The 44,854-nt window shown below is 59.9% G+C and carries 43 protein-coding genes, 1 tRNA gene, 1 other RNA gene and 1 pseudogene (1 of these 46 running past the window's edge); 10 read left to right on the forward strand and 36 right to left on the reverse strand.

The window, feature by feature from the left end:
• The 4 genes from BR24_RS00275 to BR24_RS00290 all read right to left on the reverse strand — a co-directional run.
• On the reverse strand, window positions 1-141 hold the start of the coding sequence (locus tag BR24_RS00275; protein ID WP_496539513.1) for a SurA N-terminal domain-containing protein. 810 nt of this gene lie to the left of the window's left edge; only the first 141 of its 951 coding nucleotides appear in the window; its start codon is at window positions 139-141; the stop codon falls past the left edge of the window.
• Window positions 142-229: 88 nt separating this feature from the next.
• Window positions 230-1,180 carry a peptidyl-prolyl cis-trans isomerase gene (locus tag BR24_RS00280; protein WP_496539514.1) on the reverse strand — a complete coding sequence of 317 codons (951 nt, stop codon included), beginning with the start codon at window positions 1,178-1,180 and terminating at the stop codon, window positions 230-232.
• Window positions 1,177-4,656: a transcription-repair coupling factor gene (gene mfd / locus BR24_RS00285; protein WP_496539515.1), complete on the reverse strand. Its 3,480-nt coding sequence runs from the start codon at window positions 4,654-4,656 to the stop codon at window positions 1,177-1,179. The genes BR24_RS00280 and mfd overlap by 4 nt, the downstream gene beginning before the upstream one ends.
• 92 nt (window positions 4,657-4,748) lie before the next feature.
• Window positions 4,749-5,234 (reverse strand): chemotaxis protein CheW, encoded by a 486-nt coding sequence (locus BR24_RS00290; protein WP_018123562.1) that lies wholly within the window; start codon window positions 5,232-5,234, stop codon window positions 4,749-4,751.
• 249 nt (window positions 5,235-5,483) lie between these two features.
• Between BR24_RS00290 and BR24_RS00295 the strand changes: the two genes are divergently transcribed.
• On the forward strand, window positions 5,484-5,699 hold the full coding sequence (locus BR24_RS00295; RefSeq protein WP_018123561.1) for a hypothetical protein: 216 nt from the start codon (window positions 5,484-5,486) through the stop codon (window positions 5,697-5,699).
• Between the two features lie 33 nt (window positions 5,700-5,732).
• Here BR24_RS00295 and BR24_RS00300 read toward each other — a convergent pair whose 3' ends face one another.
• The 7 genes from BR24_RS00300 to BR24_RS00330 form a co-directional block, all read right to left on the reverse strand.
• The gene (locus tag BR24_RS00300; protein ID WP_496539516.1) at window positions 5,733-6,065 is read right to left on the reverse strand and encodes a ferredoxin-thioredoxin reductase catalytic domain-containing protein; all 333 of its coding nucleotides are present in this window, start codon (window positions 6,063-6,065) and stop codon (window positions 5,733-5,735) included.
• Between the two features lie 2 nt (window positions 6,066-6,067).
• Window positions 6,068-6,319 (reverse strand): glutaredoxin family protein, encoded by a 252-nt coding sequence (locus tag BR24_RS00305; protein ID WP_496539517.1) that lies wholly within the window; start codon window positions 6,317-6,319, stop codon window positions 6,068-6,070.
• Window positions 6,320-6,419: 100 nt separating this feature from the next.
• Complete coding sequence (locus BR24_RS00310; protein WP_496539518.1) at window positions 6,420-7,325, reverse strand: amino acid ABC transporter permease; 906 nt, start codon at window positions 7,323-7,325, stop codon at window positions 6,420-6,422.
• Window positions 7,326-7,334: 9 nt separating this feature from the next.
• Window positions 7,335-8,171, reverse strand: a complete 837-nt coding sequence (locus BR24_RS00315; protein WP_496539519.1) for a transporter substrate-binding domain-containing protein — start codon at window positions 8,169-8,171, stop codon at window positions 7,335-7,337.
• Between the two features lie 24 nt (window positions 8,172-8,195).
• Entirely contained in the window at window positions 8,196-9,008 is an 813-nt protein-coding gene (locus tag BR24_RS00320) for an amino acid ABC transporter permease (RefSeq protein WP_496539551.1), read from the reverse strand.
• Window positions 9,009-9,154: 146 nt separating this feature from the next.
• The gene (gene tmk, locus BR24_RS00325; RefSeq protein WP_496539520.1) at window positions 9,155-9,793 is read right to left on the reverse strand and encodes a dTMP kinase; all 639 of its coding nucleotides are present in this window, start codon (window positions 9,791-9,793) and stop codon (window positions 9,155-9,157) included.
• Window positions 9,769-10,806 carry a 3'-5' exoribonuclease YhaM family protein gene (locus tag BR24_RS00330; RefSeq protein ID WP_496539521.1) on the reverse strand — a complete coding sequence of 346 codons (1,038 nt, stop codon included), beginning with the start codon at window positions 10,804-10,806 and terminating at the stop codon, window positions 9,769-9,771. The genes tmk and BR24_RS00330 overlap by 25 nt, the downstream gene beginning before the upstream one ends.
• A gap of 119 nt (window positions 10,807-10,925) precedes the next feature.
• Here BR24_RS00330 and surE point away from each other — a divergent pair, with 119 nt between their 5' ends.
• Together surE and gap are read left to right on the forward strand one after the other, a co-directional pair.
• On the forward strand, window positions 10,926-11,699 hold the full coding sequence (surE, locus tag BR24_RS00335) for a 5'/3'-nucleotidase SurE (RefSeq protein ID WP_496539522.1): 774 nt from the start codon (window positions 10,926-10,928) through the stop codon (window positions 11,697-11,699).
• A gap of 66 nt (window positions 11,700-11,765) precedes the next feature.
• A complete protein-coding gene (gap, locus tag BR24_RS00340) occupies window positions 11,766-12,746 on the forward strand; it encodes a type I glyceraldehyde-3-phosphate dehydrogenase (RefSeq protein WP_496539523.1) in 981 nt (326 codons plus the stop codon).
• 61 nt (window positions 12,747-12,807) lie between these two features.
• Here gap and BR24_RS00345 read toward each other — a convergent pair whose 3' ends face one another.
• From BR24_RS00345 to BR24_RS00385, 9 genes and pseudogenes are all read right to left on the reverse strand, one after another.
• Window positions 12,808-13,332: a heterodisulfide reductase-related iron-sulfur binding cluster gene (locus BR24_RS00345; RefSeq protein WP_496539552.1), complete on the reverse strand. Its 525-nt coding sequence runs from the start codon at window positions 13,330-13,332 to the stop codon at window positions 12,808-12,810.
• 357 nt (window positions 13,333-13,689) lie between these two features.
• Window positions 13,690-13,878 (reverse strand): annotated as a pseudogene (locus BR24_RS00350) (4Fe-4S dicluster domain-containing protein); the annotation flags it as partial.
• Between the two features lie 12 nt (window positions 13,879-13,890).
• Window positions 13,891-14,601 (reverse strand): TVP38/TMEM64 family protein, encoded by a 711-nt coding sequence (locus BR24_RS00355; RefSeq protein ID WP_496539524.1) that lies wholly within the window; start codon window positions 14,599-14,601, stop codon window positions 13,891-13,893.
• Between the two features lie 205 nt (window positions 14,602-14,806).
• Entirely contained in the window at window positions 14,807-15,556 is a 750-nt protein-coding gene (locus BR24_RS00360) for a DUF4198 domain-containing protein (protein ID WP_496539525.1), read from the reverse strand.
• 175 nt (window positions 15,557-15,731) lie between these two features.
• Window positions 15,732-16,652 carry a bile acid:sodium symporter family protein gene (locus BR24_RS00365; RefSeq protein ID WP_496539526.1) on the reverse strand — a complete coding sequence of 307 codons (921 nt, stop codon included), beginning with the start codon at window positions 16,650-16,652 and terminating at the stop codon, window positions 15,732-15,734.
• A 60-nt stretch (window positions 16,653-16,712) separates the two neighbouring features.
• Window positions 16,713-16,808, reverse strand: an RNA gene (gene ffs, locus BR24_RS00370) — signal recognition particle sRNA small type.
• Between the two features lie 203 nt (window positions 16,809-17,011).
• Window positions 17,012-17,101 (reverse strand) — tRNA-Ser (locus BR24_RS00375).
• Between the two features lie 89 nt (window positions 17,102-17,190).
• Window positions 17,191-18,117 (reverse strand): dihydroorotate dehydrogenase, encoded by a 927-nt coding sequence (locus tag BR24_RS00380; protein ID WP_496539527.1) that lies wholly within the window; start codon window positions 18,115-18,117, stop codon window positions 17,191-17,193.
• Window positions 18,118-18,125: 8 nt separating this feature from the next.
• Window positions 18,126-18,905, reverse strand: coding sequence for an iron-sulfur cluster-binding protein (locus tag BR24_RS00385; protein ID WP_496539528.1), 780 nt, complete (start codon window positions 18,903-18,905; stop codon window positions 18,126-18,128).
• Window positions 18,906-18,928: 23 nt separating this feature from the next.
• On the opposite strand from BR24_RS00385, the gene BR24_RS00390 reads away from it, so the two are divergent.
• The gene (locus tag BR24_RS00390) at window positions 18,929-20,908 is read left to right on the forward strand and encodes a peptidase U32 family protein (protein WP_496539529.1); all 1,980 of its coding nucleotides are present in this window, start codon (window positions 18,929-18,931) and stop codon (window positions 20,906-20,908) included.
• Between the two features lie 12 nt (window positions 20,909-20,920).
• Here BR24_RS00390 and BR24_RS00395 read toward each other — a convergent pair whose 3' ends face one another.
• From BR24_RS00395 to carB, 8 genes are read right to left on the reverse strand one after another with little or no spacing between them, the layout of a single operon-like run.
• Window positions 20,921-21,685 carry a substrate-binding periplasmic protein gene (locus BR24_RS00395; RefSeq protein WP_496539530.1) on the reverse strand — a complete coding sequence of 255 codons (765 nt, stop codon included), beginning with the start codon at window positions 21,683-21,685 and terminating at the stop codon, window positions 20,921-20,923.
• Entirely contained in the window at window positions 21,685-22,032 is a 348-nt protein-coding gene (locus BR24_RS00400) for a phenylpyruvate tautomerase MIF-related protein (RefSeq protein WP_496539531.1), read from the reverse strand. The genes BR24_RS00395 and BR24_RS00400 overlap by 1 nt, the downstream gene beginning before the upstream one ends.
• A gap of 3 nt (window positions 22,033-22,035) precedes the next feature.
• A complete protein-coding gene (locus BR24_RS00405; RefSeq protein WP_496539532.1) occupies window positions 22,036-22,827 on the reverse strand; it encodes a PhzF family phenazine biosynthesis protein in 792 nt (263 codons plus the stop codon).
• A gap of 21 nt (window positions 22,828-22,848) precedes the next feature.
• Window positions 22,849-25,194: a penicillin-binding protein 1A gene (locus BR24_RS00410; RefSeq protein ID WP_496539533.1), complete on the reverse strand. Its 2,346-nt coding sequence runs from the start codon at window positions 25,192-25,194 to the stop codon at window positions 22,849-22,851.
• Between the two features lie 7 nt (window positions 25,195-25,201).
• On the reverse strand, window positions 25,202-25,765 hold the full coding sequence (locus tag BR24_RS00415; RefSeq protein ID WP_496539534.1) for a zinc/iron-chelating domain-containing protein: 564 nt from the start codon (window positions 25,763-25,765) through the stop codon (window positions 25,202-25,204).
• A 20-nt stretch (window positions 25,766-25,785) separates the two neighbouring features.
• Window positions 25,786-26,787 (reverse strand): KpsF/GutQ family sugar-phosphate isomerase, encoded by a 1,002-nt coding sequence (locus tag BR24_RS00420; protein WP_496539535.1) that lies wholly within the window; start codon window positions 26,785-26,787, stop codon window positions 25,786-25,788.
• Window positions 26,788-26,795: 8 nt separating this feature from the next.
• Window positions 26,796-28,217, reverse strand: a complete 1,422-nt coding sequence (purF, locus tag BR24_RS00425) for an amidophosphoribosyltransferase (RefSeq protein ID WP_496539536.1) — start codon at window positions 28,215-28,217, stop codon at window positions 26,796-26,798.
• A gap of 23 nt (window positions 28,218-28,240) precedes the next feature.
• Window positions 28,241-31,474 carry a carbamoyl-phosphate synthase large subunit gene (gene carB, locus BR24_RS00430; protein ID WP_496539537.1) on the reverse strand — a complete coding sequence of 1,078 codons (3,234 nt, stop codon included), beginning with the start codon at window positions 31,472-31,474 and terminating at the stop codon, window positions 28,241-28,243.
• A 214-nt stretch (window positions 31,475-31,688) separates the two neighbouring features.
• Here carB and BR24_RS00435 point away from each other — a divergent pair, with 214 nt between their 5' ends.
• Both BR24_RS00435 and BR24_RS00440 read left to right on the forward strand, forming a co-directional pair.
• A complete protein-coding gene (locus BR24_RS00435; protein WP_496539538.1) occupies window positions 31,689-31,958 on the forward strand; it encodes a FeoA family protein in 270 nt (89 codons plus the stop codon).
• A gap of 41 nt (window positions 31,959-31,999) precedes the next feature.
• Entirely contained in the window at window positions 32,000-32,971 is a 972-nt protein-coding gene (locus BR24_RS00440) for a YbgA family protein (protein ID WP_496539539.1), read from the forward strand.
• Between the two features lie 181 nt (window positions 32,972-33,152).
• On the opposite strand, the gene qrcD is transcribed toward BR24_RS00440, so the two are convergent.
• The 6 genes from qrcD to rfbC all read right to left on the reverse strand — a co-directional run bounded on the left by qrcD (window position 33,153) and on the right by rfbC (window position 40,204).
• A complete protein-coding gene (gene qrcD / locus BR24_RS00445; RefSeq protein ID WP_496539540.1) occupies window positions 33,153-34,394 on the reverse strand; it encodes a menaquinone reductase integral membrane subunit QrcD in 1,242 nt (413 codons plus the stop codon).
• 14 nt (window positions 34,395-34,408) lie between these two features.
• Entirely contained in the window at window positions 34,409-35,215 is an 807-nt protein-coding gene (qrcC, locus tag BR24_RS00450) for a menaquinone reductase iron-sulfur cluster-binding subunit QrcC (protein WP_496539541.1), read from the reverse strand.
• Window positions 35,216-35,226: 11 nt separating this feature from the next.
• Entirely contained in the window at window positions 35,227-37,254 is a 2,028-nt protein-coding gene (gene qrcB, locus BR24_RS00455) for a menaquinone reductase molybdopterin-binding-like subunit QrcB (RefSeq protein WP_496539542.1), read from the reverse strand.
• 14 nt (window positions 37,255-37,268) lie between these two features.
• Window positions 37,269-38,027 carry a cytochrome c3 family protein gene (locus tag BR24_RS00460; RefSeq protein WP_496539543.1) on the reverse strand — a complete coding sequence of 253 codons (759 nt, stop codon included), beginning with the start codon at window positions 38,025-38,027 and terminating at the stop codon, window positions 37,269-37,271.
• Window positions 38,028-38,183: 156 nt separating this feature from the next.
• A complete protein-coding gene (locus tag BR24_RS00465) occupies window positions 38,184-39,632 on the reverse strand; it encodes a mannose-1-phosphate guanylyltransferase/mannose-6-phosphate isomerase (protein ID WP_496539544.1) in 1,449 nt (482 codons plus the stop codon).
• Window positions 39,629-40,204: a dTDP-4-dehydrorhamnose 3,5-epimerase gene (gene rfbC / locus BR24_RS00470; RefSeq protein ID WP_496539553.1), complete on the reverse strand. Its 576-nt coding sequence runs from the start codon at window positions 40,202-40,204 to the stop codon at window positions 39,629-39,631. The genes BR24_RS00465 and rfbC overlap by 4 nt, the downstream gene beginning before the upstream one ends.
• A gap of 184 nt (window positions 40,205-40,388) precedes the next feature.
• Here rfbC and BR24_RS00475 point away from each other — a divergent pair, with 184 nt between their 5' ends.
• From BR24_RS00475 to BR24_RS00490, 4 genes are all read left to right on the forward strand, one after another.
• A complete protein-coding gene (locus tag BR24_RS00475) occupies window positions 40,389-40,979 on the forward strand; it encodes a CvpA family protein (protein WP_496539545.1) in 591 nt (196 codons plus the stop codon).
• Between the two features lie 14 nt (window positions 40,980-40,993).
• A complete protein-coding gene (gene mazG, locus BR24_RS00480; protein ID WP_496539546.1) occupies window positions 40,994-41,794 on the forward strand; it encodes a nucleoside triphosphate pyrophosphohydrolase in 801 nt (266 codons plus the stop codon).
• Window positions 41,795-42,086: 292 nt separating this feature from the next.
• Window positions 42,087-42,377, forward strand: a complete 291-nt coding sequence (locus tag BR24_RS00485) for a hypothetical protein (RefSeq protein WP_496539547.1) — start codon at window positions 42,087-42,089, stop codon at window positions 42,375-42,377.
• A gap of 146 nt (window positions 42,378-42,523) precedes the next feature.
• A complete protein-coding gene (locus BR24_RS00490) occupies window positions 42,524-43,501 on the forward strand; it encodes a 4Fe-4S binding protein (RefSeq protein ID WP_496539548.1) in 978 nt (325 codons plus the stop codon).
• On the opposite strand, the gene BR24_RS00495 is transcribed toward BR24_RS00490, so the two are convergent.
• Together BR24_RS00495 and BR24_RS00500 are read right to left on the reverse strand one after the other, a co-directional pair.
• Window positions 43,480-43,740 (reverse strand): hypothetical protein, encoded by a 261-nt coding sequence (locus tag BR24_RS00495; RefSeq protein WP_496539549.1) that lies wholly within the window; start codon window positions 43,738-43,740, stop codon window positions 43,480-43,482. The two genes, BR24_RS00490 and BR24_RS00495, sit on opposite strands and share 22 nt — an antisense overlap.
• 321 nt (window positions 43,741-44,061) lie before the next feature.
• A partial coding sequence (locus BR24_RS00500) for a tyrosine-type recombinase/integrase (protein ID WP_496539550.1) occupies window positions 44,062-44,854 on the reverse strand: 793 nt, incomplete at its 5' end.

Here is a 44,854-nt window from a genome sequence, read left to right on the forward strand (position 1 = left end):
CAACTTCATCTGGAGGTCGGATTCCGTGATGATGCCGTCGTTCACCTTAACGAGGATACGGTCGAAGACGTACTCTTCGGCCATGGCCGAGGAGACGAAAATCAGAAGGATGCCTATGGTCAATGCTGCAATTTTGCGCATTCTTTTCAACTCCGTTTCCCCGTCGAGCACAGGGGGGATTTTTTCGCGGTACTTTAGACCGTTTGGGCCCGCTCTGCAATACTGCCGGCTACTCTTTCGTGGCGTTGTCGGGGGCCTCTTCCGCTGCCTCGCGCAGAAGGTGCCTGCTGATCTTGATCTCGGCCTGAGAAACGGCCTTCTCAAGCCACTTGTTGAAGGCCGCCTCCACCTTGCGTTCCAGCAGGACCTCTTCCACAAGGGGATACACCTGCGTGGGACTGAGCACTTTCTCCGGCGTCCGCTCGAGCACGACGAGAGCCTCGTAACCGAACTTCTCCTTGATGACGCCGCTGCTCTGTCCCTTTTCCAGCCCTTTGAGCGCCGCGCCCCAGATGGCCGGAAGTCGCTTCTCGTTCATGACCAGCTCCCGAACCTCAAGCTCGGTAAAGGCCGTGCGCAGCGCCTCCTTGTCCCGCTCGTCGCGAAACTTGGCAACCGCGCCTTCGACCAATTGCCGATTTGGTCCGCGAATCACCAACAGGCGCATGGAGGCGGGCATGACAAAATCCGCGATGTGCGACTTGTAGTAGGCCTCGGCCTCCTTGTAGTCGATCTTGATGCGGGGACGCAGCACCTGTTGCATGAACTTGCGCGTGGCGAGCTGGTCCAGCACCTGATCGCGCCAGTGATCCAGATCGATGTACTGCTCGCGGATGAGCGTCTCGAACTCCCCTTCGGGGTAGTCCGAGCGCACTTCGTTCTCGGCGTCCTGCATCTCCTGCTCGGTCACGGCAAGGTCGAGCTTCTCGAGCTCCTGCCGCACCAGCTCGGCGACGATCAGGTCCGCCAGAATGTCGCTGTACTCCTCGCGCAGCATCTCGACGCTCGGAATGGACATCCCCTCCTGTCCGAGAGACTGCAGGTCATGCAGATATTCCAAAGTATCCAGCATGATGGGCTCGCCGTTCACGCGCGCCACGACACCGACTTCCGTGGGGTCATGAGAGCAGCCCGTCAACAGGACGATCAGGGCGGTCACTATGAGGATAAATCGTTTCATTTCGATTCCGTTTCGGTCAATTGGTTGGGCCGCTCGTCGGCCAGTGCGTCCAGCTCGACTGCCGCAGCCTCAAGAGCTTCGCGCACCGAGTCCCCCTCGGCGTAGCGCAGTTCGATGCGTGCCGGCGGCATGAGGCGCGCCCGTTCTTCACGCGCCGAAGCCCACGCCACAAGGCTTTCCGGCGTAAACGGTCCGGCGCCCTCTTCCCAGGAGATCACGGCGCGTCCGGGATACAGCTCGGCCCTCTCGGCCTGAAGTCGCGCCAGCGTCTGCTTGAGCGTGAGGACGCCGATGAACGTGTCCACCTGCTCCGGCAGGCTGCCGAACCGGTCCTTCAGCTCAGCCTCCAGCTCGGCGAGCTCGGCGTCGTTGGCCGCCCCCGAAAGCGCCTTGTAGTACCGCAGACGTTCGCGCGAGTCGGGCACATAGTCACTCGGGATATGTGCCTCGAATACGAAATTCAGCTCCGGCTCGGAAGCCTTGGCAGAGACCTCGCCGCGAACGCGTCGCACTTCTTCCTCCAGCATTTCGAGGAAAAGGTCCAGCCCAACGCGCGCGATCTGTCCCGACTGCGTTTCGCCCAGGATGTTCCCCGCTCCACGGAGCCTGAGGTCTTCCATGGCGACCTTGAACCCGGCACCGAGATAATCCAGATCGAGAATGATCCGCAAGCGTTTCCGGACTTTTTCCTGCAGGTCGTCCAGCGAGGGAACCACGAAATAGGCATATGCCTGACGCTCGCTGCGGCCCACCCTGCCGCGTAGCTGATAGAGCTGACCGAGGCCGAACATCTGGGCCTGATCCACGATAAGGGTGTTGGCGTTGGGAAAATCCAGCCCCGACTCGACGATGGCGGTGCAGACGAGCACATCAAGCTCCCCGTGCCAGAAGCCGTGCATGGTCTCTTCCAGCTTCTTCTCGGTCATCTTGCCGTGCGCCATGCCGATGCGCGCCTCGGGTACCAGCTCGCGCACGTACTCGGCGGCACGCTCCAGTCCCTCCACGCGGTTGTAGACCCAGAACACCTGTCCGCCGCGCTCAAGCTCTCTTTGGAGGATCCCACGCAGCTCGGCCTTTTCGCGCGTCAGGATGCCGGTTTGCACCGGCTTGCGGTCCTCCGGCGGCGTCTCGATGACGGACAGCCCCCGGAGGCCGGACAGGGAAAGCTGAAGCGTCCTCGGAATTGGCGTTGCCGTAAGCGTCAGCACGTCGATGGTGTTGCGGAACTGCTTGAGCCGTTCCTTGTGCCGCACACCGAACCGTTGCTCCTCGTCCAGGATGAGCAGGCCGAGGTTGGGCATTTCAACATCCTTGGAGAGCAGGCGGTGCGTGCCGATAAGGATGTCTATCTCGCCCCTTGCCGCAGCTTCGAGCACCGTCTTCTGGCGCTTGCGGTCCACGAACCGGCTGAGCATGCCGATACGCAGCGGGAAGTCTTCCATGCGGCGCAGGAACGTCTGGTAATGCTGTTCCGCCAGAACGGTCGTGGGACAGAGCAGCGCCACCTGACGCCCTTCGATCGCGGCCCGAAACGCGGCCCGGAGAGCGACCTCGGTCTTGCCGAAGCCCACATCGCCGCAGACCAGCCGATCCATGGGTTCGGGCTTTTCCATGTCCTCGAAAACGTCGCGGATCGCCTTCTCCTGATCCGGCGTGGCCTCGAACCCGAAACCGACCTCGAAATCGTGGTACATCTCGTCCAGCGGACCGTAGCTGAATCCCTTGGTCACGCGGCGGTAGGCGTACATCTCGACAAGCTCGTGCGCGATCTTTTCGATGGCCTTGCGGACGCGGGCCGTGGTGGCTTTCCAGCGGGTGCCGCCCAGCTTGTCCAGTGCCGGGCTCGCCCCTTCCGGCCCCTTGAAGCGCTGCACGAGCTTGAGCCGGTCAACGGGCAGATAGAGCTTGTCGTCTCCGGCGAAATCCAACAGCAGGTAATCGTTGGCCACGTCGCCGAGTTTCATGTGGTGCAGTCCGCCGTAGCGGCAAAGACCGTAATCGCGATGCACCAGAAGATCGCCGTCGGAGAGGTCCTCGTATGCGGTCAGGCCCTTGAAGGCCTTGTCGCGTGCGCGGTGCGACTTGGGTGCCTCCGGCTGGAGCACACCCTCGCCGAGCAGTCTGATGTCGGCCCACTCGATTTCCACGCCGTTGCGAAAGCCGGAGACGACGGCCGACGTGCCTTCTTTTCCGGGATCAAAACCGAGGCCGAAGGGAATCCGCTCGGGCTCTGCGAGGCTCAGGAAACGGTTGCGGGACCGGTCGGTGCGGAAGCCGAGGACGGTGGTCTGCCCCGCCCTGTTCCATTCCTTGATGCCCTCCATGAGTGCCTGCCACGGCCTGCGCTGATGCTCGGGCTGCCAGAAGATGTCCGCAAATTCGCCAAGGGACCGCTCCGGCAGATCTATGCCCTTCTTTTCCGTGCCGATGACCAGTTCCTCGAAAACAAGCTGGCGACCGTCACGCCACGCTCCACGGGCGCTCTCAGGCGTCCGGCACAGAGCGGAAAGCGGCCAGCGGCGGCCGTGCTCACGCTCTTCGGATTCAAGAAATCCGCGCCAGTTGCGCTCGGCATCTTCAATTCGCTCCCGAAGTTCCCCGCCTTCGGCAAGGATGAACGCGGTCTTCGACGGGAAGAGCTTTTCGATGCCTCCGGCCTCTGGATAAAACAACCCAGGCCAGACGCTTGCGTCGGACTGGTCGAGTTTTTCGCGGAGAAACTTCTCGTCATCGGCCCCCATCTCGCCGCGGGTGCGGTACTCTTCCCACAGCTTGCGGGCAGCTGATGCGTGCGGATCTGCAGCGATGCCGGGCGACACAGGCAGCAGCATGGCTTCCGTGAGGTCGGCCTTGGAACGCTGAGAAGGGCCGTCGAAGAGGCGGATGTCCTCCAACGTGTCGCCGAAAAACTCCAGCCGCAACGGCATGGGGTATCCGGGCGCGTGGATGTCGAGGATATCCCCGCGAAGCGCGGCCTGCCCGGGGCCGGAAACCATCTTGGTCCGGGTGTACCCCCAGCTCACGGCCTGCTCGAGGATCATCTCGGGGGAAAGGTCGTCCCCTTTGGAAAGCGGCAGCCAACAGTTCTCAAGCGTGGCAGGATCGGGCCAGCGGGCCATGAAGTTGTCCACGGTCATGAGCAGACACATGGGCCGCCTGCCGTATACAAGGCTGTGCATGGCGGCCCAGCGCTCGGCCCATTCTTCCGGTCGCGGACGCGCCGCGGGATACGGGGGCAGGACGGCCAGCCCCTGATCCCATGCCGGAGCGTTCGGATCCTCGCCTCCCGGCAGGGTCATACCCAGCAGCGCACGGGACTCCTTGAGTTCCCGTGCGCCCGGCACAACCAGCACGACGTTCTCGCCACGGTCCACGAGCTCACGGGCAAGCAGCGCCCTGGTACCGGGACCGCTCTTGAAAATGCGCAGGCTGTCGGTCTTGCCGCGCAGAAATTCCTGTAGTTCTTTCGGCTGCACTTGCTCTCCCACTCACCAGTGAGCGGAAACGCGAAAAAACCGCCTTGCGCATCCGGCGAAAGGCGGCTTTCGGGTCCTGGTGATCTCGATATTTAAACCTTGTTCAAGGCTTCCTTTTCCTCGTTACTCAACAGCTGGTCGAGGTCGAGTAGAATGAGGAGTCGCTCTTCCAGCTGTCCCACGCCGCTGATGTATTCCGACTCGAGACCGGAAACAACCGGCGGCGGCGGTTCGATGGTTCCGGAAGGTATCCGCAGCACTTCGGAGACGGAATCCACGATGAAGCCGACGATCATCATGTTGATCTCGATGACGATGATGCGGGTGTGTTTGTCGTGCTTGCGGGACTCCAACCCGAACCGACGGCGCAGATCCACGATGGGGATGACCTTGCCGCGCAGATTGATGACGCCTTCGACGAACTCGGGGGCCCTGGGGACATTGGTGATATCCATGGTCCGGATGATTTCCTGAACCCGCAGGATATCCACCGCGAACTCCTCGTGACCGATGGTGAACGTGACAAGCTGAATCAGCTCTGCGTCCTGATGCTGTACATCGTTTTCTTCAACTTCCATGATGCGGAATCCTCTCGGTGTCTGTGATGGGCAAACCGCCGTTCGGGCATGCGTTTGTATAGCCAATGAAAAAATGGCAAGGAGCAGGCGTTTTGTCAACTCACATGCGCGTTTCATCGCATTTCGCCGACGCGTTATAATCAGGTCGTTTTGGAGTTGACGCAATCGCCCTTTGAGACTAACGTATGCGACAGCAAAACGCTAACCGACCCGATTCTCTGACAATTCAGCAAAGAGGGCCTGATCCGTATGGGATACTACGCAAGCTCCGACGACAACATCTCTCTTGAAGAGCAGGTGAAATGTCTTGAAGATGAGGAACTTCTGGATTTCTGGATGGAAACCCAGGAACTGGCGAGACACGTTGAAAACTTCGGACAAAACGACTCAGAGGTCAATCCGGAGTACGAACGTGTCATCCTTCGCGAACTCCAGTTCAGAAATTCGAGAAAATACGCTGTATAAACGAAAGCCCCGGGGTGCCGGGGCTTTTTTTCATCAAAAGACAATCTTCTCCGGCGGACGCCGTTCAGGCACCACCTCTTTTTCGATCTTGCCTTCGTTCCATTCCTTGGAGACATAGAGCGCGCAGAAGCAGGCGCCATACTCCTCAACGTCCGCCTCGCGGTAGACGCAGGGACATATGATGTCCTTGTCCGCCTCGAAATTCCCATTGGCGAGCCTGCAAGGACAGGCCATGTAGCCCAGCCTCTCCTTGTTGATCAACAGGCTCTCCAGAAGCGGGAACGTCATCTCTTCGTCTTCGTTGAAATAATATCCCTTGGGCTCCTGAAGTTTCTTCAGGCTCTCATAAAGCTCTCGGACCTCCATTCCTAGTCCTCCAGAGCCTTGTTGATCTTGTCCTTGTTGAAACCCACCACAACGCTGTCGCCGATGACGATGGTCGGGAAGGACACTGCGGGGTTGTGCCCCTTGATCTGCTCGATGGTCTCGCGACGTTCATCGCCTTCAAGCTGATCCACGAAGGTACAGTCGTATTTCACCCCGCATTCGTCGAGGTATTTCTTGGCGTTCTTGCAGTGAATACAGGTGCTGAGTGCGTAAACCTTGACGTCCTTGCTCATGAAGGCCTCCGGAATAATCTTTGTTTCGAGATTCGCAAGGGGTACTCCATATCGGTATCCCTGAAGCGAAACTACCTTATGCTCTTTTCGGTCGATGCTGTCAAAGCCGTGGACGGCCGTAGTTCAGCTTGCGCTCCAGAGCATCCACTGCAGTGGAACAGATGAACGTCAGCACGAAATACAGTGCGAGAATGGTGATCCAAACCTCGAACGTCCTGTAGGTGGCGGCCATGATCTGCAGCCCCTGAAACGTCAGCTCCTGAATGGATATGATCGCCACGATGGACGAGTCCTTGATGGTTGAGATGAACTGCCCCGCCAGAGCGGGCAGCATCCGGCGCAGCGCCTGCGGCAGAACGATGTGCCGCAGCTGCTGATAGCGCGAAAGCCCCTGCGACGCCGACGCCTCCCACTGCCCTTTTTCCACCGACTCCACCCCTGCACGGACGATCTCGGCAATGTAGGCGCCTTCGAACAGCCCGATGGTGATGGTGGCGGAAACGAACTGCGGCAGCTGCTCCACCGGCCCGAAGAGAAACGGCACGACCGTTCTCGACTCCGTGGAAAGCCATGCCACCAACCTGTCCACACTGAGCAGCGTCAGTATCTGATCGCCAATGAAGAAGTAGAAGACGAACACGATAACCAGCGGCGGCGTGTTTCGCACAAGCTCCACATAGGTGACCGAGAGCTGTCGGAAGAACAGCTTAGGGCTCACGCGCATGAGGCCGAACACCAGCCCGAGGACGGTCGCAACCAGTCCTCCCCACAGACTGAGCCTGAGCGTGGTGAAGAGGCCCTGCAGCAGCAGGCCGGGCACAAGCTCGCCCGACGCCTCGTCCGTGCGCAGCAGATACTGGGGGATGATCGACCATTTCCAATTGTAGTCGAGGGCCACGGTGGTCTCGTAGACAAACCATGCGCCCGCCCCGGCAGCCGCCAGCAGGACGAAGACGTCGAGCGGCCGGAACAGTTTTTTCGCCCGAAGCGAATCTGTTTTATTCAAAACGAATCGCTATTGCAGCTGGGATTCCCATTCCTTGGACTTGAACCAGTAGTCATACCGGTTCTGGAGCCAGCCGCTGGAGAAATTCACACGAATCCAGTTGTTCAGGAAGTTGGTGAAGTCGTAGTCGCTCTTGCGGACGGCAAAGGCGATGGGTTCACGCGTGAAGTCTTCTTCCAAAGGCAGTTCCAGCTTGTCCGGGTATTCCCCGGCAAGTGTTTCAGGCAGCGGATTGGAGGCAACCAGCGCGTGCGCGCGTCCGCTCAGCAGCTCCTGAATGGTCTGGGATTCGTCGCTGAAGACCCTGAGGGTCGCCTTGGGCAGGAAGTTCTTGGCGGCGACGTGCGCGGTGGTACCCATGCGAACGGAAACCACCGTGTCTGGGTTGTTGAATTCCTTGATGGAATCCCGCCCACCGGCCTTGCCGGTGTTGGCGACGATGCTCATGCCGGAATACTCGTAGGGGATGGAGAAGTTGACCTTGAGGTTTCTTTTGGGAGTGACGCTCATGCCGCCGATGATGATGTCGAACTTGCCGCCGAGGAGTGCCGGGATGATGCCGTTCCACTGCGTGGGGACCAGCTGGAGCTTGACGCCCATGTCCTCGGCCAGCTTTCTGGCCACGTCGATCTCGAAACCGACGTACTTGCCGCTCTTGTCCTTCATGGCCCACGGCTTGAACGTGTCGAAGCCGACTCTGATGGCCTGACGCTGCATGACCGCTTCCAGCGTGCTCGCTTTGGCGAGCTCCTGTCTTGCATCCCCTGCGGCAAGGGAAACGTGGGACACGCCGAGGATCACGATCAGGGTCGCAAGACCGGTGGCGATGGTTCTCCAGATTGTCATGGTCAACTCCTTGATTGATTTGATTTATGTAAGCATCAGCCGTTTTTCCATAACGGCCGCCAGTCGCGAAAGGGTCAGGGTCACGGCGAGATACATGACCGCCACCGTAAACCAGATTTCGAATGTCAGGAAGGTCTCCGCGATAATGTTCTGCCCCTGCATGGTCAGATCCATGATGGCGATGGTGCTGACCAGCGCGGAGTCCTTGACCAGCGAGACCACCTGCCCGGTGAGCGGCGGCAGGATGCGCCTGATGGCCTGCGGCAGGATGACATGCACGTACATGACGAACGGTGGCATCCCCTGCCCTTTGGCCGCGTCGAACTGCCCGCTGTCGATGGAGGTGATGCCCGCACGGAATATCTCCGAGGCATAGGCTCCCTCGAACAGGCTCAGCGAGAGCACCGCGGCCCAGAATGCGCTCATGTCAAGGACCGGTGCCAGCACGAAATAGATGAAAAACAGCTGGATGAGCAACGGCGAGTTGCGGATGATCTGCATGTAGCAGCGGGCGATGAGCCGCAGTGAGACATAGGACGACATGCGGCAGAGCGCCGTGCCCAGCCCTATGACGAAGGCCATCCCCATGCTGACCGCCGTAATTCGGAACGTGACGAACAGCCCCTCGAGCAGGGGCCCGGGCACGAACCCGTCATCCATGGTGAACAGGTACTTGGGCACCTGGTACCACTGCCAGTTATACCCCAGCGTTTCGGAAGCCGAATACAGCCCCCAACAGATGAGAGCCATCACGGCCAGATACTTGAGTGTATCGATGATGACATTTCGCCGGTCAGACAGAGCCTTTACCGGCAGGGGCGGACGCTGACTCAACAATCCTCTCCGTATCAAGCGGTTCTATCCATATCAGGAATCGTTACCCTAGCACAAAGCATGAGAAATAACAGAAGAAAATGGACCGAGACGGCATTGAGGCCGAGTCGGTCCATCCGGGGCTTCCAATCAATCGGAATAATTTACTCTTACACTTCTTCCAGACGCTGATCCACGAAACGCCGCACCTTCTCGAAAACGTCTTCGGGCGTGCCGGAGGCGTCGGCGACCTTGAACCGGTCCTTCTTGAGCGCGGCCCACGTGAGATAGCCCTCTCGGATTCGGTTGTGAAAGGATATGTGTTCGGCCTCGAACCGGCCTTCCTCCTGCGACTTGCCGTCCTGCATGTTGCGAGTCATGGCGCGGCGCAGCCCGGTGTCGGCGTCCAAATCCAGCAGCAGGGTCAGCTGCGGCCATGTGCCGTCCACGGCCACCTCGTTCAGCTCATGCAGCATCTTGGGGTCGAGCCCGCGCCCGTAGCCCTGATAGACCACCGTGGAGTCGGCAAAACGGTCGCTGATGACCACCTTTCCTTGTTCCAGCGCGGGGCGAATGACTTGCGCCACGTGCTGGGCGCGGTCGGCAAGATAAAGGAAAAGCTCGGCCAGCGAAGTCAGGTCCTTGCTTTCCACGTGCAGCAGCATTTTGCGAAGCTCGGTACCCACGCGGCTGCCGCCCGGCTCGCGGGTCAGCAGCACCTCCCGTCCACTGGACTCCAGATACTCCTTGAGCATGCGTATCTGGGTGGTCTTGCCGGTGCCTTCTATCCCTTCAAAGGTAATAAACATTGGTTCTTGACCTTCTTGGCCTTCTCCCGCAAAGGATCGGGCGTTTTGGGTGCTCGGTAGATATCGCGCTCAAGAAAGCGCAGATACGGAGACCATTCGGCGCCGGTCTGATCCATGTCGGCATAGGCCTTGTCGATCATGTTCATCTTGGCGTCCATGTTGTCCGCGAAGTGCAGGGCGAAGCCCTCGGGCGTCTTTGGCCGGATGGGAGAGCCGAAGTCGTGCTCACCGTGATGGCTGGTGATCAGGTGCCGCAGGTGCAGCTTGAGGCCGTCCTCAAGGTCCTTGGCCCGCCGCAAGAACGGCTCGAGCCGCTCCTGTCCCATCTGGATGTGACCGAGCAGCTTGCCTTCGTCCGTGTACTCGTGCGCCGGGCCCATGGTCAGCTCCCAAGCCTTGCCAAGGTCATGGAAGACGGCTCCGGCAAGCAGGGTCTGGCGGTCGAGCTCCGGGTACACGTCGCACATGGACATGCACAGCTTGGCAACGCCGAGGGTGTGCTCAAGCAGTCCGCCGACGTAGGCGTGATGCACTGTCTTGGCCCCCGGAGCGGCGAGCATGCGGCGGCGGATTTCCTGATCGCGAAGCACCTTGCGGCAAAATTTCTTCCACGGCTTGTGCTGCATGTGCTCGAGTATGAGGTCCTCGAGCTCCTCCATCATCTCCTCGGCCGGACGATCCGCCGCGGGCATGAACATGGCGAGGTCGTGCCCGTTCTCCGAAGGACTCATGTCCAGAAAATCGATCTTGAGCTGCGGCTTGTCCCGATAGGTTTCCACCAGCCCCTCGGCCATAACGATACTGCCGGTGTCGATGGCCTGAAACTGCTGACTGAGCGGATTCCATATCTTGGCCTCCACCTGCCCGCTGCAGTCCTGCAGGAGAAGGTTCCAGTAGGGTCCGTTGCGGGACTGGGCCAGATCTGCCCGGGCCACGAGAAAGAGGTCGCGCACCCGTTCGCCGGGCGTGATGTCTCGTATGTAATGCGACTTTTGTGTCACTGCTGTTGCCATTGGTTGGAAGTTGGGGTACCCCGCCGAAAACGGGACCCGTCCCGGCGAGGAGCGCGACCGTGCCGCGCTGTACGCATTATGAACCTGATTTCACACGAATTGTCAAATTCGGAGCACCAATGAAGATACTGCTTACCAACGATGACGGCATTCAGGCCGTCGGCCTCAGGGCGCTTTACGCTGCGCTCATCGAGGCCGGACACGACGTCCGCGTGGTGGCCCCGGTCACCGAACAGTCTGCGGTGGGACACGCCGTGACCCTGAGCATGCCGCTGAAGGTCAAGGACTTTCAGGAAGACGGGTTCAAGGGCCAAGGGGTGTACGGCACGCCGGTGGACTGCGTCAAGCTGGCGCTCTCGACGCTGCTCGACGGCCCGCCGGACCTCGTGCTCTCCGGAATCAACGCCGGCGCCAACGTGGGCGTGGACATCCTTTACTCGGGAACCGTCTCCGCCGCAACCGAAGGAGCACTCATGAGCCACCCGTCGCTGGCAGTCTCCTACGACGACTTCAACCCCGGCGATCTCTCGGCACAGGCCCGCCACGCTGTCGGCCTTATCCCGAAGATTCCTTGGAGCGACCTGCCCGACAAATGCGTCATGAACCTGAACTACCCCAAATGCCAGCCCGGCGAAAGCCGCGGCCTCCGGGTTTGTCCCCACACCCGCGCCTGCTACCGCGACTTCTACGACACCCGCACCGACCCGCGCGGCCGCCCGTATTACTGGCTCGACGGCGAGATTCCGCCCGAGTCCATCAGCCCGGACCGGGACCGCGCCCTGCTGACCGAGGGGTACATCACCCTGACGCCCCTGCATTTCGACTTCACGCACCGAGAAACCCTCACGAGGCTTGAAGGATGTGATTTCAACTGCCCCGTTGACGGTTTATAATTGCATTTGTATTGTACTCGCGCTCAAAAGGCACAATGGAATTAAACCTTTCCGGGAGGATATTAGATGGCTACCAAGCTCGGCATTAACGGATTCGGCAGGATCGGCAGGTATCTCACACGCCTGCTCGCCGACGACAAGGACCTTGAAATCGTTGCGGTGAACGCCCGCGCCTCCAACGAGGATCTGGCGCACCTGCTGAAATACGATTCCGTTCACGGAACGTTCGACGGCGTGGAGCCAACCGAAAACGGCTTCAGCGTCAACGGCAAGGAAATCAAGGTCACCCGCAACGCGCCCGGCGAATGGACCTGGGGCGAGCTTGGCTGCGATTTCGTCATTGAGACCACCGGCAAGTTCACCGACCGCGAGAGCTGCGAAAAGCACCTCGCCTGCGGCGCCAAAAAGGTCATCATCTCCGCACCGGGCAAGAACGCCGACATCACCGTGGTCTACAACGTGAACCACGACGATGTGACTGCGGAGCACAAGATCATCTCCAGCGCCTCCTGCACCACCAACTGCCTCGCTCCCGCCGCCAAGGTCGTCAACGACAAGTTCGGCATCAAGCACGGCATCATGACTACGGTGCACTCCTACACCATGAGCCAACGCATCCTCGACGGCTCCCACAAGGACATCCGCCGCGCCCGTGCCTGCGCCGTCAACATGGTGCCCACCACCACCGGCGCCGCCAAGGCCGTCGGCCTCGTGCTGCCGGAGCTCAACGGCAAGCTGGACGGAATGGCGATTCGCGTGCCCACGCCCAACGTGTCCCTGGTGGACCTCGTGGTGGAGCTGGACAAATCCACCACTGCGGAAGAAGTCAACGCAGCCCTCAAAACCGCTGCCAACGAATCCCTCGGCTACACCGAAGAGCCGCTGGTATCCATTGACTACAACGGCTCCACCTTCGGCGGCGTGGTCGACGCTCCCCTGACCCGCGTCATGAATGGCACCCAGCTCAAGCTCATCGTCTGGTACGACAACGAAGCGGGCTTCACCAACCAGCTGGTGCGCGTCATCCGCAAGGCGGCCAGCGTCTAGCGGCCCCAGCCATAACAATAAAAAACCCCGCTCCGGCGGGGTTTTTCTTCTCCAAAAGGACTCAGCAACCACTCTTTCGTCGCAGACGACGCTTCAGCCGCAACCGAGCGAGATAGGTGAATGGAAATCCCACAGGCCGTGAAGATTCCTCACCGAAAAACAGGTCGAGCAGATGCACGGCCTCTCCCCCCTTTGACAGAAATCCGGCGCAACCTGCGCAGTAGGTGATGATCCTGCGCTCTCCGGCCTGACGATGGACACGCTTCGTCCACTCTCCCGCGAGTTCGGGGGCGATAAATCCCACCGCGCCTCCTTCACCGCAGCAGAGCGTTCGACCGCGAGATCGTTTCGGCGACTCCACGCGGCAAGGCAGCCGCCCTGCGAGCTTCCGCACCGCATCATGGATAGCGGCTTCCTCGCGAAGCGGACACGGGTCATGCAACACTGAAGCGCGTTCATCCGAAGCATCGGGAAAGACGTCGCCATGCTCGGCCAAGACCTCGTACACCGTCAGCAATTCCAGTCCCTCCCCGTACTGACGGAAAACCTTGTGACAGTTGGGGCAGGCCACAATGACCCGACGCACACCGGCGGCAATAAGTCTGCCTCTCAGGGCAAAGAAAGCGGATTCAAATGCCCCTTGAAGTCCAAGATCATGCGACGACTTGGAGCAGCACTCCAACACGACTCCGAGGTCTGGATATATCTTTCTGAGATACTCCCATGCCTGAAACGTTTGGTGGGGACGAGTCCCCGGAAGCGTGCAGCCGGGAAAAAACACGGTCTCCGCTGAATCCGGGACAGCAAACAGCCTGAACAGTGTGGACCGTCCGATTCGCTCATAACTCAGAAGCGGTTTATATGGCCGCAGGTCGACTTCACCCGCTTTCACCGCCCGTCGGCGAAGGTCGAGGAGCATGCGCGACGGCCTGAGGGACTCCGGACAGACAGCATCGCACAATCCGCACAGGCTGCACTCATACGCGACGTGCCGTCCCTCGGGCGTATCCGTTTTTGCCGCCAGCTTGCGGGGATCACCATATTTCCTGAGAAAAGCACAGGACGCGACACACACGCCGCAACCTGTGCAGGCTTCCGAGATATCCTCCGCACTGTCCGTGAGGTCTGCCATGGTCAGGACTCGTTATTTCGGCGGTTGCACCGGCTTGCGGCCGGTCTTTTTACGATAGAAGGCCATGCCCTTTTTCGCGGCAAGCGGGAAAACGCCGAGCAACGCGAAGGAGAGCAGCAACTGTGGTGAGAGAATCCCGCCGAGGCTGTCGATCTGTGCGATCTGGCTTCCTGCATTCACGAAAACGAAGGTCCCTGCCAGCATCCCCACCTGCGAGACCCAATAAAAGGTACGCAGCGGCATACCGGTCAGGCCCATGACCAGATTAATGACGAAGAAAGGAAAAATCGGAATGAGGCGCATGGAAAAAAGATAGAAGGCCCCTTCGCGTCGGATACCCTCATTGATCTTCACGAGCCTGTCGCCGAAACGTTTTTGCACCCAGTCGCGCAGCAGATAGCGAGATATGGCGCAAGCGAACGTCGCGCCGATGGTGCTGGCGAACGATACCACGACAGTCCCCACGAGAGCGCCGAACATGGCCCCAGCCGCCAGTGCGAGGACCGTCGCTCCGGGCAGGCTGAGTGTCACCGTAGGGATGTATACCGCCACGAACGCGCCAATGAGCAGCAGCGGCCGTTGCTCATAAAGCCGGTTCAATTCGGCTTGCGATTGCTTGATATTCTCGAGCGTCAGCTTCTCGTCTAGGTCGAAATGGAAGAATGCGGCCACGGCCAGAGCCAGCACAGCAATCAACAGAATCTTCTTACCGGTATCGCTCATTCAAGGCCCCTTCGGGGCGAAGTCTCGCCCCATCAAAGAATACGCTTTTGCGGCCACATGTCCAATCACCACCCAAGATGATCGCATCATCAGTTCATAGATGCCTTCTATAAACGCTGCTGGCAAGGTACAGCGAGAAATCCAAAAGAAAACAGGCCGCCGGAACTCCGGCGGCCTGCTGCCATATGCTGTTTGTCGCGCCCGATTACTGCATATTCATCCAGAGCACGGCGCCGAGCTCCAGTTCGCGTCCCTTGTACTCTTCGTCCGCGGTAGTCAGTGCGGCAAAGCCCCACCAGCCCTTCCACGGACAGGCAAAGGTGAAAACGCCGTCCTGATCGGCCAGAACTTCCTGCGTTATCATGCGGTCATTGGGAGCCTGCCTGTCGCCTTTGCGATTGTAGTATTCGACTTCCACGCGGGTAAAGGGAGCAGGCTCGCCGTCCACGAGAACGATCCCCTGAAAAACGTTGCCCGCATAGTTGCCGAAAGGTCGGGTGAGCGGGACAATCTCGGTCTTGAGGCCGACCGGCTTGTTCCAGTTTTCGCCTTCGCCGTATGCGTCCACATAAACCTTGGTAATATGCTGGATGTAATTGTTTTCCGCGTCTTCCTTGTAAGGAACGGGATTCATGACAAATGCGTACAGACCGGGAGCCTTGGGAGTGAAAGACGCCTTCCATGCGCCGTGCCCCATAATCTCGGCGGGTTTCAGTTCGCCTTTGAGGTCGATGCGCTCTTCACCGTTGGCCACGACAAAGAATTCATCAGGCTTGACCAGCTCCATACCCTGCATCTCCATGGGGTGCGAGAAGGAAAGCTCCATCTCCACGGAACGGTTGTCCTGCGTCAGTTCGTCGGTGTCGGGAATGAGCATGCCGAAATGGGCGTAAGCAGAGGCCGAAAAAGCGATGGTCATCAGGGCCGCAACAAGAAAGATCATAAGGCGTTTCATGAAAAATCTCCCCAAGGTGTGCATCAGGTTGTCATGTGCAAAAATTCATCCTCACTCGATGCATACTCATATCAAACAAGTGACACAGGTCAAGACAATATTACACATCTGTAACGGAAACAAAATTCCGCACACCCTAAAGGGCATCCCCCCGAGCACAAAGACCTTATGAAAATCAGGAACTTTTGGACCAGCGTCGGGCCAGGATCATGCCGGTGACGTTGTGCCACAGACTGAACAGCGCGCCGGGAAGCGCAGAAGCGGCGCCGAAGTGTTTTACGGCCAGTGCTACGCCGAGTCCGGAATTCTGCATCCCCACTTCAATGGCCAAAGCCCGGCGATCACGAGCAGAACAGCCCATGAATCTTCCGGCGCCGTAACCGGCCAGCAAGCCGCCGGCATTATGCAGCACCACAGCCAGTGCGGCCAATACGGGAAACTCCAGAAGCAAATCGCGGTTCAGCCCCATGATGCAGGCGATAAGAAGGGAGATGGTGACGATGGATACGGAGGGGAACCAGTGCAGAACAGGATCAAGGCGCTTCTTGAGCAGTTGCCTCAGAACGAGGCCGTCGAAAAGGGGGAAGGCCACGATCCAGAACACGGACTCCATCATTCCGGCTACGTCGATGTGAACGCGGGCATCCAGCAAAGCCCATGTGACGAGCGGAGTCACCAATGGCGCAATGCAGGTCGTGGCCAGCGTCAGCGTCACGGAAAGAGCCACGTTGGCACGCGCCAGCAGCGCAATAACGTTGGATGCCGTCCCGCCCGGACAGGCACCCACAACCACGAGGCCGATGAGCGCCTCCTCGGGCAGCCCGAGCGCCGTGCCTATGCCGAAAGCCAACAGCGGCATGACCGTATACTGCACCAGCACACCGGCCCCGACGATCTTCCATTTGCGGGCTATATCCCGAAAGTCCTCGAATGTCAGCGTCAGCCCCATGCCGAACATGATCACGCCGAGGCCGTGTGGGATGTAGGCTTTTATCCACGTGAACCAGTCCGGATCAATCAGGGCAGCCGCAGAAAGCACGACGGCGAGGGGAAGGAAATTGCGTTCTATGAAGGCGGGAATGATGGCGAGGCTCATTGAAACAACCGTTCTCGTTCGTTGCATACAAAAAAGGCAGGGACGTCCTTATGGACGCCCCTGCCAGGGAAACCGGACACCCGGCAACAACCGCTACCGCTGCTCCCTTTCGGGCCTGACGGGTTTCACGACGAAACCGCCGTCCGGCTTCCCTACACTACGCGGCTTCGGCCGCGAAGGAGCTAGTTCTTACGCTCGACCCCGCCTTGATGTCAAGTGTTTCTCAACGATTCAATGCTCTGAAAAGACGCCCCCACTCTTACGCATGGGAAAGGTCTCCCCTTTCCATGAGGCCACCAGGAGCAGGCCCCGAACAAAAAGAAAGGGCTACGACCTCAGTCGTAGCCCTTGGAAAAATATGGCGGAGAGGAGAGGATTTGAACCTCCGGTGGCCGTAACCACACACGCTTTCCAGGCGTGCTCCTTAAGCCGGACTCGGACACCTCTCCGCGTCGTGAGAAAGGGTGTTTACCCAAATTCAAAACGGCTGGCAACCCCTAATCGCAAAGAAATTTAAATTTTTTGCAATTAAGCCCGGTTAGAGGGGGATCTCGAGGCTGCCGCGGAAGTCCTCAAGCCGCTCCACGCCCAGCTCGGTCAGCAGTGCGGCCATCTCTTCCGGCAGGTCGAAGGCGAAGTCCGGGCGCAGGAAGTTGGCCGTGCCCACCTGAACCGCGTGCGCGCCCACCATGATGAACTCCAGCGCGTCCTCGGCCGAGGCGATGCCGCCGATGCCGATGACCGGAACATCCACTGCCCGGCAGACCTGATGCACGCAACGAAGCGCCACGGGCTTGATGGCGGGCCCAGAGAGTCCGCCCACCACGTTGGCAAGCCTCGGCTTGCGATTACGCACATCCACGCTCATGCCGATGAGGGTGTTGATGAGCGAGAGCGCGTCCGCCCCGCCGTCAACGGCGGCACGTGCGCAGGTGGCGATGTCGCTGACGTTGGGGGACAGCTTGACGATGACCGGGGTATCGCCGGAACGCTTCTTGACCGCTTCGGTCACCCGGGCGATCTGGGTCGGATCCTGCCCGAATGCCGCGCCGCCTTCCTTCACGTTGGGGCAGGACACGTTGACCTCAAGCGCGTGAACCCCCTCCTCTGCCGCGAGGATGCCGCCCAGCTCGCCGAACTCTTCCGGGTCGCAGGCGTAGAGGTTGGCGACCACCGCCGTATCCTGACGCCTGAGCGCCGGAAGCGCCTGCTTCACGAAGGCTTCGACGCCAGGGTTCTGGATGCCGATGGCGTTGAGCATGCCGCAGGGCGTCTCCGCGATACGGGGCATGGGGTTGCCCTCGCGCGGCTTTAAGGAGAGTCCCTTGGCAACGATGCCGCCGAGTCTGGACAGGTCGCCGTAAGGGGCGAACTCCAGCCCGAAGCCGAACGTGCCGGAGGCGGTCATGACCGGGTTGGACATGGCGAGTCCCGCAAACGATACCTGAAGATCCTTGGCTTCCATGCCCCCTCCTACAGTTCCACGTTGTCGGCCCGGAAGATAGGCCCTTTGGTGCATACCTGCGTATGATGTCCTTTCCCGTCCTTGCAGACGCACCCGAGGCAGGCTCCCACGCCGCACGCCATGCGGTTTTCCAGAGAGACATGCAGCTCGGCTCCGGTTTCCAGCGCGAACTTCTGCGCGGTCTTCATGAACGGCGTCGGCCCGCAGCACAGGATAAGCCCGTCACGGTACCGATCCACGAGTTCACCCATTCGTTCAATGATTGCAGCCAGATCTTCGCGCCGGGCCTCCACCATGCACTCGGCATTCACCGTTGCGGACATGCGCTCATACGGGTAACAGCCCACAGCCATGCGGTGTGCGAAGAACAGCTTGAGATTCTCGGGGAGCGGATGTTGCTCGACATATCCGCGAAAGGGGGCTATGCCGATGCCCCCGGCAAGCATGAGCGTGGGCCTTGTGGCATCGACAGGGAACGAGTTGCCCAGCGGTCCCCACATGGCGACCGTGTCGCCTTTCTTCAGCTCACTCAGCCGGGCGGTGCCGCGTCCGACCTTCTGCACGAAGAGCGTGACGGACTCCGCATCGCCGGAACAGATGGAAAAGGGGCGGCCCCAGAGCAGGTCCATGGGCCAGCCAACTGGGCGGATCATGACGAACTGCCCCGGTTTCCAGTCATCCCAGTCCGGGCGCTCCAGCCTGAGTTCGAAAAACTCTTCCGGCCTGGGCGATTGACCGACCGGGGTGATATCCAATACCTTTACATTCCGGCAATTCCTGAGGGCCATTCAACCATCCTTGGAAAAGATACATGACGAAAAACAAACCAGAGATACTCGCTCCGGCGGGCGACCGCGACTCCTTCCTCGCCGCAGTGGCGGCCGGAGCGGACGCGGTCTATGTGGGCCTGAAACACTTTTCGGCCCGCATGCAGGCGAAAAACTTCTCTATCAGCGAGCTTGCCGCGCTGGCAAGCCTCGGACGCGAGCGCGGCGTCAAGACCTACGTCGCAATGAACACGCTGGTCAAGCCCGGAGATGTCGAATCCGCTGGCCGCCTGATCATGCGTCTCGCCGCCGACGTGAAGCCCGAGGCCCTGATCTTTCAGGACCTGGCCATGCCCACGCTGGCCAAGCAGGCCGGATTCAAGGGGGAGATGCACCTCTCCACGCTTGCGAACATGTCCAACCCCGCCGGACTCGCGGCAGCCGCCAAAATCGGCATCGACCGCGCCGTCCTGCCCAGAGAGCTGAATCTCGACGAGATCAAGCAGATGGCCGCGGCCTGCCCCAAGTCGATGGACCTTGAAGTGTTCGTGCACGGCGCGCTCTGCCACTGCGTTTCCGGCCGCTGCTACTGGTCGAGCTTTCTCGGCGGAAAAAGCGGTCTGCGCGGGCGCTGTGTCCAACCCTGCCGCCGCCTGTACCGTCGCACGGAAAAGCAGTCCAGACCGGACCGCCTCTTCTCGTGCATGGACCTGAGCCTCGACGTGCTGACCAAGCCTCTGCTCGACGTCCCCAAAGTGGGTTCGTGGAAAATCGAAGGCCGCAAGAAGGGTCCGCATTACGTGTACTATACCACCAAGGCCTACACCATGCTGCGCGACAACCCGGACGCGCAGGGCAAGAAGATGGCGCAGGAACTGCTCGGCCTGGCGCTGGGCAGACCCACGAGCCATTCGGTCTTTTTGCCGCAGCGTCCTTTCGTGCCGGTAACGCCGGGGCAGGAGACCGCCTCGGGGCGCTTTGTCGGACAGGTCAAACGCGAAGGCAAACGCATGTATTTCCAGACCCGCGAGGAACTCCTGCCGGGCGACATGCTTCGCGTGGGCTACGAGGACCAGAAAGGACACCGAACCATCAGAGTGCGCAAGCGCATCCCCAAGCGCGGACGTTTCGACATCATGCCCGCCAAGGGCGTGAAAGGACCGGCCGCACCGCTGGAAGCCAAGGTCTTTCTGGTGGACCGCCGAGAGAAGGAGCTGGAAACACTCATCCGGGAGCTGGGGGCGAACCTGCCCGAACCGTCCGACGAGGAACGGGAGGCTCCGGTTTTCAAGCCGAAATACCCCAAGCAGGTGAAGGAAAAGCAGGGCAAGGCCCGTGACATTTCCGTTTTCCGCACACCGCCCAATGGCCGCGTCTTCGGCGACCCGGCGCTCTGGCTCGACCGCAGCTCGCTACAAAGCGCTTCGGCCAAGTCCGCCGCCAAGATCGGCTGGTGGATGCCGCCGGTCATCTGGCCGGACGAAGAAAAGAAATGGCGCTCCATCATCCGCGAGGCCGTGCGCAAGGGAGCCAAGCGCTTCGTGCTCAACGCACCGTGGCAGGTCTCGCTGTTCACGGACCACAACGTGGAGCTGACAGCCGGCCCGTTCTGCAACGTCAGCAACCGCATGGCGCTTGGGACACTCAAGGATATGGGCTTCAAGGCCGCCTATGTCAGCCCCGAGCTGAACCGCGAAGAAACCTACGCCATGCTCCGGGGCACCCCCCTGCCGCTCGGCATGGTAATCAAGGGGCTGTGGCCCTTCGGCATTTCGCGCATTCTGGCGGAAGGAATCCGGGTGGAGGAGCCCCTGCGCAGCCCCATGAACGAAGTGGCGTGGATTCGCAAGCACGGTGAGAACTACTGGATTTATCCGGGCTGGGAGCTGGACCTCACCGAGGAACGGCGGGCGCTGGAAAAAGCGGGATTCCGCATGTTCGCAACCATGCGCGAGTTCTGGCCCAAGGCCGTGCCCAAGCCGAGCCGGACAAGCACCTTCAACTGGAAGATCGACCTGCTTTGATTCGACGGAAAGCTACTGGTTTGCCCCGGGGAGTTCGGGAATGGACTCTCCGGGCAGCCACTTTTCATAAAGCCGCCTGAACGTTCCGTCACGACGCTGCTCCAGATGGGCACGTCGCCATCGCTCCACGACGACCTCCGAGGTCCCCTTCGAGAACGCCAGATACAAATCCACTTCCCGCACGGTAAGCAGCGACACGATGCCCTCGGAGGAAACGCCCTCAACCCTATCGGCGCCGAGCATTCCGATGTTGCTGGTGAAAAATGCATCCAGCCGACCATGGCGGAGTTTGGCGATATTCATCCTGCCAGAACTGACTTCCTCAAGATTGTCGAATCCCCTGCTTTTCAGAAATTCCATCTTGGCGTCGCCCCGGATGCCGCCGATGCGCTGAAGAGTTTTTGCCTCATCCAGACTTTCCAGCTCCAGCCGCCCTTCCAGACCGTACAGCCCCCACTTTATGCGAAGCATCGGCCCAATCCAGTGAAAGAGCCTTTCGCGATCCCGTGTGCGTGTGGTGGGGAAGAGGAGCACTCCCGGAGTGCTCTGGGCAATGCTGTAAGCCCTGGCCCAGGGAAGCACGCGAATGGGCGAGTCATCGCCTACCCGGCGCTGAATATCTCGCACGGCCTCGATGCACAGGCCGGTCAGCTTTCCCTCTTCGTCATAGAAAGCGGCCGGAATGCCGTGCTCGGTAATGACCGTCAGGGAAAAGGCAGGGCGGGCGAAGGCGATCAGCCCCAACACGAGCACGGTCAGGACTACACCTCGGAGCATCACCCGAATGTCCTTTTATCCCAGCCGAACATGGTCCGTTCAAGATCGGCAAAGGCGATATAGATGCGATCCGAGGGAATATCGAGCGCGCTCTCCAGAAATGTACAGAGCTCCCGAGAAAAGTCTCCGGTCTTGTCTGTCGGAAGCCCGATGCTCGCAAGCTGAACGTAGGCCGCCGCATCGGCAGAGCCACCGAACATGAGCGACGCACCGGGCTGCATCTGCGCCATGACGTAGGTCTCTGGCTTTCCGAGCAGATCCGAGATGAAACGGGACAGCGCACCGAGCGTCTCGTCCAGACGCTGCTTATCAAGCTCGATATTCGTGGTGACGTTGACGAAAGGCATGGATCAGTCCTCCAGCAGGATGGTTCCAACAAGATAACTCACTGCTTTTCCTGCGATTTTGACGCGATCGCCCAGCATTCTGCAACGTAGCTCGCCGCCGCGCCGGGAGGCCTGATAGGCGTTGAGAGTCTCCTTACCCAGCCGCTCCGCCCAGAACGGAACCAGCGCGCAGTGGGCCGAGCCGGTGACGGGGTCCTCCGGGATGCCCTCCTCCGGCACGAAGACGCGGGAGACAAAGTCGTAATCCAGTCCCGGTGCGGTGCAGATGAGACACATGCAGTCAAGCTGCGCCACCTGTCTGAAGTCGGGGCGCAGCGCCTCGACCTCCTCGCGGGACGAGAAGACCGCGACCATATCGCGATGATTGGCGTGCAGTTCCTGGGGACGAACTCCCAGCGCCTTGGTCACCCGTTCGGTGACCTGCATTTCCTTGGGCGGCCAGGAGGGGAAATCCATGGCGTAGGAGCCGTCCGGCTCGCGTTCCACCAGAAGGCGTCCGCTCTTGGTCTCGAAGACCACGACGGGGTCCCGGTAGCCGAGGAACTCGTAGAGCACATGCGCGGTGGCCAGCGTGGCGTGGCCGCAGAGGTCCATCTCTTCTTCGGGCGTGAACCAGCGCAGCTCGTAGTATTCGCCTTTGCGCACGATGAACGCGGTCTCGGCCAAATTGTTTTCGGCCGCGATGGACTGCATGAGCTCGTCGCTCAGCCACTCGTAAAGAGGGACGACGGCTGCCGGGTTTCCGGAAAACAGGGTCGAGGCGAACGCGTCCACCTGAAACATGTCCAGCCGCATGAGACCTCCTTTACTGACTTATCAGAATATCTGCTTGAACAGGTCGTCACCGGCCGAAGAGCCTTCCTCGCCGGATTCGGACGCGCCTCCCGCCATTTCCGTGGGCTGGGTGCCTTCCTTGAACGGCAGGAAGTAGCTCTCTTCGGAACCGGGGCCTGCCAGCTTGCCGGTCTTCGCGTCAACCTTAGCCATAACGATTCCCGGCGGCTGTGGGAAGTCCTGATACGGATAATCTTCCTCCACCGCCTTTCGATACTGGACCAGGATAGGGCTTGCGGCCCGCGAGCCGGTCTCCCACCTGCCCATGGGGCGAATTTCGTCAAAGCCGACAAACACGCCGGTGACGAGATAGGGAGTGTACCCCATGAACCACGCGTCCTGCTCGTTGTTGGTGGTTCCGGTCTTGCCCGCTATGGGACGCTTCAGGGCGCGGGCGCGCCAGCCGGTGCCGTCGCTGACAACCTGTTTCATGAGCGAGGCCATTATGTATGCGGTCTGCGGGCTGATGGCGTCCACGGCTTCCGGCTCGGAGGTGTACATCTCGTCACCCCACGCGCTCTTGACCGAAAGGACCATACGCGGCTTGACGTAGGAGCCGTCACGGGCAAAGGCCGAATATGCCTGCACCATGTTCATGAGCGTGACGGAGGCCGAACCGAGTGCCACGGAAAGGTCGGCGGGGAACTCGGAGTCGAGGCCCATGGTTCTGGCGCGCTCGATGATCTTTCGGATGCCGAGCTCTTGGGCCACGCGGATGGTGCAGGTGTTCTTGGATTTGACCAGCGCGGTGCGCAGCAGGGTCGGGCCTTTGAAAGTGTTGGCGAAGTTTTCCGGACGCCAGAGCTTGCCCTCTTCCTCGTTGGCAAAGACGATGGGCGAGTCCATGACGATGGAGGCCGGAGTGAAGCCGTTGTCGATGGCCGTGGAGTAGACGAACGGCTTGAAAGCCGATCCGCACTGCCTGCGGGCCTGTGTAGCGCGGTTGAACTGACTGCGGGAGAACGAATACCCCCCGGAAAGCGCAAGGACTTCCCCTGTCTTGGGGTCCATGGAAACGATGGCCCCCTCCACTTCCGGCCTGCGTTCAAGCGCCACGTCCACGGGCTTGGATTCCTTCTCGGGAACCTTCAGTACGGACGCCCATATCACGTCACCCTTCTTGAGGACCTCGCGGGCATCGTCCGGATTGGGCACCTGCTCGTGAGACTTGTCCGGGTTCGGCTCACGCACCCACCACATGCTCTCCAGCGGCATGAAGCCCTCAAACTTACCGAAGCGGACCGAGGCTCCATTCTTCTTCACCCCCGTGACCACGGACTTGACCCACTGTCCCTTGGAAAGCGCTTCGCGCTCCTGCGGGCCTTCTTCGAAAACTTCCGATGCATTGCCGAGCGAAATATTGTCGATCGGGCCGGTCCAGCCGCGACGCTGCGCGGAATTCTCCAGTCCGCGCTTGAGGGCCGCATCCGCGGCCTTCTGGTGCTTGATGTCGCAGGACGTGGTGACGGTCAGCCCGCCGTTGTAGGTGACGTCTTCACCGAAACGGTCGATGAGCCAGCGGCGCACTTCCTCGAGATAATACGGGCCGACCTCCCAAGAGGGTTCGGGCATGCTGGTGAACTCGAGCTCTTCAGCCACGGCCTCGTCGTACTGCTCCTGAGAGATCCAGCCGTGGACCAGCATCTGGCCGAGCACGTACATCTGGCGCTTTCTGGCAAGATGCGGATTCTCGTAGGGGTTGTACCGGCTCGGAGCCTTGGGCAGCCCCGCCAGCAGCGCGGATTCGGCAATGGTCAGGTCCGTTGCGTGCTTGCCGAAGTAGGACCGTGCCGCCGCCTCCACGCCGAAGGAGTGGGCACCGAGATAGATTTCATTCAGATAGATGGTAAGGATCTCGTCCTTGGTCAGGTACCGCTCGAGGCGATAGGCGAGGATCGCTTCCTTCAGTTTGCGCTCGTAACTGCGTTCGTTTGTCAGCAGCAGCCTCTTGATGATCTGCTGGGTGATGGTGCTGCCGCCCTGCTTCACCCTGCCCGCCTTCATGTTGATGACGAACGCGCGGGAAATGGCGGTAAGGTCCACCCCTTCGTGCTGATAGAACGATGCATCCTCCGCGGCCAGAAAGGCCTTGGGAACCCAGTGGCTCATCTGATCCAGCGTCACAAGGAAACGCTTTTCCTTGTAGAAATACCCCAGAATTTCGTCATTCTTGGCGTAGACGGTGGTCACCAGCGGCGGATTGTAGTCCGTGATGTTCTTGAATCCGGGCAGGTCTTTTGCGGCCCAGTTGTACAGGACCACGGCGCCGACAATTCCCAGAAAGGCGCAGACGATGAACGATATACCGAGATATTTGAGAATTTTCATAAGCTGATCAGAACGTGCGCTTGACCTTGCGCATTCCTCTGGCCGGGGGCAGGCCCCACGCCAGACGCAGCCGCCCGTACAGGTCGCGCACGGTGGCCGCATTGGTTTTCAGGGTCCTCATCATGCAGTTGAGGCTGCGGCATTCGCGCCGCGCCAGGCATGTGGGGGATTCGAAGACGAGTATTTCGCCTCCGGCAATCCAGAAAGGGTAAAGGCGGCAGTAGTACGGTCTCGACTCACGGGGCAGAACGCACCCTTGCGAACCGAGAAACCGACAGGAGCCGTCTGAGCGCAGAGCAAGCCTGACGTGCTCTCCCCGCTCGGGAAAGAGTTCCGCCACGGCATCGTCCTCGCCGGGAAAAAGACGTTTGACGTTGTCGATGAAGGCCTGCGAGTTGGCTTCCTTCACGAAGCCGCCCTTGTCGGGCTGGAAATCCCGGATGCGCTCCCATTCGGTGGTCGAGAGCGGAAAACAGACCTCCTCCTGCCCCGGGGTGATCCGGCAGCAGGTGGGACCGTGCTCCGCGCATCGAACGCATACGTGAGGGTCCTTGACGATTGTATCCGTCACAAAACTCCAATTCAGGCGGGTTATCCCCCGTCAGGCTCCGGTTTGGAAAAACTGAGCTGCCCCTTGCCGAGCAGATCGTGCAGATGCACGAGGCCCGCCAGCCGTTCGTCGTCGCCGACCACCGGCAGAACCGTTATCTGATGCAACTCCATGATATCCAGCACATGCGCCGCGCTGTCTCCAAGCCGCGCGCGCTTGGGGTCCGAGGTCATCACCTCGTCGATGGATGCGCCGCGATCCAGCCCGTCAGCGCAGAAAAGTCTGCGCACATCACCGTCCGAGAGCACGCCCAAAAGTCGCCTTTCTCCGTCGATCACGCCGACCAGCCCCAGCTTCCCGTCATTGAGAACCGAGAGGGCCCGCTCCAGCGCGGTTCCGGTCTGAACAACGGGGATATTAGCCGTATGCATGAGGTTGTCAACGCACAAGGAGAGGCGCTGGCCGAGAGAGCCGCCGGGATGGAAACGCTGAAAGTCGCTCTCCTTGAACGCCTTGTGTTCCATGAGACAGACGGCCATGGCGTCGCCCACTGCAAGGTGCGCCGTGGTGCTGGCAGTTGGCGCAAGTCCCATGGGACAGGCCTCGCGCGGCACCGCCGCCTCGATGACGATATCGGAAAGCTCCGCCATGCGGGACCCGCAGCGCCCGACCAGACAGACAATGGTTGCCCCCAGCGAACGCATGGTGGGCAGAATCGCGTTGACTTCGTCGGTGTTGCCGCTGTTGGAGATGGCAAGCACCACGTCCTCGTCGCGGATCATGCCCATATCGCCGTGCGCCCCCTCCACCGGATGCAGGAAGAACGACGGCGTTCCGGTGGAAGAAAGCGTGGCCGCTATCTTCCGCCCCACGAGCCCGGACTTGCCCACGCCGGAGATTACCACGCGGCCCGTGCAGGCGGCCATGGCCTCAACGGCCTGTGAGAAGCCGCCGTCCAGCTGCTGCCGAACGGCCTGAAGTCCTTCGATCTCGGTATCGAGCACACGACGGGCGATGCTGATCCACTTTTCGGCATTCACCATGTCGGCTCCTAGCAGCAGTGCTTGATGATGCCCGGCGCGCCCTGATCCTCAAGGCAGAGCTTGCCGGCCTCGCCGTCGATGGAGATCGGATAGTCGCCGTCGAAGCAGGCCAGGCAGTAATTGTCGCCTTCGGAAACGGAGCTGAGAAGCCCGGGGATACTCAGGTAGTGCAGTGAATCCAGCCCGAGGTAGCGGCGGATGTCCTCCACCGAGGTGTTGGCAGCAAGCAGCTCTCCTTTGGAGGAGAAGTCGATGCCGTAAAAGCAGGGATGCTTGATGGGCGGACAGCTCACGCGCATGTGGATTTCGCGTGCGCCGAGTTCGCGCAGCTTCTTGACCCTCGTGCGGGTGGTGGTGCCGCGCACGATGGAGTCTTCCACAATGAGGATGCGTTTGCCCTGAATCATGCTCTGCACCGGGTTGAGCTTCACGCGGACCGAGAAGTCTCGCATGTCCTGCGAGGGCTGGATGAAGGTGCGGCCAACGTAGTGGTTGCGGATCATGGCCAGCTCCAGCGGCAGGCCGGATTCCTGAGAATAGCCAACCGCCGCATAGTTTCCGGAGTCCGGGAACGGCATGACGATATCAGCGTCCACCGGCGCCTCACGCGCAAGCACCTTTCCCATTTCCTTGCGGCGCTCGTAGACCACCTCGCCAAAGACGTAGGAGTCGGGACGCGCGAAGTAGATCAGCTCGAAGATGCACTGCTTCTTCTCGCCGGGTTCAGCGGCTTGATGACTGGTGATCTTGTTGTCCTCGATAACCAGCATCTCGCCCGGAGAAAGGGGGCGGAGATATTCGGCCTCGATGAGGTCGAAGGCGCAGGTCTCGGAGGCCAGGACATAACGGTCGCCGAGGCGGCCGAGCGAAAGCGGACGAAACCCGTTGGGATCCTTTACCGCGATCAGTTTGTCATTGGCCATGATCAGCATGCAGTAGGCACCCTTGATCTTGGCGCAGGCCTTCTTGACCGCCTCCTCAATGCTGTTGCTGCCGTTGAGGTTCTTGATGATCAGGTGCACGAACACTTCCGTGTCCATGGTGGTCTGGAAGATACTGCCCTGCTCTTCAAGCTCACGGCGCAGCTCGTAGGTGTTCACGAGGTTGCCATTGTGGGCCACGGCCAGTCGCAGGTCGCCGTGGCGCACGATGAACGGCTGTGCGTTGCGGATCAGCGAGGCACCCGTTGTGGAATAGCGGATGTGGCCCATGGCTATGTCGCCCTTGAGCTCCTTGCCGATGTGACGCTCGTTGAAGACGTCGGGGACCAGCCCCATGCCTTTCTGTTCACGGATTTTCGAGCCGTCCCAAGTCACGATGCCCGCCGACTCCTGTCCCCGGTGCTGCATGGCATACAGCCCGAAGTAGGTCATGCGAGCGGCCTCGGTATGGCCGTAGATACCGAACAGTCCGCAATACTCTTTCTTCATAACGCCAATGTTCCCCCGGCCTTTTAGCCGTAGTATTCCTGAATGCTCTTGACCACGAGACCGGTCTCGCGAAGCTCGTAGATCGCCTGAGCAACCGCTCGCGCACCGGAGATGGTGGTGGTGTACGGGATGTTGTACAGCAGCGTGGCCTGCCGGATCATCTTGGAGTCGCCCACCGTCTTCTTGCCGGAGGGAGTGTTGAGCACGAGGTCTATGTCGCCGTTCTTGATGAGGTCCACGACGTTGGGACGCTGTCCCTCGTGCACCTTGTAGACGCGCTGAACCTGAACGCCCTTCTCCTCGAGATAATCCGCCGTTCCACCGGTTGCCAGAATGGTGAAGCCCATATCCTGAAAGTCGCGCACCGGCAGAAGCACCTTGTTCTTGTCCCAGTCGTTGACGGAAACAAAGACGTTGCCGCCCTTGGGCAACTTCTGCCCTGCCGCGAGCTGGGATTTCATGTATGCCAGCCCGAAAGACTCGTCGATGCCCATGACCTCGCCGGTGGAGCGCATCTCGGGTCCGAGCAGCACGTCCACGTTCGGGAAGCGGTTGAAGGGGAAGACGGATTCCTTGATGGACACGTGTCCCTTCTTGCGCATGGACCACGGGTCGAGGTCCTTGATCTTTTCGCCCATCATGATTCGGGTGGCGAGCTTGGCCATGGGGACCGCGGTGGCCTTGGACACGAACGGAACGGTCCGGGAGGCGCGCGGGTTCACCTCGATGACGTACACCTCGTCGTCCTTGATGGCGTACTGCACGTTCATGAGGCCCACCACGCCAAGCTCAAGGGCCATGGCCGTGGTCTGGCGCTCGATCTCACGCACCATTTCGGGCGAAAGGCTGTACGGCGGCAGCACCGAAGCCGAGTCGCCGGAGTGAATCCCCGCCTCCTCGATGTGCTCCATGACACCTCCGATGTAGACCTGCTCCCCGTCGCAGAGGGCGTCCACATCAACTTCCACGGCATATTCGAGGAATTTGTCGATGAGGGTCGGATGCTCTGGCGAAACCAGCGCGGATTCGCTGAAGTACCGCTCAAAGTCGTCCATGCTGTAGACGATGTCCATGCCGCGCCCGCCCAGTACGTAGGAGGGGCGCAGCACAAGCGGGAACCCGAGCTTTTCAGCGATTTCACGGGCCTCCACCATGCTCATGGCGGTGCCGTTCGGCGGCTGCTTCAGGTGCAGCTTGTTGAGCAGTTGCTTGAAGCGCTCGCGGTCTTCGGCACGGTCGATGGCGTCCGGCGAAGTGCCGATGAGCGGCACGCCGGCGTTCATGAGCCTGATGGCGAGGTTGAGCGGCGTCTGACCGCCGAACTGCACCACCACGCCGTCGGGCTTTTCGAAGTCGATGATATTCATCACGTCCTCAAAGGTCAGCGGCTCGAAGTAGAGCCTGTCGGACGTGTCGTAGTCGGTGGAAACGGTCTCCGGGTTGGAGTTGACCATGATGGACTTGACGCCCATCTCACGGAGCAGGAAGGAGGAGTGGCAGCAGCAGTAGTCGAACTCGATGCCCTGACCGATCCGGTTGGGGCCGCCGCCGAGAATGACGATCTTGCGCCCTTCCGCAGGCTCGACCTCGGCTCCGCCTTCATAGGTGGAGTAATAATAGGGAGTGTACGCTTCGAATTCAGCCGCGCAGGTATCCACCAGATAGTAGGTGGGCCTGATGTCCAGCTTGAGCCGCAGGTTGCGGACAGCGTCCTCGGAGGTCTTCCACATGGTGGCGAGCTGCGCATCGGAGTAGCCGTATTCCTTGGCTTTCCTGAGGATGCCGGGCAGTTCTGGGTTGCCCTCCTCAATGCCTTCCTTGATGCCGAACTCGATAAGGCGCTCTTCCATGTCCAACACATCGCGGAACTGGCCGAGGAACCACGGATCGATCCACGTGGCGTCGTGTACCTCCTCAAGGCTCATGCCGCAGCGCATGGCGTTTCGCAGGGCGAACATCCGTTGCGAGTTGGGCTTTCTCAGAAGCTGAAGCAGCTCGTCGCGCTCGATCTCGCACTTCTCGAAGCGCTTGCCGAGGCCGACGTGTCCGGTTTCCAGCGAGCGCAGCCCTTTTTGCAGGGCCTCCTTGAAGGTACGACCGATGGCCATGGTCTCGCCCACGGACTTCATGGCGGTTGAGAGATAATCCTCCGCGCCCGGGAACTTTTCAAAGGTAAAGCGCGGAATCTTGATGACGCAGTAGTCGATGGCGGGCTCGAAGCTCGCCATGGTCTCGCGCGTAATGTCGTTGGGGATCTCGTCGAGGGTGTATCCCACGGCGAGCTTGGCGGCGATCTTGGCGATGGGAAAGCCAGTAGCCTTGGAAGCGAGCGCGGAAGAACGCGATACGCGCGGATTCATTTCGATGACCACAAGGTCGCCGTTCGCGGGGTTGACCGCGAACTGCACGTTGGAGCCGCCGGTCTCGACGCCGATTTCGCGCATGATGGCCAACGATGCGTCACGCATCTTCTGGTACTCGTCGTCGGTCAGGGTCTGCGCCGGAGCCACGGTCACGGAGTCGCCCGTGTGGACGCCCATGGGGTCGAGGTTCTCGATGGAACAGATGATGACGCAGTTGTCCTTGCTGTCGCGCATGACTTCAAGCTCATACTCTTTCCATCCGAGAATGGACTCTTCGAGCATGACTTCATTCTGCATGCTTGCCGCGATACCCTTGGAGGCTATCTCGACGAGCTCCTCCATGTTGTAGGCAACACCGCCGCCAGTTCCACCCAGGGTGAAGGCCGGTCGGATGATGATGGGGAAATCGAGCTTCTCCCCCCACTCGCGGATGTCGTCCTGATTGCGGGCAATGCCGCTAAGGGGGACGGTAAGACCGATGTTCTCCATGGCCTTTCGGAAAAGTTCGCGGCTTTCGGCCTTCTGAATGGCATCAAGGTCGGCGCCGATGAGTTCGACGTCGTACTTCTCAAGCACTCCCATTTCCGCAACGGCTATCGCCGTGTTGAGGCCGGTCTGGCCGCCGAGAGTCGGAAGCAGCGCATCGGGCCGTTCCTTTTCAATGATCCTCGCGACGGTTTCCGGTTCAATGGGCTCGATGTACGTACGGTCGGCTAGCTCGGGGTCCGTCATGATGGACGCCGGGTTAGAGTTGACCAGCACGACCTCGTATCCCTCTTCCTTGAGGGCCTTGAGGGCCTGAGTGCCGGAGTAGTCGAATTCACAAGCCTGACCGATGACGATCGGTCCGGAGCCTATGAGCATGATCTTTTTCAAATCGGAACGTTTGGGCATGGACTCACCAAAGCGGTTGAAGGTTAGGCACTGGCGGGGCCGCACCCCAGCGGGCGGGTGGCCGTTTCATATCGTCTTATGCCTGTAAACGCAACGGGCAATGCGTCCCGGATTTCTACCGGACCAAGTCCCGATTGTCACCCTCTCTACTAGGATTTACCGTTGACAACAACGAACCTGAGAACTACTTTCAGTCTCACCGAGGTGATAAAGAATGACAGCAAAGCCCCTTACCGAATATCCGGCCGGTTCCACGGTCACCGTTTCCGAAATCTGCGGCGGCTGCCGCGCCAGGTCGCGTCTGCTTGCGCTCGGGATCACCCCCGGCTGCCCCGTGGAAGTGCTTTCCGCTGGAGGAGGACCGGTGAAAATCCGAGTCCGAGGCTGTGAACTGGTCATGGGACACGGCGAATGTGAAAAGGTCCTAGCCCTGTCCGGCGACTGCGGATGCCCTCTCCGTCAGTGCGTTGAAAACAATAACTGAATTTCCCTTCCCTTTTTTTCATGTTGTCGTACAATCGGCGCATGAATACTCAGCACACCAATGATAAACCCCGTGTAGGCATCAGCGCATGCCTGCTCGGGGAAAATGTACGGTACAACGGCGGACACCAGCGCGACCGCTACATCTGCGACACGCTGGCCCAGTTTGTGGAGTTCGTTCCTGTATGCCCTGAAGTGGGAACCGGCATGGGAATCCCCCGTGAAGCTGTCCGGCTCGTGGGCGATGTGAACAGCCCGAGACTGGTGGGAAGCAAGAGCGGCGAAGACTGGTCCGACCGCATGGACGAGTGGAGCCGGAAAGAGCTTGCCCGGCTCGAAGACGAACGCCTCTGCGCTTTCATTTTCAAGATGAAGTCACCGTCAAGCGGGATGCGCGGGGTGAAGATCTACCCTCCGGAAGGCGGGCAGCCCCGCAGCACGGCGGGAGTAGGTTTTTTCGCCCGACGCTTCATGGACCGGTTTCCCATGCTTCCCGTCGAGGATGACGGACGCCTGAACGACGCGGTAATCCGCGAAAACTTCATCACCCGCCTGTTCACTTCTCACCGCTGGCATGAACTTCTGGACGGCCCGCAGACCGTGGGCGCCCTTGTGGATTTTCACACCCGCCACAAGCTCCAACTCATGTCCAACAGCGTAGAGGAATACCGTAAACTCGGGAAGCTCGTTGCCAACGCCAAGGAGCGTCCGTTCGAGGAGGTCCTCACGGAGTATGGAGACAGCCTTTTCAGGGCACTTCAGCTCAAGGCCACTCCCAAAAAGCATTCCAATGTGCTTATGCACGTCATGGGCTACTTCAAAAAGGACCTGACCTCCGATGAAAAGAAGGAAGTCCTTGAACTTATTGACGCCTATCGCAACGGGCTCGTCCCGCTCATCGTTCCGGTAACCCTTTTGAATCACTTCATTCGCAAATACGACAAGGAGTACCTTCAGGATCAGGTGTATATGCATCCGCACCCGCTTGAGCTGAAACTCCGCAACCAAGTGTGACACCTGCCCTATAAACCTTTAAGGCTCCGCTTCTGGCGGAGCTTTTTTGCCTGCTCTAGTTTCTCTTCCACTGACAAAAAAATCCAGTGGGTAGGTTCAGTCCGCCAAATTGACACAATCGAATGCAAAAAAGGCCCGGAGCTTCCGCCCCGGGCCTTTTGAATGCGAGCAACCGTTCCGGCTAGGACTCGGTGCTGTAATTGAGCTTCCGCTCCTGCGGGAAGACCGGCAGATAACGGTAGGACAGGCTCAGCACGAGGAAGCCGTAGGCGACGATCATGATGGAGGAAGCCCACTCAACCCAGTTCGGGTAGTAGACGAACCATTCGTCGAACGGCATGGCCGGGAACGCGAGGGTCTGCACCGTAAAGACGTAACGGTTGATGGTCACGCCGATGCAGTTGAGAATCGCAGCTGTGTAGAGCAGCGAGGGTTTGTTGCGGATCGAGGGAACGATCAGCATGATGGCCGGGACCACGCCGCAGAGGATAATCTCGGTGAAGAGCATCCACTTGCCGTACGCGAGACCGTAGAACATCTGGTCAAAGGTCAGGCCGACGGAAGGCAGGTAGCCCACAGCCCATGCGTAGGTGTCCAGGATCTTGAAGAACATGTACACGCAGAGCATGGAGCCGGCGATCTTGCCCATCAGGGCTTTGACCTTGTACTCGACGAGCTTCTTGCCGGTCAGCTTTTCCATGAGGGTGCAGACCAGAACGGTGAAGACCGGACCGGAGGCAACCGCGGAAATGACGAACAGGAAGAAGGTCCACGGCCAGATGAAGAAACCATCGCGGAAGGCGTAGGGGCGACCGATCAGGACACCGTACATGCCGCCCAGAGAGCCCTGGTGGAACGTGGACAGGAACGTGCCGATACCGGCGAACAGCGCCATGTTCACGTGGAAGTTGTGAGCCAGAGCGTGGAGGAACGGAATCCTGTTCAGCTGCTTCTGCTCAAGGATCAGCGGGATGTACTCGATGATCAGCACGGTGCAGTAGCAGGTGATGCAGAAGATAACTTCCGTCAGCATGGAGTGGACGTTGGGATGCCAGTAGCCGAACCAGGCACGACCGGGCTGCCCGATGTCCAGAGTGAGCACCAGCATGGCGCCCGAGTAGCAGATGAAACCGACGATAACCGTCAGGTTGATGATCTTTTCAAGCTGCTTGATCTTGAGGATGTACTTCAGGAAGCCGGTGAAGAACGCGCCGGCGCCCAGTGCGATGACCGCGAGGTCGAACGTGATCCAGAGTCCGAATCCGAAGTAGTTGTCCAGTCCGGTGGTGCCGATTCCGTTGTAGAGCACGAGCACGGCTGCGTAGACGCCCCAGAGGAAGAAGGCCGTGATGACAGCCATCCAAACGGCGAACTTGCCGAAAGAGCAACGCTGGACACCTTCAGGGAAGAGTTTGCTATCCATTTTGGTGACCTCCCTTAGTGCTTGGCCTTGGCGGCGTGGTTGTCACCCTGCATGCGCACCCATTCGCGTTTGCTCATGTAGTAGACCTGCGGATCGAGGCCGAGCTTTTCGAGCAGACGGAACGCGTGCGGGCTCTTGGCCAGCTGGTGAACCTTGTGATCGGGATTGTTCAGATCGCCGAAGACGATGGCGCCGGACGGGCAGATCTCGGCGCAGGCCGGGATGTATGCGTCTTCCGCCAGCTTTTCGGGATCTTCACCGTTCAGCCGGGCTTCTTCCTTGGCGTTCATGTAGCGGGTGTGGCAGAAGTTGCACTTCTCGACCACGCCGCGCGGACGAACGGAAGCCTGCGGGCTGAGAACCTTGTCCATGCCTTCCGGCCAGAGCGGGTCCCACCAGTTGAAGTAGCGTGCGTGGTACGGGCAGGCAGCCATGCAGTACCGGCAGCCGATGCAGCGCGGGTAGATCTGGCTGACAATGCCGCCCTCTTCGTTCTTGTCGGTCGCGATGACCGGACAGACGGGCACGCAGGCAGGAGTGCCGCACTGCATGCAGGGGCGCGGCAGGTAGGCCACTTCGTGGTTGGGGAACTTTTCCCCGTTGGACAGCTCGTATACGGTCATCCAGGTCAGGGTACGCAGCTTGTTGGATGCGTCATCCCTGTCCTTGGTGATGGACTGAAGGTAGTTATACGGGTCTTTCTTGGTCATGGGGGCGATGTTGTTCTCGACCTGACAACCGACCATGCACGCGCCGCAGCCCGTACACTTGTCGATGTCAATGACCATCCCCCATTTGATTTTGAATTCTTTTGTCTGCATGACGGTTCCCCCTACAGTTTGGTGACGTTCACGGTGGAACCGTTCCAGACGGACGCGCCGGTGGCGGCCTCAGAAGTCACCGTGAGGATCTTGTAGACGTTATCACCCTTGCCTTTCGAGAACTCGTCGCCGACGGTGTGTCCGAAGCCAAACGGAGCGGCAACCACTCCGGGCAGAACACCCTCGTAGATGTGGACCAGGGCTTCGGCATTGCCTGTGCCTCCGGCCATCCTGACCTTGGAGCCCTCCCCGACACCAATCTTGCGGGCGGTGGCGGAGTTCATCATCACAACCATGGTGTCGCCGATGATCTGGTTCCTGCTGACCACACAGGGAGCGTTGGGCGCAGTGGCCTGACGGTCCGTGCCGACGGTGAGCATGGTGTAAGGAGCAAGAGCGACCGCGCCGGTGCCGCGGACGGGAGCGGCGGCCTTGGCCAGCGTTCTGGCGGCGAGGCTCGGACCGTCCTGTTCGGCGACGGCTTCGGTCTCGAAGGACGGAACGCCGAAGTAGTCATCCCATTCGGCACCAATCATCTCGGCCTTGGCCATGAGCACTTCGGAGAAGCTATCCGCACCGAGTCCGGAACCGGTTGCGTCAGCGAGCTTGAGCACGATGTCAGCCGGAGCCATGGAATCGAATGCGGGGTCGGCGACCGGGACACTGGCGGTATAGACCGCGCTGGACACGCCGTACGGGGTCTGCAGGTCCTCGAAACGCTCGTAGGGGTGCGCGGCGGGCAGAATCAGGTCTGCAGCTGCGGCGGTCTCGTTCATTTCAGTGGCTATCGCGACCATGAATCCGGCCTTGACCTCGACGGGGAGGGAGTAGACCGGGTTGCAGTCGGCGGTGATGAGCACGTCGGGATTGGCGCCCTTGGCGAACCAGCTGACGACATCCTTCTCGTAGGTTTCCTCCGGAGTCATCGCGCCCTCCACAACCAGCGGGAAGATCGACACGGTGGTCATGCCGCCCTTGCGGTTGAGGTTACCCAGAAGCATGTTCAGGGCAAACGCAGCGGCATGCGCCGCCACCGAGTTTCCGGAAGGAATCACGACGGGACGGGATGCGGCCCGGAGCTGTTTGGCGGCGGAGGCCATGGAGGCGGCCGGCACCTTGATGGCGGCTTCGACCTTGGAAGGATTGAAATCCTTCATGACCACGGTCTTGAACGCCTCGAAATCGGAAGCGTCGACGGTCATGCCGGCCTGCAGCAGCGAGTGGGCCACGCCCAGCATGAAGGCTGCTTCGCCTTCCGGAGCCAGAGGAATCCATTCGTCGCATACAGAAGCAGTGTTCTGCTGAGACGGACCGGCAAAGATGTACTTGCAGGTCGACTTCTCGCCCATCGGATGGGAATCGGAGAATGCCTTCTGGTTCCAGACGGTCGGCCCCCAGGACTCGAGGGCGTCCGCCCCGATGAGGAGCGCGAGGTCGGCATTGGGCAGGTCGTAGCCGATCTGGCCCTTGCCGCCCATGAGACCGTTCCAGGCGCGGCTCGCGGCCTGATTGGAGCCGGGCAGTTTGAAGAAGTCGTCGCTTCCCGCGCCCTTGACGAATGCGGAGTAGACTTCGTTGGCGGTACCGGTAAGGTCGCCGGAGATGAATCCGACGCTGCTGCCGGCGGCCTGAAGCTTGCCGGTGAGCGTATCCATGGCTTCATCCCAGGACACGGCCTTGTGCGAACCGTCGCCGCCCTTGACCATGGGCGTCTTGATGCGGTTCGGGCTGCGCATCAGCTGGACCCCGTTGGAGCACAGGGGGCAAATGCCGCCGCGGCTCAGGGGGTTCTCCGGATTGCCTTCGGTTCCGAAGGCCTTTCCGGCCACGGTGCGCACGTTCACGGCACAACCGGAATTACAGATTTTTGAAACGGCGGGCCTGTCGGTCTTCTCACCGTATTTGAGCGTGGGTATCCACGGCCAGTTCTGTGTCCAGATGGACACGTCATCAAGAAGTTTCCACACCACCGGCGTGAAGAGGATGCCGACGGTGCCTCCAGTGATCAGCTGGATAAAAGCTCTGCGATCAAAACCCATTGCAGCACCCCTCATTATTTATGACATACGTAACAGGCGTTGCTCTGGCCCATCTGGGCATGGCAACGCTCGCACTGCCACATCTTCATGGTCATCTTGCTGTAACCGCTGATGATGTTCCGCTCGAACGGCGGCGGCGTGTCGTTGGTGGCGATTCCCTTCACGTGGCAGAGGTCGCAGTTCTGCTCCGAATCCTCGAGTTCCTCGATGGGCGTAACGGTGACGCCGTCGAGGTCCATGTCCGACTCCTTCAACTCGGCGATGCTGATGTCGCGGTGCGCAACATGCGAGTAGAAGACGTTGTCGGGCTGGTACTGGTAATTGATCCAGGGAACCTGCTTGCCGGGAATCGCGTACTTGACCAGGTACTCCAGCTCGGCCTTGCGGTCTTCCTCGTCTCCGCTCAGAACAAGCCAGGTGAGATCTTCCGGCATTTCTTCTTCGCTGAGATCGAGAACCTTTTCGTAGTCGTCGCCGACCTTGTCCTTGATGGCCTGCATGACACCCTCGGGGTCGTCGACCATATGACACTGGGCACACTGCTCATTGCTCGGGAAACCGGCGTAAGATCCGTCGGCCCTGAAGTAGTGGCAGCTGTCACAGTACATCCCCTGTCCCTCCACGTGCACCTGATGGCTGAACCTGACCGGCTGTTCCACTTCAGTGTAGAACAGCGGCGGAATCACGGCCCAGCCGATGATGCAGCTAAGAAGGAAGCCGATGAAGAACGGAAGGACTCCTCCACACCGTTTCGATGCTTTTCTTTCCTCCATAACCTCGCCCCATCACTCCTAATGTTTTTGTGAAAAAAACGCACAAATTAACTACGCATGCATACGGCACATCTCTTTTGCGTGTCAAGACATAATGAATATTTTCACTATCTCTCGTAGGACAAAAAAGGCTGCAATTTCAGGGCGAAAAAAGCGCTACCCCTCGCTGCGGGGCTTCACCCTGCCGTACACGTCGTCGAAGCGGACGATGTCGTCCTCTTCCAGATACGGACCGCTTTGAATCTCGATGATTTCCAGCGGCACGCGCCCCGGGTTCCCCAGCCTGTGCTGGGACGCCTTGGGGATGTCCACCGTCTGGTTTTCCACGAGCAACAGCGGCTCGTGATCGATCTCAACGCGCGCCGTACCTTTGATGACCGCCCAGTGTTCGCTGCGATGATGATGCATCTGCGAACTCAGGTTGGCCCCGGGGTTCACCACGAGACGTTTGATCTTGTAGTTGTCCCCTTCCTCCAGCACGATGTAGCTGCCCCAGGGTCTGTGGACCATGGGATGGCTCTCGACGAGCTGGCTCCCCTGCATCTTGAGCCGGTCCACCAGTTCCTTGACCCGCTGCACTTTGGGCAGCGGACAGGAGAGCGTGGCGTCGCGGGTCTGCACCATGATCATGTCGCGAAGGCCCACCACCGCGAGCTTGCCGCCCTTGGATATGAGCAGGCAGTTCTCGCAGTCCATTGCCAGGACGTCGCCCTGAATCACGTTGCCGTCGGCATCCTTGTCGCCAAGGCGATACATCGCCTCCCAGCTGCCGAGGTCGTCCCATCCGAAGTTCGCGGCCACCACGGCGATGTTGTCGATGTGCTCGACAATGCCGTAGTCCACCGAAACATCGGGGAGCTTTCCGTAGCCCTCGACAAGCGGCCGCTCCTCGCGGGCCAGCCACCAGTCCCAGAGAACGGGCTGATGCCTTGCAACCGCCCGCAGGAACTGGCGGCAGTCGAAAAGGAACATGCCACTGTTCCAGAGATGGCTGCCGTCCGCGACGAACCGCTCGGCGGTCTCGAAGTCCGGCTTCTCCACGAAGCCCTCAACGGTGTAGGCGTTGTCGCCCAGAGGCTCGCCCACCGTTATGTAGCCGTATCCGGTCTCCGGCTTGACGGCCTTGACTCCGAAAGTGACGAAATGGCCCTGGGATGCCAGCTCGCAGCCGCCTTCGACGGCGCGCCCCCACTTGTCGGCGTCGCGCACCAGGTGGTCGGAGGGGAAGACCGCCACCTGCTTTTCTCCATCCCCTTCAAGGATCTTTTCCAGAGCCAGCATGATAGCCGGAAGCGTGTTGCGCCCCATGGGCTCGGCCAGAACATGTCCGTCGAGCCCCTTGTCGACGGAGGTCACCTGTTTGCGGACCTCGAAAACGTGGTCCTCGTTGGTGACAATCCATATCCGTTCCGGCGGGAAGACGGCGGCGACGCGCTCCACTGTCTGTTGCAGCAGAGTCGACTCGCCGTCCAGCGCCATGAGTTGCTTGGGCAACAGGTTGCGCGACAAAGGCCAGAGTCGGGTCCCGGACCCGCCGGCCAGTATCACCGCATGGCACTCGGGCCGTTCACCCGTCGCTTCGTCCACGGGTTCCTGTTCGGTCATGCTTTCTCCTCATAGCTGAAGGGGGATTCGAAATCGGTCATTCCCGGCAACTCCCGGTCCTTGGCGGAAAGGATGGGCCCTTCTTCCCCGAAGGCGCCCTGCCAGTCCACATCGAGCTGCGGATCGTCCCAGGCGATGCCGCCTTCAAGGTCGGGAGCATAGGGAGCGTCCACCTTATACATGAAATGGGTGCCCGGCTCCAAAACGGCGTAGGCATGACCGAACCCCTTGGGGATGAACATCCTGCGCTGATTTCTGCCGCTGAGCTCCCCGGCGAATGTCCGCCCGAAGGTGGGCGATCCCACACGGAGGTCCACGACCACATCCAGCACACTCCCTGCCACGACCCAGACCAGCTTGGCCTGAGCCGCCGGGGGACGCTGAAAATGGAACCCTCTGAGAACGCCGGAGTCGGCCGAATAGGCATGGTTGTCCTGGATAAAGTCGACGCCGACGCCCACCGCCCGGAAACGCTCCCGGTTGTAGGATTCGAGAAAGAACCCCCTTTGGTCGGCAAAAACGCGCGGCTCGATCACCAGAAGGCCCGGCAGGCCGGTTTCGATGACGTTCAGCAAATCAGTTTCCTTTTTCATGTGGTGAACACTGTGCCCTCAATTATCCGAGATCAGGATGGATAACAACCCCGTGGAGGGGAATCCCTGCATGGAAAAGACATTTCCGGATACCCAGTTCACATTCGGGATATGCTCTGTTAATGAGTGCGGAACGCGTCACCGTGAAACCCCGGAAAGTGAAATGAATTTTCTCGATATACTGCTCGTTCTGGCTTTCGGCCTGCTGGTCGCCCGCGGCTTCTTTCGCGGCTTCGTGCGCGAAGCCATCTCTCTGGCCTCCATTTTTCTGGCTTTTGCGGTGGCCTCTCGCTATCACGACGTGCTCGCGCCGCACCTGAGCGTATATATCTCAAACGAGGCGACCATCCGGGGCATCAGCTACGTCGCGGTTTTCGTAGGCGTGTTGCTGGCCTGCTGGCTCATCGCCAGACTGCTTCGCGAGATGCTGGAGATCGCGCTTCTGGGCTGGCTCGACCGCACTGCCGGGGCGTTTTTCGGAATGCTCGAAGGCGCCGTCGTCGTCATGATGACCCTGCTGGTGCTGAACTCCTTTTTCGATGACTCCGACTTCCTTCGGGAATCCGCGGTGGCCCCTCGGGCCCGACCCGTCATAGCCTACACCATGCACCTCGCACCGGAATCCTTAAAGGAGACCCTACGCCAGCGCGGACTCGTGGTGCCGGAATCCTCCCAGAGGCCGGAGATCCTGCCGGACCATCCCGAGGGTGAAGGAATCATCGAAGGCACCGTGACCAACCCGCAAAAGAACTGATACGGAGCGATTTCATGTCCGACCGCACTTTCGACGACGGAGCCCAAGCTCTGGCGGAACTTCGCGATGTCCTGAACTCCCTGCTCGGCCCGGATGGCTGCCCGTGGGACAAGGACCAGACCCCGGTCAGCCTCTGCGACTACCTCGCTGAAGAGACCTTCGAACTCATCGAGGGCATCCGTGCCGGCGACACGCGCGAAACCATGGAAGAGATGGGCGACGTCCTCTTCATCCTCCTTTTCATGAACACCCTTTACGAAAAGAACGGTGACTTTTCCATATCGGACGCCCTTCGACACAGCGCGGACAAGATGGTTCGACGCCACCCGCACGTCTTCGGCGAAAAGCGTTTCGACAATCAGGAACAGCTCTGGGACAACTGGGAAAAGACCAAGAAGAAGGAAAAGGAATCCGAAGGCCGCAAGCGCGTCTACGACTCCTTGCCCAAGGGCCTCCCACCGCTCCTTCGGTCCTATCGAATCAATTCAAAAGCGGCCCGCAACGGCTTTACCTGGAACAGCGACGAGGAAGTGCAACGCCAGTACGAATCGGAATGGGACGAGTGGCAGCAGGCCCTTGCCTCGGGCGACCCCGACGCATCAGAGAAGGAGTTCGGCGACCTGCTCTTCACACTCGTGGAGCTCGGACGACGCAAAGGCATCAAGGCCAACGCCGCCCTCGACTTCGCCAACCAGAAGTTTCTGAGAAGGTTCGCCAAGATGGAGAAAATGGCCGAAGCACACGGCCAGTCGCTGGATGACATGGACCTTGATGCCATGAACCGACTTTGGGACAAAGCCAAGCAGTCCGAATAGTCCTTTACGAAAAGAGCTTCTTCAACAGCCAGTAAACGGCGAATCCCGCGCCGATGCCTCCGTAAAGCAACATTCACGGCGGGCATCCGGCGCGCATTTTTCTTGCCACCAACCACGCCGCCCCACCCCCGGCAATCACTGCAGCGATCATCAAAGACACTTCAGACATTGAAACAACTCTCTTTTTTTCTCTTCAACACCTTTTTATCAGCCGCCCCTAAAGATATCACGCAAAAATCCGATTGAGCGGATAAGCGTCCATTCCGTCCTGATGCCGAAGGAGGCACCGCCTATGAGCATGATGATCGACGGCGGCCTCGGGCTGAATCAGGACAAACAACTGTTCGGTGCCCGGGTCGTCAGCAAGACGCTGGACTACCTGAACAATTCGGCCGGCTCCACGATGGGGCCCGCTCCGTTCGACAAACAGACCTTCGGTGCCGCAGTGGTCTCCGGGACCCTCGACACCCTGAACGCCGGAAACTCAATGCAGGACCGCATGTCCCAGAGTTTCGGCTTTCAGAAAAGCGTGCTTTCATCCGCACTCAATCCCGTGGGTGCGCTGACTGACAAAATCGGCTGACACGCCGGAATGGACGCATCGCCAAAAGCCCCCGCCCGGGGGCTTTTGTCCGTCCGGGTTACACCAGCAAAATTCCACTCCTCCGTAGCAGCACAGAATTGCACAAGGTTGACGCCGCCCCGGCATTCTGATTCTGTCGCCCGGCCATGAAAACAATACTCCCATCCCCCACGACGTTACGAAGAATCATCCAGTCCGCTTTCGCTGCATACTGCCTTTTCATCGGCTGGCGCTTTCATGCCTTCCTTCAGTGGGCCGCCGGCACCGGCCCGGAAGCAGCCCGGCCCGCATCCGTCGAGGCCTTCCTGCCGATCAGCGCCCTCATGAGCCTCAAGCGGCTGCTCCTGAGCGGCAGATGGGACCCCATTCACCCGGCCGGACTCTCCTTTCTGATCATCGCTTTGCTCATCGCATGGCTGTTCCGCAAAGGCTTCTGCGGCTACATCTGCCCAATCGGCCTTATCTCCAACACGCTCTCCTCCATCGGAAACCGCCTCGGACTCGACAAGGTCCCCCCCAAGCCGGCGGACCGCGCCCTCGGAAGCATCAAATACGCCCTACTCGGATTTTTCCTTTACACAACCTTCGTGGCCATGCCCCTGCCAGCCATCGAACAGTTCCTGCGCTCGCCCTACAACATGACCGCGGACGCGCGCATGATGGAATTCTTCCTTGACCTGAGCGCCACCGCCGCCGTCGTCCTCACCGCGCTCGCCATAGCCGGAGTCGTCATCAGAAACTTCTGGTGCCGATACCTTTGCCCATACGGCGCCCTGCTCGGACTCGTCTCCCTGCTCAGCCCGCTCTCCATCAGCCGGAAGAAAAAACTCTGCATCCACTGTAGCAAATGCACCAATGCATGCCCCGGAGCCATCAACGTGGAAGACAAACTGACCGTCAACTCCACCCAGTGCATCGGATGCACCGCCTGCATTGAAGCCTGCCCCGTGGAGGGCTGCCTCTCCGTGACCGCAGGCAAGAAAAAACTCCCCTACTGGAGCATCGCACTGGGCACCGTCGCTCTTCTGCTAATAGGCTACCTCGCCGCAGAAGCCACCGGACACTGGAGCGCCAGCCTGCCGGACAACATGGCCCGAATGCTCTACGGACGCTTCGGCGGATAGGATTTGGACTGCCATTCAAAAGCGGGGTGGACGCAATGCGTCCACCCCGCTTTTTTTGCCTCCGGCGGCTTAAGAACCTTTTGCAAAAGTTTCTTAAGAATCTCCAAAAACTTTTGGATTGCCAAGCCGCGCTTGGGGCTTTCCGAAGGCTGAGTCGAGTAGGCGTCTTGGCGGCTGAGCTGGCGGCGAGCTTTGAGGGGTGAGAAATATAACGGCGCAGGCGATTCCAAGTAGTTCATCCAAGACGTACTGCCCCAATCCCCGTCAGCGGGGTTGCAGCTTGGACGCGACTTAAGCGGCCGCATGAACCCAGCGGCTGCAACCTCGCTGACAACTCAGGGATTCCAAAGGGGGCCCGCCCCTTTGGCGGGGTGCAGGGGCAGCGCCCCTGCCCGCCGGAGGCACCCGGCTGGAGGCGTGCGGTGTTGTTCTTTAAAATCAAAGGGTTACCATGTCAGACAACCCTCTGCTCGGACCATTTTTCTTTTCGGTGGCTCATGTTTGTGGCTTCAGGTCATGCGCAGGGCTGTAGCCTCAATCTCGCGACCCTGTGTCAACCGTCAGTCTTCGCCTTCGACCTTGTCCCAGTGGGGCTGGCCGTCTGCCGGCGTCTGCATGCTTTTGTTCAAGGCATCCACAGCTCGGTTGTTCTGGGTAAGCCGGTGGATGTATCGCTCGGTGGTCCGTTTGGATACATGGCGGAGCAATTGCTGGATATCCAGAATGTTCGCCCCGGCTTGAATACCGATGCTGCCTGCAAGATGGCGCACACCATGAAAGCCGAACCTCTTCACGTCTGCTTTTTTGCAGAGTCTGCCAAGCCAGCGATTGTGAGTGTCTTTGACCATTTTATGCGCCTGGTCAAAGACATATTCCGCTTTCCCGGCTTTCAGCTTGCGTTTTGCAAACTCGACCCGAAGCGAATCGGCCATGGGAATCAGGTCATATTCCCAGTCACCGCCGTTTCGCTTGCGGGTCCAGAAGCCAACGGTTTTGCGGTCAAAGTCGACCTCATCCCACTTGATGCGGAAGATTTCGGACTTGCGTCCTGCGGTGAAGAAGGTGGTCAGGAGCACTAAGCGTTCGTATTCGTCCGCCAGATCCACCACAGCCTTGAAATCGACGAAGAGCGGGACATACCTTGGATGACGCTCTTCGGGGAACTTGTCCACCAACTGAAAGGGGTTGACCCGGTTCATATTGTGGTACTTTATCCCCCAGTGCCAAGCTGCGACGAGGTTTTTCCGGTCCTTGTTGGCCGCATTGCCAGTCTTGCGCTGCTTCAGGTTGCTCAGGTGCTCCAAGGCGACGGTGGGGCTGATTTCCGCAACAAGCAACTCTGGTCGGATGCTG

This window comes from Pseudodesulfovibrio halophilus DSM 5663 (assembly GCF_059568665.1).

Coding starts and splice junctions, on each gene's coding strand:
- BR24_RS00485 (WP_496539547.1), top strand. CDS start 42,087: ATGAGCATGATGATCGACGGCGGCCTCGGGCTGAATCAGGACAAACAA.
- BR24_RS00405 (WP_496539532.1), bottom strand. CDS start 22,827: ATGCGGCTGGACATGTTTCAGGTGGACGCGTTCGCCTCGACCCTGTTT.
- BR24_RS00290 (WP_018123562.1), bottom strand. CDS start 5,234: ATGGAAGTTGAAGAAAACGATGTACAGCATCAGGACGCAGAGCTGATT.
- BR24_RS00315 (WP_496539519.1), bottom strand. CDS start 8,171: ATGACAATCTGGAGAACCATCGCCACCGGTCTTGCGACCCTGATCGTG.
- BR24_RS00460 (WP_496539543.1), bottom strand. CDS start 38,027: ATGGAGGAAAGAAAAGCATCGAAACGGTGTGGAGGAGTCCTTCCGTTC.
- BR24_RS00300 (WP_496539516.1), bottom strand. CDS start 6,065: ATGGAGGTCCGAGAGCTTTATGAGAGCCTGAAGAAACTTCAGGAGCCC.
- BR24_RS00305 (WP_496539517.1), bottom strand. CDS start 6,319: ATGAGCAAGGACGTCAAGGTTTACGCACTCAGCACCTGTATTCACTGC.
- BR24_RS00280 (WP_496539514.1), bottom strand. CDS start 1,180: ATGAAACGATTTATCCTCATAGTGACCGCCCTGATCGTCCTGTTGACG.
- purF (WP_496539536.1), bottom strand. CDS start 28,217: ATGAAGAAAGAGTATTGCGGACTGTTCGGTATCTACGGCCATACCGAG.
- BR24_RS00410 (WP_496539533.1), bottom strand. CDS start 25,194: ATGAAAATTCTCAAATATCTCGGTATATCGTTCATCGTCTGCGCCTTT.
- BR24_RS00395 (WP_496539530.1), bottom strand. CDS start 21,685: ATGCTCCGAGGTGTAGTCCTGACCGTGCTCGTGTTGGGGCTGATCGCC.
- mazG (WP_496539546.1), top strand. CDS start 40,994: ATGTCCGACCGCACTTTCGACGACGGAGCCCAAGCTCTGGCGGAACTT.
- BR24_RS00355 (WP_496539524.1), bottom strand. CDS start 14,601: ATGAGCGATACCGGTAAGAAGATTCTGTTGATTGCTGTGCTGGCTCTG.
- BR24_RS00400 (WP_496539531.1), bottom strand. CDS start 22,032: ATGCCTTTCGTCAACGTCACCACGAATATCGAGCTTGATAAGCAGCGT.
- BR24_RS00380 (WP_496539527.1), bottom strand. CDS start 18,117: ATGGAAGCCAAGGATCTTCAGGTATCGTTTGCGGGACTCGCCATGTCC.
- BR24_RS00495 (WP_496539549.1), bottom strand. CDS start 43,740: ATGAACTACTTGGAATCGCCTGCGCCGTTATATTTCTCACCCCTCAAA.
- BR24_RS00390 (WP_496539529.1), top strand. CDS start 18,929: ATGACGAAAAACAAACCAGAGATACTCGCTCCGGCGGGCGACCGCGAC.
- BR24_RS00490 (WP_496539548.1), top strand. CDS start 42,524: ATGAAAACAATACTCCCATCCCCCACGACGTTACGAAGAATCATCCAG.
- gap (WP_496539523.1), top strand. CDS start 11,766: ATGGCTACCAAGCTCGGCATTAACGGATTCGGCAGGATCGGCAGGTAT.
- BR24_RS00440 (WP_496539539.1), top strand. CDS start 32,000: ATGAATACTCAGCACACCAATGATAAACCCCGTGTAGGCATCAGCGCA.
- BR24_RS00365 (WP_496539526.1), bottom strand. CDS start 16,652: ATGAGCCTCGCCATCATTCCCGCCTTCATAGAACGCAATTTCCTTCCC.
- qrcD (WP_496539540.1), bottom strand. CDS start 34,394: ATGGATAGCAAACTCTTCCCTGAAGGTGTCCAGCGTTGCTCTTTCGGC.
- BR24_RS00295 (WP_018123561.1), top strand. CDS start 5,484: ATGGGATACTACGCAAGCTCCGACGACAACATCTCTCTTGAAGAGCAG.
- BR24_RS00465 (WP_496539544.1), bottom strand. CDS start 39,632: ATGACCGAACAGGAACCCGTGGACGAAGCGACGGGTGAACGGCCCGAG.
- BR24_RS00360 (WP_496539525.1), bottom strand. CDS start 15,556: ATGAAACGCCTTATGATCTTTCTTGTTGCGGCCCTGATGACCATCGCT.
- BR24_RS00435 (WP_496539538.1), top strand. CDS start 31,689: ATGACAGCAAAGCCCCTTACCGAATATCCGGCCGGTTCCACGGTCACC.
- BR24_RS00475 (WP_496539545.1), top strand. CDS start 40,389: ATGAATTTTCTCGATATACTGCTCGTTCTGGCTTTCGGCCTGCTGGTC.
- BR24_RS00420 (WP_496539535.1), bottom strand. CDS start 26,787: ATGGTGAATGCCGAAAAGTGGATCAGCATCGCCCGTCGTGTGCTCGAT.
- BR24_RS00385 (WP_496539528.1), bottom strand. CDS start 18,905: ATGGCCCTCAGGAATTGCCGGAATGTAAAGGTATTGGATATCACCCCG.
- surE (WP_496539522.1), top strand. CDS start 10,926: ATGAAGATACTGCTTACCAACGATGACGGCATTCAGGCCGTCGGCCTC.
- tmk (WP_496539520.1), bottom strand. CDS start 9,793: ATGTTTATTACCTTTGAAGGGATAGAAGGCACCGGCAAGACCACCCAG.
- qrcC (WP_496539541.1), bottom strand. CDS start 35,215: ATGCAGACAAAAGAATTCAAAATCAAATGGGGGATGGTCATTGACATC.
- carB (WP_496539537.1), bottom strand. CDS start 31,474: ATGCCCAAACGTTCCGATTTGAAAAAGATCATGCTCATAGGCTCCGGA.
- BR24_RS00330 (WP_496539521.1), bottom strand. CDS start 10,806: ATGGCAACAGCAGTGACACAAAAGTCGCATTACATACGAGACATCACG.
- qrcB (WP_496539542.1), bottom strand. CDS start 37,254: ATGGGTTTTGATCGCAGAGCTTTTATCCAGCTGATCACTGGAGGCACC.